This is a genomic window from Streptomyces sp. NPDC002835 (genome assembly GCF_053591995.1).
Genome location: NZ_JBSFUW010000026.1, coordinates 1 through 56,117, shown reverse-complemented (window position 1 = coordinate 56,117; position 56,117 = coordinate 1). Strand labels below are relative to the sequence as shown.

Here is a 56,117-nt window from a genome sequence, read left to right as displayed (position 1 = left end):
TTCCGGCCGGGTCGGAGGGTTCGCCGGCCTCGGGGAGGTTCTCCACGACGACCAGCGCTTCGAACAGCTCGCCGCGTCCCACGGTTCGCTGGATCTCGGCGAGGCCCACGTGCTGGTGGTCGAGCAGTTCGGCCTGCTCGTCCTGGAAGCGGGTGAGCACGTCCACGAGGGACTGCTCGGGGCGCCACCGCAGCCGCGCGGGCAGGGTGTTGATGAGGAGGCCGACGAGGGTCTCCACGCCTTCGACGGCGGCCTGTCGGCCCGAGACGGTGCTGCCGAAGACCACGTCGCGGCTGCCGGTGGCGTCCCCGAGCAGCAGCCCGAAGCCGCCCTGGACGACGCTGCCGAGGGTCAGTCCCAGCGCGCGGGCCCGTGCGGTGAGGGCGGCGGTGTCCGCCGCGGTCAGCTCCACGCCGATCGTGCCGGTCCCGCCCTCGCGGGGGTCGGCGAGCCGTACGGGGAGCCTGGCGGGGCCGTCGTAGCCGGCCAGCGCGTCGCGCCAGGCGGCCAGGGCGCCGTCCCGGTCGCGTGCGGCGAGCCAGCCCGCGTACGCCCGGTACGCCGGGTCCTCCTGCGGCCGGGGGTCCTCGGCGCCGGGGCGGTAGCCGCTGAGGAGTTGGCGCATCAGGAGCGACACCGACCAGCCGTCGACCACGATGTGGTGGAGGGTGAGCACCAGTTGGGACCGGTCCGCGCCGTGGCGGATCAGGGCGGCCCGCAGCAGGGGCGGTACGGCCAGGTCGAAGCCCTCCGCCCGCTCCCGCGCGGCGACGGCGTCGGCCGCCGCCGCCCGGCTGTCGGGGTCCTGGCCGGACAGGTCGTCGAAGCTCCAGGGCAGGGTGACGCGCTCGCCGACGAGCTGCACGATCCTGCCGTCCGGAAGCTGATGGAAGGCGGCGCGCAGCAGCGGGTGGCGGTCGAGGAGTCCTTGGACGGCGCTCCGCAGGGCCTCGGGGTCGACGTCGCCGGTCAGTTCGACGGTGTCCTGCACGGCGTATCCGTCGGCGCCGGTGTCGTCGACGGAGGCGTGGAAGTAGAAGCCCTCCTGGAGCGGGGTGGCCGGCACGGCGTCCACCAGGTCCGGGACGGCGGCCTCGCACTCGGCGCGCTCGGCGTCGGTCAGCGTGACGAGCGAGAAGGGGGGCGGCAGTTCACGGCTCGCGGCGTGCGGGGGGTGCACCGCCTCGCCGGTGAGGCGGGCGAGGGCCGCGACCGTACGGTGGCGGAACAGGTCGCGCGGGGTGAGCGCGAGACCGGCCTCGCGGGCGCGGTTGACGAGCTGGATCGCGACGATGCTGTCGCCGCCCAGCTCGAAGAAGCTGTCGTGGACGCCCACCGACGGCAGGCCGAGCACCTCGGCGAACAGTCCGGCGAGCGTGGTCTGCGCGGGGGTGGTGGGGGCGTCGTCGCCGCCCATCGCCGTCCACCGGGGCTCGGGCAGGGCCCGGCGGTCGAGCTTGCCGTTGGGCGTCAGCGGCAGCGGTCCGTCGAGGCGGACGACGGCGGAGGGGACCATGTAGTCGGGGAGAGTGTCGGCGATCCGGGCGCGGGCTGCCGACACGGCGGCCTCAGCGGCCTCGGAGTCCGTCACGGCGGCCTCGGCGTCCGCGCCCGTACCGGTCTCCGCGACCAGGTAGGCGACGAGCCGCTTCACACTGCGGTGGTCCTCGCGGACGAGGACGGCGGCCTGGGCGATGCCGGGGCAGGCCATGAAGGCGCTCTCGATCTCGCCGGGCTCGATGCGGTGGCCGCGGATCTTGATCTGGCCGTCCGCCCGGCCGAGGAACTCGAGGTTGCCGTCCGCGCCCCAGCGCACCCGGTCGCCCGTCCGGTACATCCGGGCGCCCGGCGCGCCGAACGGGTCGGCCACGAAACGCTCCGAGGTGAGAGCGGCCCGGCCCCGGTAGCCGCGGGCGAGGCCGCGCCCGGCGACGTACAGCTCGCCCTCGGTCCCGACGGGGACGGGGCGCAGCGCCGAATCGAGCACATAGGTACGGGTGTTGGGGTCGGGGCGGCCGATCGGGGCGGGGCCCGGGCGGGAGGCGTCGGCGATCCACAGCGTGGAGTTGACGCTCGCCTCGGTGAGGCCGTAGGCGACGACGACCTGGACCCTCCCGGCCCAGCGGGCGATCAGTTCGCTGGGCACCGCTTCGGTGCCGACGACGAGCACGGCGCCGTCGGGGAGTTCGCAGTCCTGCGGGAGCGCCGAGACGAGCGACGGCGGCAGGATCATATGGGTGGCGCGGTGGCGCGCGATGTAGTCGGTGAGGGCGGCCCCGGCGACGCGGCGTTCGGTGGGGACGACGATGATCCGGCCGCCGACGCACAGCGACATGATCAGGTCCCAGACGGTGACGTCGAAACCGACGGACGCGAACTGGACGACCCGGCTGTCCGCGGTGATGCCGATGCGGTCGGTCGCGGTGGCGATGAGGCTGCCCACGCCGTCGTGCGGGACGACGACGCCCTTGGGGCGGCCGGTGGAGCCCGAGGTGTAGATGACGTACGCGGCCTGGTCCAGCGCGACGGCCACACCGAGGTCGGTGTCGTCCTGGGCGGCGCACTCGGCGGCCGTGGCCGGCTCGTCGAGCAGCAGGTGTGCGACGCCCGGCGCGGCCGGCAGGTCGGCGGACAGCGCGCGCGTGGTCACGACGGTCCGGGCGCCCGCGTCGTCCAGCATGTACGCGATCCGGTCCTGCGGATGGTCGGCGTCCAGCGGCAGGTAGGCCGCTCCCGCCTTCATCACGGCCAGCAGGCAGACCACGAGCTCCGGGGAGCGCGGCAGGGCCACGGCGACGACATCCTCTGCGCCGACACCGCGGGCGGCGAGCAGCCGGGCAAGGCGGTTCGCGGCGGCGCCCAGTTCCGCGTACGACAGCTCCCGGTCCTCGTGGACCAGCGCGACGGCGTCCGGCGTGCTCTGCACCTGGCGCTCGAAGGCTGCGGGCCAGGACAGTTCGGCCACCTCGCGGGGCGCCACGCCGAACTCGCCCAGGAGCTGGGCGCGTTCGGCGGCGGAGGTGAGTTCGAGATGGGCCACGGGGCGGGCCGGGTCCCCGGCGAAGGCGTCGAGCAGCGTCAGGAACCGCCGCTCGTGGCCGCTCAGTTGCTCCTCGTCGCACATGTCGGCGTCGGCGTCGAACTGGATGCGCAGCCCCTGGCCGCCCCCGCAGTCGCCGAAGGTGATCGCGAGGTCGCTGACCGGGCCGAGCCACAGAGGCACGAGCTCGGCGTCGAGGCCGCCGAAGCGGATGTGCTCGCCGCCGGGGAGGATGTTGACGGTGGGGCCGACGAGCTCCTGCACACCGTCGACCAGTCCGAGGTCCCGTGCCAGGTCCTCGGCACGGTGGCGGCTGTGGTCGACGGTCTCCGCGACGGCCGTGCCGACGGCCGCGGCGAGCTGGGTGCCGGTCAGGTCGGGGCGGACGGTCAGGCGCAGCGGCAGGATGTTGGAGACCATGCCGGGGATGTCCCGCGTCGCCGGGTCCTGCCGGGTGGTGACGGGCAGGCCGAGGACCAGGTCCTGTTCGCCGGTGGCGCGGTGCAGATAGGCGGCGACGGCGGCCAGCAGGATGCGGGAGAGCGGGACGCCCGCGGCGGCCGCGGCGTCGTGGAGCGGTGCGACGGCGGGCGGCGCGAGTTCGACCGTACGGCGCAGGCGCCGCCGGGTCAGTCCCGGCGACCGCTCCACGAGCCGTACGGGCTCCGGCCGGCCGGCCATGCGCCGCAGCCAGTACGCGCGGTCCTCCGCGGACTTCTCGGACGCGCGGTAGGCGGTGTCGGCGTCGACCAGCCGGGCGAGCGACCAGTCGGGGGCGGCGGCCCGGTCGCCGTGGGTGTAGAGGTCGCCGGCCCGGCGGGAGATCCGGGCGATGCCGGCGCCGTCCATGACGATGTGGTGGTAGCGCTGGTACCACCAGACGCGGTCGTCGGCGAGGCGGAGCAGCGCGTGGGCGTAGAGCGGGGCGGCCGCGAGGTCGGCGGGGCGGTCCCGGTCGGCCTCGGCCCACCGGTGGGCGGCGTCCAGGGGGTCGCTCTCACCGCGCAGGTCGACGGTCGGGACGTCGACCGGGACGGGCGATGCCACCTGGCGGGGTACTCCGTGGTCGCCGGCGATCCGGACGTGCAGGCTCTCGGTCTCCTCGACGGTCTGCCGGACGGCGACGGCCAGGCGGTCCAGGTCGATGTCTCCGCGCAGGTCCAGGATGAACGAGACGTTGTAGGCCGTGCTGTCCGGCTCGATCTGCTGGGCGAGCCAGATGCCGGATTGCCCGCCGGTGACGGGGATACCGGGGGTGCCGGCAGTGCGCGTCCGGTCCGACTCGGCGTCAAACATCGTCTCTGGGGCCTTTCCCTGGTGGTGCGTCAGTTCCCTGGTGGTGCGTCGCGCTCCGCGCCCGCCCGGCGGGGAAGCCGGGCGGGCGGGGAGCGGCCGAGGAGCGGTGCCGCCAGGGCGGCGGCTCGGGCCTTCGTACTGATCCGGCCTGGTCCGGCCTGATCCGGACGACAGGCCCTCGCGGGACCTACTTGATGGCCTCGAGCATCGGGACGACCTGGTCGATGGCGTACGGGATCGACAGGACCGTGTTGAAGGACAGCGCGGCGCCGATGTCGGGGCTGTCGTACGGGAGGAACAGGTCGCGCTTCTCCTGGTGGACCTTGGTCTTCTTGTACAGCGGGTCGGCCTTCATGGCCTTCTCGGTCTCCGGGGTGCCCAGCCACACCGTGCGGTCGGCCTCCATGACGTCGAGGCGCTCGAAGCTGAGGTCCGCGATGTTCTCCTTGCCGAGGGCGGCACGGTACTTCTCCGAGGTGGTGAAGCCCATCTCCGACAGGAAGATGACCTTCGGGTCCTTCGGGGAGAACGCGGAGAACTTGCCCGGCTCGTAGGGCTCGCCGACGGTGACGGTCTTGCCCTTCCACTCCGGGTGCTTGTCGCGGACGGCCTTGAATCGGGCGTCGATGCCGGCGATCAGCTTCTTGGTCTCGGCCTCCTTGCCGAGCGCCTTGCCGATCTGCCGGGTCATGTCCTGCCAGGGCGCCTGGTAGTCCTCGTGGCCCTTTGGCTGGGCGACGACCTTGGCGAGCTTGGAGAGCGTGTCGTACTGCTCCTTCTTCATGCCCGAGTACTGCGCGATGATCAGGTCCGGCTTGAGCGCCGCGATCTTCTCGATGTTGTACTCGTCGCGCTCACCGACGATCTGCGGCGGCGTCGAGCCCCACAGGCCCTTGGCCCACGGCCACTTGCCGTACGGCTGCTCCTTGAACCAGTCCACCGAACCGACCGGCTTGACCCCCAGCGCGAGCACCGCGTCCTGGTCCGACAGCCCCAGCGTGACGACCTTCTTCGGCTCCGCCTCGATGGTCGTGGAGCCGTACTTGTGCTCCAGCGTCACCGGGAAGGCGCCGGTGTTCCCGTTCGCCTCGGCCGAGGGCTTCGACTCGGCCTTCTCCGTACCGCCCCCACAGGCGGTCAGAGCGAGCGCGGCGACGGCCGCGACGGCGACGCGGGGGATGTGTCTGGCGAGGCGCGTCAGCGCGGGGCGTGTGCCAATGGACACGGTGGTTCCTTTCACGGGGGTTCAACGGTGCGTGGTGGTGCGTGCGGTGCGTGTACTGCGTGCGCTGCCTGCCTGTCCGCCGTGTACGTCGGCGCTACCGGCGGACCGGGCGGGCTGTGGGGGGCTTCAAGCGGGCTGCTCGGTTCTAGCGGGCGGTGCCGACTCCGTCGGCGATCTGGCGGACCGCCGCGAGGTCGGGCTTCAGCTCCCGGCCGGCGGTCGAGTCGAGCACCGAGTCGAGGATCTCGCCGACCCGGATCGCCGTGTTCGACAGCAGGGAGGACGTGATGCCGTGGGTGTGCTCGGTGCCGCCCTGGAGGTAGATGCCGCAGCGCAGTTCGGGGTCGGTCGCGAGGCGGTAGTCGCGCTCGACGCGGACGCGGCCCTGCTCGTCGCGGTGGCAGCGGTCGGCGACCGGGCCGAGCAGACCCAGGGCGTCGGCGCTGGCGTAACCGGTGGCGCACACGACGACGTCGGCGTCCAGCCGGCTCTCCTCCCCGGTGACCAGGGAGGTGATGGTGGCGCTGACCGTGTCGCCGTTCTCCTCGACCTCGGTGAGGCGGGAGACGTTCAGGAAGCGGAGGCGCTCGGTGCCGAGGACCTTCTCCTGGTACGCCTGCCGGTACAGGTCGTCGATCAGGTCGATGTCCACCACGGAGTAGTTGGTGTTGCCGTGGTACTCCATCAGCTTGCGCTTGATGTCGTCGGGCGCCGTGTAGTACTCGTCGACCGCCTGGGGGTCGAAGATGCGGTTGGCGAAGCTGCTGTCGTCGGCGGGGCTGTAGCCGTAGCGCGAGAAGACGGCGCAGACCTCGGCCCCGGGGAAGCGGCGGTGCAGATAGGCGACGTTCTCCGCGGCGCTCTGGCCGGCGCCGACGACGATGAAGCGGGAGGGGTCGGTGCCCTCCAGGCCGTCCACCTTGGCGAGCAGGTCGGAGTTGTGCCAGACCCGGTCGGTCCGCTCGACGCCCTCGGGCATGAGGGGGCGCAGCCCCGTGCCGATGACGAGGTTGCGGGCCCGGTGGACGACGGTCTCGTCACCGGAGCGGGCCGTGACGTCGAGGTACTCCACCACGCCGTCGCGGACGACCGGTTCGACGGAGACGACCTCGTGGCCGTAGGAGACCATGTCGTCGACCTTGGCGGCGGCCCACTCGAGGTAGTCGTGGAACTCGACGCGCAGCGGGAAGAGGTTCTTGTGGTTGACGAAGTCGATCAGCCGGCCCCTGCTCTGCAGATAGCAGAGGAAGCTGTACTCGCTGCTCGGGTTCCGCAGCGTCACCAGGTCCTTGAGGAAGGAGACCTGCATGGTCGCGTCGTCGATGAGCATGCCACGGTGCCAGCCGAACCGGGGCTGCCGCTCGAAGAAGTGAGCGGTGACCGCCTCCTGCCTTCCGACGCCTGCGTTGTGCTCGCTGAGCGCGATCGCCATGGCCACGTTGGACGGCCCGAAGCCGATGCCTATGAGGTCGTGGATCAGTGGTGCGTCGTCAGGAAGAGCCTGTGACATGTCACTCCCATCGTGCGGGACAGCCGCCTGCCAGGCGTGCTGTCAGGCGTGGGGGAACGGCGGAGCCCGGGCACACCGGTGAGCCGGCGCCGAGCGAACTTAGGTAAAGCTAACCTGATCTGGCCACGCTGTCGACGGGACGAAACGGACACCAGGGCGGTTCACGTCCCAACTGGGTGCCGAATTGTGGCCCGTTGCATCCTTAGGTAAGCCTTGCTTTACTTGTCGCCGGTCATTCGCTTTCTGAGGAGGAACCCCATGCGGGTCGTCATGTTCGGTTATCAGACCTGGGGCCATCGCACCCTGAAGGCGCTCCTGGACTCCGAACACGACGTGGTGGCGGTGGTGACCCACCCGAAGAGCGAGCACGCCTACGAGAAGATCTGGAGCGACTCCGTCGCCGACCTGGCCGAGGAGCACGGCGTCCCCGTCATCATCCGCAACCGGCCCGACGACGAGGAGCTGTTCCAGCGGCTCAAGGACGCCGACCCGGACATCATCGTGGCCAACAACTGGCGCACCTGGATCCCGCCGCGCATCTACACCCTGCCCCGGCACGGCACGCTGAACGTCCACGACTCGCTGCTGCCCAAGTACGCCGGGTTCTCGCCGCTGATCTGGGCGCTCATCAACGGCGAGCCCGAAGTCGGCGTCACCGCCCACATGATGGACGAGGAGCTCGACGCCGGCGACATCGTCATGCAGCGCGCGGTCACCGTCGGGCCCACGGACACGGCCACCGACCTCTTCCACAAGACCGTCGACCTGATCGCCCCAGTCACCATCGGCGCCCTCGACCTGATCGCCTCCGGCAAGGCCGAGTTCACCAAGCAGGACCGCTCGCAGGCCACCTTCTTCCACAAGCGGGCCGAGGAGGACATCCGCGTCGACTGGAACTGGCCGGCCGAGGACCTGGCGCGCCTGGTCCGCGCCCAGTCCGCCCCGTACCCGAGCGCCTTCACCTTCCACCGGGGCAGGCGGCTCGAGATCGTCTCCGCCGTCGTCTCCGAGGGCCGCTACGGCGGCACGCCGGGCCGCATCTTCTACCGGGAGGGCGAGGGCGTCGCGATCGTCGCCGGCGCCGACGCCCGCACGGGCCGCAACCACGGCCTGGCCATCACCCGCGTCCGCACCGACGACGACCGGGAGCTGCCCGCGACGGAGTACTTCACCTCGATGGGCGGCTACCTGACGAACCGGCCCTGAAGCCGGGGCCCTGGAACCGGGCCCCGGGGGCTCACCGGGTGACGACGGGACGGAACGCGTTCCGGACGCCGGACGTGGTGGTGGAGACGAACCTGTCGCCGCCGGGGCCGTAGTCGTATGTGCCGTAGTACTCGTAGTGCAGGACGGCCGGGCAGCTGCCGCCGCTGATCTGGACCTCGCGCGGGCCGACGCGCTTTCCGGTGCGCAGCTCGTAGACCTTCAGCGGGATCCTGACCTTGTGGAAGGTCACCTTGTGCGGGAAGTGCCGGAACCTGTTGTTCTCGTAGTGGCACGTGTCCACGGCGGTTCCGTTCTTCGCCGTGTCCGCGCAGACCACGAGCGCGGCCTTGACCGGGTCGGTGGTGCGCCAGCCGCCGGGGAGCCTGTCGGTGTACTCGTCGTCGCCGAGGAACAGCGCGCGGTTGGCGCCCTTGCGGTACGGCGGGGCGCCGCTGTACTTGGCGGGTGCGTCGCAGTAGCCGGTCGACGCGCCGGTCGTGTCCGCGACCAGGCCGCGTACGGTGTCCAGCTCGATCGCGAGGGTGGCCTTCTCCACGCCGCTCCGTGCCTTGGGCGCGAGCGCGTTGTCCGGGTGTTCGTCGAGCAGCCGCTGGTAGCGCGCCAGCGCCTGCCGCCAGGCGTCCTCCTTCATCAGGGCGTCGCCGCAGCCCGCCAGCGCCGCCGGTTCCTTGCGGGTCGCGGCGTCGGCGGACCGGTCCAGTACGTCGCGGCTGGGGCCGCGGTGGCGGAGCCAGTCGGTGATGTCGGCGGTGTCGCAGGAGTCCTTGGTGGGCAGGCCGTCGAGGAAGATGTTCAGGACCGTCTCTACCGTCTTCTCGTTGCCGGGCTGCTCCAGAACGCCGGTGAGGATGCCGAAGCCCCGCTCCAGCTCGTCGATGCGGCCGTTCCGTCCGGCGCCGGCCAGTGTGGCCGCCGCCCGCTCCAGCCGGTGGCACGCCTCCACCACCGCGTCGCCCGGTTCGACCACCGGTGCGCCCGCCAGGCGGTGGCCGAGCCAGACCTCGCCCTGCGCGGCCACGGCCGTCTCGCAGTCGCCGCCCGCGCGGGCCTCGTTCACGCGGTCCCTGATCCCGTACGCGTCGACGCGCAGCAGCGCGGCGGTCATCAGCACCGCGACCGTCGCGGCGAGCGTGCCCGCACGCTGCCCGCGCCGTACGACGTGCTCGGTGCGCCGGCGTGCCAGGAACCAGCCGTGGGCGGTGCCGGCCGCCCACCACACGAGCAGCAGGATCTCGGGCCGGGTCGTGGCGGCAGAGGCGATGAGGCCCAGGAGCATGACAGTGCCGAGCACGGCGAGTGCGGCGAGCCGCCGGTGGCCCAGCAGCAGATAACCGATGCCGAGCAGCGAGGCGTTGCCGAGCGCCGCCGCCACCGGGTCGCACGAAGCCGGGGCCGCGGGCGGTGGCGGGGGCGGGGGCGGCCGGTACGGGTCGTGACCGTACGTCGGGTCGTCCATCGGCCGGTCACCCCTGAGCCGGGGTCGTCGCCGGGCGGCGGGCGGAGAACCACCGGCGGGCGGCGTCGCCCAGCACCATCCACAGGGCCGCCACGTCGATGCCGAGGACCACGAGCATCGCGAGACTGGGCGCCCCGGCGGCCAGCGAGCCGGCGAAACCGACGAGCGTCGAGAGCGCCACGAAGGCCAGCCACACGGCGAGCACCACATTGACCCACGGGCGGCGCTTGCGGGCCAGGACGACGCAGACGGCCTGGAGCGCCGCGAGACCCCAGCAGAGCAGCGCCACGAACCAGGCCAGGCCCATCGGCATCAGCAGCTCCTGCCCGTGCTCCCGCTTGCTGTAGTTCTCCTCGAGGACCGCCCAGCCGCCGAGGGCCGTGCCCAGCGCGTGAACGGTCACGATCACGAGAACGAAGACCAGGATCCCGGGCATGCGCACCGGCTCGTGCGGACCGGGTGGGGGCTCGTGCGGACCGGGTGGATACGGAGAGTTCCGCATCGCGGATCACCTCGTTCTTCTTCGTCGTCCGGCAGTTCTGCGAGGGGCGGGGCCGGGCCGGCGGATACGGGCGCTCCCGAGCCCTCCCCCGATGCGGCGGCCTCGGACCGCGCCATGACCCGCCCCGGCCCGTCCCCCGGGTATTCGACCTCCGTGCGCCGTTGTTCAGCAGGCCCTCCCCCGGCGCCGAACAATCCGGAGACGCGAACCCGGAGCGATCCAAGGGACCGGACCGGGAGGAACCGTGCAGATCGAGCGAACTCCCGTGGCCCGCCTGCCGATACGCCAGGAGCCCGGTTGCGGCCACCCCCCGCACTGCCTACCGTGGGCGGCCGAACGGACGCGCTGGGTGAACGAGGGTGGGGCGGGCACGTGTCGGGACAACCAGGACCGGGGCGCACCGAGGGCGAGCTGGATCCAGAGGCGGGACCGGTGCCGCGGTTCGCCGCCGGGCTGCGTACGCTGCGCGAGTCCGCCGGGAGGCCCACGTACCGGGCGATGGCTCAGCAGGCGCGGTACGGGGTGACCACCCTGTCGCAGGCGGCGGCCGGGAAGCAGCTGCCCACCCGCGCGGTGACGCTCGCCTACGTGAAGGCGTGCGGCGGCGACGTGGTCGAGTGGGAGCGGCGCTGGCGCGAGGCGGCGGCCGCGTCCGCCGCCGAGGCCGCCGCCGACGAGACCTCCCGGCCGCCGTACCGCGGCCTGACCCGGTTCGAACCGGGCGACGCCGGACTGTTCTTCGGCCGCGAGCGGCTCGTGGAACGGCTGACCGAACTGAACCGCAAGCACCGCTTCACCGCCGTCTTCGGCCCCTCGGGCAGCGGCAAGTCCTCGCTGCTGCGCGCCGGTCTGATCCCCCGGCTGCGCACCCCCCGCGACGGGGAGGGTGACGGCGACGCCGCTCCCGCGGCCGTACGCATCCTCACCCCCGGCGCGGATCCGCTGCGTACGCACGCCGACCGGCTCGTGCCCGTGCCCGGCACCGACGCCGACACCTGGCTGATCGTGGACCAGTTCGAGGAGCTGTACACCCTCGGCGCCGACCCGGCCGACCGGAACGCCTTCATCGACCGTCTCGTCGCCGCCACCGACGCCGGCAGCCGGCTGCGCGTCGTCGTCGCGGTACGGGCGGACTTCCTCGGCCGCTGTGCCGAACACCCCGGTCTGACCGCGGCGCTGCAGGACGCCACGCTGCTCGCCGGGCCGATGAGCCGCGCGGAGCTGCGGGAGGCCATCGTCCGCCCGGCCGCCGCGGACGGCCTGATCGTCGAACGCGCCCTGACCGACCGCCTCCTGGACGAGGTCGAGGGCGCCCCGGGCGGGCTGCCGATGATGTCGCACGCCCTGCTGGAGACCTGGCACCACCGCAGCGGCCGCGCCCTGACCGAGGCCGCGTACGAGGCGGCCGGCGGGCTGCACGGCGCGGTCGTCCGCACGGCCGAGCAGGTGTACGGGGAACTCACCGCACCGCAGGCCGAGTTGGCCCGCCGTATCCTGCTGCGCCTCGTCGCCCCCGGCGACGGCACCCCCGACACGCGCCGCCCCACGGACCACGCGGAGCTCGACTTCGGCGGCCCCGCCGACACCCGGGTGGTCCTGGAACGCCTGGTCCGCGCCCGCCTGATCACCTTCGACGACGGCACCGTCGACCTGGCCCACGAAGCCCTCATCACCGCCTGGCCCCGGCTGCGCGGATGGATCGACGCCGAACGCGACCGGCTGCGCGTCCACCGCTCGCTCTCCGAGGCGGCCCGCACCTGGCAGGCGCTCGGCCGGGAGAACGCCGCGCTCTACGCCGGCTCCCGGCTGCACGCCGCCCGCGACGCCTTCCCGCAGGACGCCGCACCCAGGGACCGCGAGGACCGCCGCGGCGACGAACTCACCGCACTGGAGCGGCAGTTCCTCACCGCCTCGGTCCGCCTCCGGCACCGGGCCGTGCGACTGCGCCGTACGGTCGTGGCCGTACTCGCCGCGCTCGTGCTGCTCGCCACCGGCACCGCCGTCGTCGCCCTCGACGCGCGCGCCACGGCGCAGGCCGAACGGGACGACGCCGTCTTCGGCCGCCTCACCGCCGAGGCCGACGGCGTCCGCGAGACCGGCGCCGGGCTGGCCGCCCGGCTCGACGTCGCCGCGTACCGGATGCGCTCCACCCCCGGCCTGCGGGCCCGGCTGGCCTCGGACGCGGGCCGGGCGCTGGCCACCCGGCTCCCCGGCCACGACGGGCTCGGCAGCTCCGTGGCGTACGCGCCGGACGGCCGCACCCTCGCCGGCGGCGGCCACGACGGCACGGTCCGGCTGTGGGACACGGCCAAGCAGCCGGGGTCGGACGGCCTGGGCAGGCCCCTGGGCGCACCGCTGCGCCTGCGTACGGGAGCAGCCGTCGGCGCGGTCGCCTTCGCGCCGCCGGCCGGGAACCTGCTGGTGGCCACCGGGAAGGGCGGCGTCATCCAGTTGTGGGACGTACACGACCGGGAGCGGCCCCGCGCCGTCGGGCGGCCGCTGGTGAGCCACGACGAGGAGAACATCGCCTCCGCCGCGTTCGCCCCCGACGGCTCGACGCTGGCCACCGCCGGCGACGACGGCACCGTACGGCTGTGGGACCTGAGCGACCCGGCCCGCCCCGTGCCGATCGGCGAGCCCGCCGAGGCCGACGGCTCCGAGGCGGGCAGCGTCCGCGCCGTCGCGTTCGCCCCGGACGGGAACACCCTGGCCACGGCCGGCTTCGACGGGACGGTACGGATGTGGCGGTTCAGCGCGAGCGACGGGATCGCGCCGCTCGGCAGGCCGCTGCGCGGACACACCGCCTCCGCCTGGACCGTGGCCTTCTCCCCGGACGGCAGGACGCTCGCCACGGCCGGCTTCGACGAGACCGTACGGCTGTGGGACGCGTCCGAGCCGAGCCGCCTCGAGCCGCTGGGCGAACCGCTGACCGAGCACACCGCGCCCGTCATGTCGGTGGCCTTCAGTTCCGACGGCCGCACCCTGGCGAGCGCGGGCGAGGACGACTCGCCGATCCTGTGGAACGTGGCCAACCCCGCGTATCCGCAGCAGCTCGGGGAGCCGCTGACCGGGCACACGGAGGCCGTCTGGGACGTGGCCTTCCATCCCGACGGCCGTACCCTCGCGAGCACCGGCGCCGACCGCGGCGTCCGCCTCTGGCACCGGCCGCCGACCGTCCTCACCGACTTCACCAACCCCCTGACGGCCGTCGCCTACAGCCCCGACGGCCGTCTGCTCGCCGCCGCCAGCACCGACGACGCGCTGATCCGCCTGTGGGACGTGGCCGACGCGGGCCGCCCGCGGCGGATTCCACGGACGCTCACCGGCCACGAGGACGACGTGCTGGCCGTCGCGTTCGCCCCGGACGGCCGCACGGTCGCGAGCGGTTCGAAGGACGGCACCGTACGGCTGTGGGACGTCTCGGCGCCGCGGCGTCCCGCCCCGCTCGGCGAACCGCTCGCCGCGCACGACGGCGGCGCCCGCGCCGTCGCCTTCGCCCCGGACGGCCGCACGCTGGCCACCGGCGGCGAGGACGACACGGTGCGGCTGTGGAACGTGGAACAGGCAGGCCGTGTACGTCCGCTCGGCGAACCGCTGCGGGGGCACGGTGACGCCGTCACCTCGGTGGCCTTCGCCCCGGACGGCCGCACCCTGGCGACCGGCGCCGAGGACGACACGGCGCGGCTGTGGCACGTGGGCGACGGGACGCGGGCCCGGCCCGCCGGCGCTGCCCTCACCGGGCACGACGAGACGGTCAACGCGGTGGCCTTCGCCCCGGACGGCAAGACCCTGGCCACGGGCGGCGACGACCGCGCGGTGCGCCTGTGGAACGTGGAACGGACGGACCGCGTACGTCCGTCGGGGGACGAACTGGCCGGGCACCGCGGGCCGGTCATGTCCGTGGCCTTCGCCCCGGACGGCCGCACCCTGGCGACCGGCAGCAACGACCGCACGGTCCGCCTGTGGGACGTGACCGACCCGGCCCGTGACGAGCCCGCCGGCCAGGAACTCACCGGCCACCTCCAGACCGTCACCTCGGTCGCGTTCAGCCCGGCCGGCGACGCCTTGGCCTCCGCCGGCTACGACCTGACGGCCCGGGTGTGGATCCTGGACGCGAACCGGGCGGCGGACTACGTGTGCGAGCACACCGGCGGCGTCCTCACCCGCGCCGAATGGGAGGAGCACCTGCCGCAACTCGCCTACCGGGAGGCGTGCGGGGGCCGCTGAGGGCGGCGGTCACGGGATGGTGAACCTCAGCACGGCGCCGTCCTTGTTGTGCGCGACGACGGTCGCCTTCAGCTCGTCGCCGAACCCGGCCTCACCACCCGTGCCACCGAGCTGCATCAGGGAGCCCGCCGTCCGGAAGGTGACGTGGTCGTCGCCCACGGAGACATGCACGCTCACGCCGTTCGCCCTGATGTCCGCCGTGGAGGTCACCAGGACCTCGCACTCGCCGTCCGAACAGGCGCCGGTGTTCCTGCCGTCCGCCGCCGTCGGCAGCGGGCCGGCGGTGCCGGGCGCGGGCGTCTCCCCGGCGGGCTCCCAGTCGGGGGCGCACTGCGCCGCGCGCCGGTGGGCGGCCGCGAGCAGCGGGTCCTTCTTCGTCAGCGCGGGCAGGTCCGGCTGCGGCGGGGTGAGGGACTGTACGAGCCTGTCGACGCCCGCGGCACTGCCCTCGGCGTTGCCGAAGGCCGCGGACGGGGACACCTGGTCCAGCTCCGCCACGACGCCCTGCACCTTCTTCAGCCACGTGTCGCGCAGCCGGTCGGCCGCGGGAACGCCCGCCGGGTTCAGCTCCTCGAGGTCGCGTTCCGCGTCCTCCACCGACCGCGGTGTGCGGGAGAGGTAGCCGACGGCGAGGAGTTCGGCGGACGGACCGGTCTCGTCCGGATTCCGGATCTCCTTCAGGTCCTTCGCGCTGTCCGCCCGGACGTGCTCGAGCGCGGTCGCCGACTCGCACATCGCACCGGCCCACGCCACCAGTTCCTTGGACGGCGGCCGTGGCGGCGCCGGCTCGGCCGACCCCGTACCCGCCCCGCCGGTCTTCTCGACGGCCCCGTCGCCGCCCCCGCAGCCGCCGACGGCCAGCACCAGCCCGGCGGCCACCACGGCGACGCTCCCCTTCCTGAACATGCGACCGACCTCTTTCCGTGCTCCGACACCGTCATCGCGGGCCGGACACCGGCACCGCGGGTCAAGTCCATCGGGAGCACGGATTGTTCGGTCACCCGGTCCGCGGCGGTGAACAACGCCAGGACTCCCCCCGGGCTGTCCCAGGCGGCGATCTCGCGCAGCAGGGCGGCCGGGAGGCGCCCGCGCCTCCGCCCCCCCGCGAAGGCCCCCGTCCGCGGTGGCGGGTCGAGCCCGCACCGGGGACGGAGGCCTTCGCTCCCGTAGTCATGCCACGCGACGGCCGGGACGGGGAGTTGTCAGAGCTCGCGGACCAGCCGGAAGCCGAACATGTTCACCCGGGTCTCGGACGACAGGTAGCCGCTGCGGTACGCGATGCGCAGGTTCTGCGGCTGGTAGTTCCAGGCCCCGCCGCGCACGACGACGAACGGCGCGTCGCCGTGGCGGACGGAGGCGTCGGCCGTCGCGCCGTCCTGGGTCTCCACCCAGGTGTCGGCCACGAACTCACGGGCGTTGCCGGTGACGTCGTACAGGCCGAAGGCGTTGGGCCGGGCCGAGGCGACCGGGGCGGTGCAGGCGAAGGTGTCGTGGACGTCCTCCACGTGGGGCCACTCGGCGGCGCTGCCGGAGACCTGGAAGTGGTTGGCGGCGTGGGCGTCCTCGTCGTAGGTGTTGGCGTACCGGCGGGCGTCGGTAACGTCGGATCCCCAGAAGAACGGCGTCTGGGAGCCGGCCCGGGCGAAGTGCTCCCATTCGCCCTCGGTCGGCAGCCGGTAGGTGTGACCGGTGCGGTCGGACATCCACGCGGCGAAGGCGTTGGCGTCGTTCTTGGTGATGCCGACCACCGGGTGGTTGTCGTTCTGGGGGATTCCGGGGTTCAGATAGTTCAGCTCCGGACGGAAGTCCATCAGCGACGGCTCGTTCGGCAGCCAGCTGCGCATGCCCTGGGCGGGCTGGTAGCCGGTCTCGGCCACGAACTGCCGGAACTGACCCACCGTCACCTCGTTGCGCCCCACGGCGATCGGCTTGCCGACGGTCACCCGCTTCTGGGGGAGTTCGAAGTGGCGCCGTGCCACCGGGACCTCGAAGGTCTGCTGTTCCTCTGCGGTGGCGCCGGCGGTGTAGCTGCCGGCGGGCACGACGACCATCTTCAGCGCGTTCTTCTCCCGGGCGTCGGTGAAGACCGTGCCCGCCGGGGTGGCCGTACTGACGCCGGTGTCGGCGGGAACCGCGGCGATGGCCGGCCGGACCGCGCTGGGTTCCCGCAGGTCATCGACGATCTCCCCGGTCTCCGTCGACCACTCGGCCAGTGACGCCCGCATCAGGGACGGGGTGTCCAGAACGGTGGGGGCGTAGCCCGGCTCGGCGCTGACGCGCACCCAGTAGTCGGCCTCGGCCGCAAGGCGCTCCAGTTGTTCCTTGAAGGCGGGCGCCTGGGGTACCGCGGAGGGCTGCTCGCTCTGGACGTGGGTGAGGTCGGCCAGGGCCCGGTCGACGGCGGTGTCGACGGACGGGTAGGTGGCCGCGGCGGACCCCTGCCAGGTGAGGGTGGACCGCAGGCCGGCCAGGGATGCCTCGAGTGCCTGAACGGACTCGTCCTCGTCGGTGCCGAAGGCGACGGCGGGGACGGCCAGAATGGTCGCGCTGAGTGCGGCGACCACGGCGGCTGTGCGTGTGGCTTTCATGATGTCCTTGCTTGTGGTGGCGCGATGTTCCGTGCGGGTGTCGGAAGAAGGGCCGGTGGGACGCCGATCCCAGCGGCGACGTGCGCGTCACGCGGTCTTGCGGGGTGCTCCTTCGAGCGGGCGAGGGACGGCGCCGGCGTGGGGTGGTGCGCGCGCAGGGGCCGCCGGCCGTTCAGGCACCGGCCGACTCGATGGTTCCGGTCGCCTCGCCGAAGCCCAGCCGGGTGCCGTCCGCGCAGCGGGCGGAGGCACTGATGGTGACGGTGTCGCCGTCCAGGAGGTAGGCGCGGCAGGAGCCGTCGGGCAGCGCCAGCGGTTCCGCGCCGTTCCAGGTCAGCTCGATCAGCGACCCGCGCTGATCACGGCGGGGCCCGGACACGGTGCCCGAGGCGTACAGGTCACCGGTGCGCAGTGAGGCGCCGTTGGAGGTCATGTGGGCGAGCTGCTGGTCGGCGGTCCAGTACACGTCGGCGAACGGAGGGGTCGAGACCAGGTGCCCGTTGAGCCGGACCTCCATGGCGATGTCCAGGCCCCACCTCTCGCCCTCGCTCAGATACGGCAGCGGCGCCGGATTCTGGCGCGGTTGGACCCGGGCGGCGCCCAGCGCGTCGAGCGGGACCACCCAGGGCGACACCGATGTGGCGAACGACTTGCCGAGGAAGGGCCCGAGCGGTGTGTACTCCCAGGCCTGGATGTCCCGCGCGCTCCAGTCGTTGACCAGGACGACGCCGAAGACGTGGTCGGCGAAGGCCGTCGTGGGGACGGAGGCTCCCTGGACGGAGGGCATGCCGACCACGAATCCGATCTCGGCCTCGATGTCCAGCCGCCGGGACGGGCCGAAGGCGGGCGCCTCGGCGTCGCCCACCAGGTACTGCCCCTTGGGCCGCACCACCGGCGTCCCGGACTTCACAACGGTGCCGGCCCGGCCGTGGTAGCCGATGGGCAGGTGCTTCCAGTTGCGGGGCAGCGACGGCTGCCCGGGACGGAAGATCTTGCCGAGGTTGGTGGCGTGGTGCTCGGAGGCGTAGAAGTCGGCGTAGTCGGCCACTTCGAAGGGCAGGTGCAGTGTGATGTCCGTGCGCGGTATCAAGTGCGGCTGCACCGAGGACCGGTGGGCCGGGTCGGTCAGCAGCTCGGTGATCCGGTCGCGCACCGTGCGCCAGGCCGGGCGCCCTCTGCTCATGAACGGGTTGAGGGAGTCGGTGGCGAAGACGGCCCGGTACGGCAGCTCCAGCCGGGAGAGGTCCAGCACGGCGTCCCCGACGGCCACGCCCACGCGGGGATGCTCACCGGGCCGGGAGAACACTCCGTAGGGCAGGTTCTGCACGGGGAAGTCACTGTCGTCGGGTACGGGTACCCAGGTGCGGGTCATGCGCTGGTCTCCTTGGCGTCCGGACCGGGGGCCTGCGGGTCCTCGATGGGCTCACCGGTGCGGCCCGCGCCGGGGCCGCTCCAGGTCCACGCGTAGCCGGGGTCCTCGCAGGCGGGGGCGTCCTCGGCCAGGCTCAGCGGCCGGAAGGTGTCGACCATGACGGCGAGTTCGTCGAAGTACTCGATCCCGATACTGCGTTCCTGGGCGCCCGGCTGGGGCCCGTGGGGAAGGCCGCCCGGGTGGAGGGAGACGGAGCCCTGCTCGATCCCGGAGCCGGCGCGTGCCTCGTAGTTCCCGCCGCAGTAGAACATCACCTCGTCGGAGTCGACGTTGGAGTGGTAGTACGGCACCGGGATCGACAGCGGGTGGTAATCGACCTTGCGCGGCACGAAGTTGCAGATCACGAAGCCGTGGCCCTCGAAGACCTGGTGGGCGGGCGGCGGCTGGTGGATCCGGCCGGTGATCGGTTCGAAGTCCGCGATGTTGAAGGCGTACGGGTACAGGCAGCCGTCCCAGCCGACCACGTCGAACGGGTGCCGGGGGCTGGTGAGAACGCTGCCGGCGATGCCGCCCGGGCCGGGCCCGCGATGCTTCACGTAGACGTCCGTCCTGGTGTCGTCGAGGACGACCAGGGGTCCGTCGGGGCCGCGCAGGTCCCGTTCGCAGTACGGGGCATGTTCGAGCAACTGCCCGTACCTGGACAGGTATCGCTCCGGTGGCGCGATGTGGCTGTTGGCCTCGATGCAGTACGCGCGCAGCGGTTCGGCGCCGGTGGGCACCCAGCGGTGGGTGGTGGCGCGCGGCAGCACCACGTAGTCGCCGTGGCCGACGTCCAGGGTGCCGAACGTGGTCTCCACCCGGGCGGCGCCGTTCTCCACGTACACGCACTCGTCGCCGATGGCGTTGCGGTACAGCGGCGAGGGGCTGCCCGCCACGACGTAGGAGATGCGTACGTCCTCGTTGGCGAGCAGCAGCCGCCGGCCGGTGACCGCGTCGAGCGCGTTGTGTTCCGCGTCGGGGAAGAGCAGGTGCGTGCGCAGGTGGCGGGGCTTGAGCGGGTGGTTGGGGACCGTGGCCGGGGCCGGGAGCTCCCAGGGCCTGCTGCCGTCGATCGCCGCGGGGATGTGGTGGTGGTAGAGCAGCGAGGAGTCGGTGGAGAAGCCCTCTTCCCCGACCAGTTCCTCGTAGTACAGGCCCCCGTCGGGGCGGCGGTGCCGGGTGTGCCGCTTGGGCGGGACGGTGCCGGTGCGGCGGTAGAAAGCCATAGCTGATTCCTTGGGGGCAAAGCGGTGTTCGGCGTCCGGCCCGCGTCCTTCGGAGCGGGCGCCGACTCACCGGCGATGAACTCGAGGGCCGCGTCGGCTGCCCGTCCTGACGGTCGGGCATCCCGGTGGCGGGAGGACATGGCACCCGAAATGCGGCGGCCCTCCACCCTGCGACTGCTCGGCGTCCGGCGCGGAGACCGCCGGGCTGCCGCCCCAACGGGCCGCACACACGGGTCCGTTGGCGCGGACTGTGCCGTGCGCAGCGTTCGCTGTGCGGGAGGCATGGCAGGGATACTAAGGGAATTCCGGTAATAGCACAAACAACACCGATAATCGGAACAGAGTCCGGCTCGGTGGATCTCGTCCCGGTGGGTCTCGTCGCACTCGGCGGACCGGCCCCGCCGCCCAGCCCCGCCGCCCAGCCCCGTCGTACCCGGCACCGGTCACGCCCGAGCCCCGACGCGGCCGCTTCGAGATCCCCCGCCCCTCCCGCCCCCTCGGGGTGCGGCGACCCGGGCGCCCCCTCACCACGAACCAGGACCCGCCATGTCACAGAGCAGCACACTCGGCATGAACAACGACAGCGTCCACTGGTGGCGCACCGGGGCCACCCGGCACCGGGTCGCCTCGGCGACTCTCGGCCGGCGCGGCTCGACCCTCGGCAAGGAGCCCCCGGACCGGGCGGAGTTCGCCGAGTTCGAGGTCCGCACCCTCACGGGACGTCCCGGCGCCCTGACAGCACGACCTGCCACTACCTGCCCGGCGGCGGGAGTCCGTTGTGTCCGGTGAATCGGACACGGCTCGATGCGCCGTTCGGGCAGGATGGCAGGCGATCTGCGACCTATACCGAGGAGCGCGCTCATGCAGGTGACTCAGGACCAGGTGCTCGCCTGGCGGCTGCGGCAGCAGAGCCTGGCCCCGCGGGGGACGTCCTCGGTCGCGCGGCTGGTCCGGGAGCTGGCGGGAGTGCAGGCACAGGTGGCCTCGTCCGCGGAGCTCGCCCTCGCCACCCGGCAGCAGAAGCCGGAGGCCGGCGGCGTGGAGAAGGCGCTCGACACGCGCGAGGTGGTCAAGACCTGGGTGATGCGGGGGACGCTGCATCTCGTGGCGGCCGAGCACGTGGCGGCCTGTCTGTCGCTGATGGCGGCGGCACGGACCTGGGAGAAGCCCGCCTGGCAGCGGACGTTCGGGGTGACGCCGACGCAGATGACGGCGCTCGGCGAGGCCGTCGACGACATCCTCGCCGGCCGGGCCCTCACCCGCCAGGAACTCACACAGGCCCTGGTCGCGGACGGCCGGTTCGCCTCCTTCGAGGCGCAGTTGACGTCCGGCTGGGGCACGGTGCTCAAGCCGCTGGCCTGGACGGGGAAGCTGTGCCACGGCCCGAACCAGGGCAACCGCGTCACCTTCGCCTCGCCGCGCGACCGGGTGCCCGGCTGGTCCGGGACGATCGATCCGGAGGAGGCGGCCCGCACCGTGATCCCCGCGTACCTGGGGGCGCACGGGCCCGCCACGCCGGAGACCTTCGACGCCTGGCTGACGCGCAACGCACACCGCAAGGCCACGGTGCGCGGCTGGTTCGCCTCGCTCGGCGAGGAGCTGGCACAGGTGGAGGTGGACGGCACGACGTGCTACCTGCGTGCCGAGGACGTGGACGCGCTGGCGGCGGCCAGGCCGTCGCAGGAGGTACGGCTGCTGGCCGGGTTCGACCAGTACGTGCTGGGCCCGGGCACGTCCGACACCCGCCTGCTGCGGGCGGAGCGGCGCAAGGCGGTGAGCCGTACGTCCGGCTGGATCACGCCCGTCGTGGTGTACCGGGGCCGGGTCGCCGGGGTGTGGGAGATCACCGACGGGGCCGTGGACGTGCAGTTGTTCGCCGAGAGCCCCGAGGTCCCGAAGGACGCGCTGGAGGCCGAGGTCGGCCACCTTCAGGCGTGCAACGGCCGGTCGTACGCGATGTCGGTACGTACGGTCTGACGCCGGGCCGCCGTGAAGCCCGGCGGCACGCGATCCGCAGCCGCCGGTCCGGCGTCGTCCCAGCCTCTTGACCTCGGTGACGTGAGCCACTAGCTTGCGGTAATCGTCGATCCATGACGCCCGGAAGGAGGCGATCAGCGGATGTGCATCAGTTCTGATCTCGGTCGCCTCGCCCAGTGCACCGTCTGGGTCCCGGGCCGGATCGCGCACGGCTGCTGAGCACGCCGTTCTGATGTGCCCTTGCGTGGCACATTCCGGGTTTCCCGTCACCGCATTCCAGCACGTCGCTGTCACGTGCCTTCCTGCGCCCGCTCCTCTCACGTGGCGCGCCTGAACCCTTTCTGCGCCCGCTCCTCCCACGCGGCGCGTCTGAACACAGAAAGCTGCCGGAAATTGGCGAACATCATGAACCGACCGATCGCGCACCGAAACGAGGGCCCGTCATGGTAGCGGCGCGGATCACGGTCAACGGGAAAGAAGCACCGATCTCACCGGCCGCACCCCACACCACAGCGCTGGACTTCCTGCGCGAGCGCGGCCTCACCGGAACGAAGGAGGGGTGCGCCGAGGGTGAGTGCGGTGCCTGCTCGGTCCTGGTGGCCCGGCCCGGGGTGAACAAGCCCACCGACTGGGTGGCGGTCAATGCCTGTCTGGTCCCGGTCGCGGCGCTCGACGGCCAGGAGATCATCACCTCCGAGGGTCTCGCCACCGCCGGCGAACCCGGCAAGCCGTCCGCCCTGCACCCGGTGCAGAAGGAGATGGCGGAGCGCGGCGGCTCCCAGTGCGGCTACTGCACGCCGGGGTTCGTCTGCAGCATGGCCGCCGAGTACTACCGGCCCGACCGCTGCGCGCACGCCGACTCGGCCGACAGCACGGACCCGGACGGCGGCACCGACGCCGAGCACGGTCCGAACGGCTTCGACCTGCACGCCCTGAGCGGAAACCTGTGCCGCTGCACCGGTTACCGTCCGATTCGCGATGCCGCGTTCGCCGTCGGCGCGCCCACCGGCGAGGACCCGCTGGCGCAGCGCCGCGAGCAGGCCCCGCCCGCGCCGGCCGCCACCGAGTACGTCCAGGACGACAGCGCGTTCCTGCGGAAGAGCACCCTGGCCGAGACGCTGGAGCTGCTGCGCGAGCGGCCCGACGCGGTGGTGGTCGCCGGCTCCACCGACTGGGGCGTCGAGGTGAACATCCGCTCCCGCAGGGCCGGTTGCGTGGTCGCCGTCGACCGGCTCGCCGAACTGCGGGAGCTGCGGGTCACGTCCGACCACATCGAGATCGGGGCGGCGCTGACGCTCACCGAGATCGAACGCCGCCTCGACGGCGACGTCCCGCTGCTGGCCGAGCTGTTCCCGCAGTTCGCGTCCCGGCTCATCCGCAACGGCGCGACCCTCGGCGGCAACCTGGGCACCGGCTCCCCCATCGGTGACAGCCCGCCGGTACTGCTCGCGCTGGAGGCGTCGGTGGTGCTCGCCGACGCCGACGGCGAGCGCGAGGTCCCGCTGGCGGAGTACTTCACCGGCTACCGGCAGAGTGTGCGCCGTCCCGGCGAGCTGATCCGCTCGGTGCGCGTCCCGCTGCCGCTGTCGCCGGTCACGGCCTTCCACAAAATCGCCAAGCGGCGTTTCGACGACATCTCCAGCGTGGCGGTCGCCTTCGCGCTCGACATCGAGGACGGGGTCGTCCGCAAGGCACGCATCGGCCTGGGCGGCGTGGCCGCCACCCCGATCCGCTCCCTCGCCACCGAGGCGGCCCTGGAGGGCAGGCCGTGGACGGCGGAGACCGTCGAGGCCGCGGCCCGGACACTGCGCGGCGAGGGCACACCGATGAACGATCACCGCGCCAGCGCCCTCTACCGCTCCGCGATGCTGGGCCAGAGCCTGCTGAAGCTGTACGCACAGACCACCGAGGCGGTGCCGTCATGAGCCATCTGTCCGAGCGTCCCGAAAAGCCCGTCGTCGGCCTCTCGATGCCGCACGAGAGCGCCGTCCAGCATGTCACCGGTACCGCGCTCTACACCGACGACCTGGTCCAGCGCACCAAGGACGTGCTGCACGCCTACCCGGTCCAGGCCATGAAGGCCCACGGCAGGATCACCGCGCTGCGCACCGAGCCCGCGCTCGCCGTGCCGGGCGTGGTGCGCGTGCTGACCGGCGCCGACGTGCCCGGCGTCAACGACGCCGGGATGAAGCACGACGAACCGCTGTTCCCCGACGAGGTCATGTTCTACGGCCACGCGGTCGCCTGGGTGCTCGGCGAGACGCTGGAGGCGGCCCGGCTCGGTGCGGCGGCCGTCGAGGTGGAACTCGACGAACTGCCCTCCGTGGTCACGCTGCAGGACGCGATGGCGGCGGGCAGTTTTCACGGCGCGCGGCCCGTGATGCTGACCGGTGACGTCGACGCCGGCTTCGCCGACTCCGCGCATGTGTTCACCGGCGAGCTCCAGTTCTCCGACCAGGAGCACTTCTACCTCGAGACGCACGCGGCGCTGGCCCATGTCGACGAGGCCGAGCAGGTGTTCGTCCAGAGCAGCACCCAGCATCCTTCGGAGACCCAGGAGATCGTCGCGCACGTGCTCGGTCTGCACAGCCACGAGGTGACCGTGCAGTGCCTGCGGATGGGCGGCGGCTTCGGCGGCAAGGAGATGCAGCCGCACGGCTTCGCGGCCGTCGCCGCGCTCGGCGCCAGGCTGACCGGCCGGCCGGTTCGGCTGCGGCTCAACCGGACGCAGGATCTGACCATGTCCGGCAAGCGGCACGGGTTCCACGCCCAGTGGAAGATCGGTTTCGACGCCGACGGCCGCATCCGGGCCCTGGACGCCACCCTGACCGCGGACGGCGGCTGGAGCCTGGATCTGTCCGAGCCGGTGGTGGCCCGTGCGCTGTGCCACATCGACAACACCTACTGGATTCCCAACGCGCGCATCGCCGGTCGCATCGCCAAGACCAACAAGGTCTCCAACACCGCTTTCCGCGGCTTCGGCGGACCGCAGGGCATGCTGGTGATCGAGGACATCATGGGCCGGTGCGCGCCACTGCTCGGCCTGGACCCGATCGAGTTGCGGGAGCGCAACTTCTATCAGGAGGGCCAGGCGACGCCGTACGGACAGCCGGTCGTCCGTCCCGAACGGATCGCGGCCGTCTGGCAGCAGACCCTGGCAGGCGGAGAAGTCGCCGATCGCCGGCGCGAGATCGCCGCCTTCAACGCCGCGCACCCGAACACCAAGCGGGCACTCGCCGTCACCGGCGTCAAGTTCGGCATCTCGTTCAACCTCACCGCCTTCAACCAGGGCGGCGCGCTGGTGCTGATCTACAAGGACGGCTCGGTCCTGATCAACCACGGCGGCACCGAGATGGGCCAGGGCCTGCACACCAAGATGCTGCAGGTGGCCGCGACCACGCTGGGCATCCCGCTGCACAAGGTCCGCCTCGCCCCGACGCGGACCGACAAGGTGCCCAACACCTCGGCCACCGCCGCCAGTGCCGGAACGGATCTCAACGGCGCGGCGGTGAAGAACGCCTGCGAGCAGTTGCGCGAGCGGCTGCTGCAGGTGGCCGCCTCGCAGCTGGGTTCGAACGCCTCGGACGTACGCATCGTGGCGGGCGTCGCCCGCGCCCTGGGCAGCGACCGGGAGCTTGCCTGGGACGACTTGGTGCGCACCGCGTACTTCCAGCGCGTTCAGCTGTCGGCGGCCGGCTTCTACCGGACCGAGGGACTGCACTGGGACGCGAAGACGTTCCGGGGCACGCCGTTCAAGTACTTCTCCCACGGCGCCGCCGCGGCCGAGGTGGAGGTGGACGGCTTCACCGGCGCGTACCGCATCCGGCGGGTGGACATCGTGCACGATGTCGGCGACAGCCTGTCCCCGATGATCGACATCGGTCAGGTCGAGGGCGGCTTCGTGCAGGGGGCGGGCTGGCTGACGCTCGAGGACATGCGCTGGGACGCCACCGACGGGCCGCACCGCGGCCGGCTGCTGACCCAGGCCGCGAGCACCTACAAACTGCCGAGCTTCTCGGAGATGCCCGAGGAGTTCAACGTCACGCTGCTGGAGAACGCCACCGAAGAGGGCGCCGTGTACGGGTCCAAGGCGGTGGGCGAGCCGCCGCTGATGCTGGCGTTCTCGGTGCGAGAGGCGTTGCGGCAGGCCGCCGCGGCGTTCGGGCCGAGCGGGGTCAGCGTCGAGCTGGCCTCGCCCGCGACGCCGGAGGCGGTGTACTGGGCGGTCCAGGCCGCTCGTCGGGGCGACGCCGCCCGGAACGGTCACGCCTGCGACGGGGTCGCCGCCGACGGCGGGATCCGGACCGGCGCAGCAGCGCTGAGCGGTGCCTGACATGACGTGGATCGCCGCGGTCGCACGGTTGCGAGCACGCCGGGAGTCCGGCGTGCTGGTCACCGTCGCGGCCGTGCGCGGCCATGCCCCGCGCGACGCCGGTGCGAAACTCGTCGTGGGCCGGACCGGGACGTGGGGCTCGATCGGTGGCGGCAACGTCGAGGCCGTGGCGATCGACCGGGCGCGGGAGATGATCGCCGCGTCCCAGCCCGAGCCGGAGCTGATGGATTTCGCCCTGAACGACAAGGTGACCAACCGGCACGGCGTGCAGTGCTGCGGCGGCACGGTCTCGGTGCTGCTCGAACCGCTGCCGGTGGTACGGGCGGTGGCGATCTTCGGCGTCGGGCACGTCGGGCTGGAACTGGCGCGCATCCTGGCCCGTCAGGACCTCGACCTCCACCTGGTCGACAGTCGCTCCGACATCCTCGCCGAGAAGCGGCTCGACGTGCTGGCGGACGCGGTGGCGGAGGTGCACGTGCACCACACGCCGCTGCTGCCCGAGGAGGTGCTGGAGGAGTTGCCGCCCGGCACCCACGTCCTGATCATGACCCATGATCACGCCGAGGACGCCGCCCTGTGCGACGCCGCCCTGCGTACGCCCCGTCTCGGCTCCATCGGGCTGATCGGGTCGGCGGCCAAGTGGGTGCGGTTCCGCAAGCGCCTCGCCACCGAGGGCGGTCACGACGAGGCCGCCATCGACCGGATCAAGACCCCGATCGGGCTTGCCGACATCACCGGCAAGGACCCCGCGACCATCGCCGTGAGCGTCGCCGCCGATGTGCTGCGCACCTTCGAGGCGGAGGGCGCCTGACTCTCCGCCCCGGCCCGACAGGGGTGCCCCGCGCGCGTGCCGACGCACGCCTGCGGGGCGCCCCTTCGGCACGACTGTGATGGCGCGCCGACGGCGACCGCCGGCGTTGCCCGGTGTACGGAGGCGGGGGGCGAGAGAAGCAAAAGCCCCAGGTCACGATGAGTGAGTCCTGAGGCTTCCACAGAGCGGCCGTGCCGGCCGTCTTCTCAGTAGTCGACGCGGTCGGACTTGGCCAGCCACGCGTCGAACGGCGCCCTACGGTTCGGCATGTCCACTCGCTCAACGGCCATCGGCCACAGCTCCGCGGGCTTCTTTTCAAACAGGTCATAGAACTTGCGGTCGTCGAAGCCGGCCACCGCGGCGTCATCCCGGTCAGCGGCGAAGATGATCCGGTCGACTCGCGCCCACAGCGCGGAGGAGAGACACATCGGGCACGGCTCGCACGAGGTGACCAGGACACAGCCCTCGAGCGAGAAGGTGCCCCGCTTCTGGCAGGCGGCACGGATCGCGCTCACCTCGCCGTGCGCGGTCGGGTCCAGGCTCGAAGTGACCTGGTTGTTCCCGATCGCGACAATCTCGCTTCCCATGGCGATCAGCGCGCCGAACGGACCGCCGCCGTTCCTCACACTGTTGGTGGCGAGGCCGATGGCCTCCTCCATCCAGGCGCGCTCGAGCTCCTGGATGCTCGCTTCACGGGTGTGCACGGTCATGGTCACTCCTTTGTCGCAAACGGTGGGACTCCCCGAGCGAGGCTCCGTGGATGCCGCCGCGAGACCTGGTCGGTCATCCGCCGGCCTCGGAGTGTCCCCCCGTTACTTGGCAGGTGCTGTATATGCGCAACAGCGCAAGTACATCCGCCGGGCCCTGTCGAGGGTCAGTCACCGAAACCATGAAGGAGTTGCCTGGTCAGCTCGAACCTGTTGTCGATTCACACAAAAGGCGGGGCGAACGGCGTCGTAAGGCGTGCCATGGACGACGACCCATGTCCCGACGCGGACAGCCGGAGGTACTGCCCTCCGGGGACGGTGATGTGCCGCGCATCACTCTTTGAATACTCGGGGCCGGGCATGCGCGATGGTGATCGTATGGACGCTCGTTTCCTCGGCATCGCCGAACTGGCCGAAACCCCTTCCGTGGCGGTCGTGGTCGACGTCATGCGTGCTTTCACCGTGGCCGCCTGGGCCTTTGCCCAGGGCGCGGAAAAGATCGTCCTTGCTGAGTCGCTGGACGAAGCCCTGGCACTCAAGGCCCGCCACCCGGATTGGGTGGCGCTCAAGGACGGTCCGCCTGCGCCCGGGTTCGACCTGGTCAACTCACCGGGCCTGCTGCGGCCTGTCGACCTCGGCGGACGGACCGTTGTGCAGAAGACCACGGCAGGGACGGTCGGCGCCCTCGCCGTCAAGGACGCGTCGCTGGTGCTGTGCGCCGCTTTCGTGGTGGCGGAGGCGACGGCTCGGCTCTTGCGGACGCGCCGGAGTGACCGTGTCACGTTCGTGGTCACCGGCGAAGACGGGCAGGCCGAGGAAGACCTGGCCTGTGCTCAATACATCGCCCGGCGGGCCACAGAGACCGGGGCCAAGTCAGGGACGGATGCTGCCGAGTTCGTCCGCCGCGCCGCCGAGTCCCGCGCTGCCGCCGAGCTGGCGGAGGGTGTGCGTCAGGGAGTCCACCCTGACGACGTCGCACTCTGCCTCGAGGTCGACCGGTTCCCCTTTGCCATGGTGGCGACCCTGGAGAGTCCACTCATGGTCCTCCGTCCGTGCGCCGTGCCTTCGTCGTAGCGCGCGAAGTCGCGGGCGACCAGGGCGAGATGTGCCGTTGCCCTGCGGCTCAGTCGCTCAACTGCCCGTCCCTGACGGCCGCAACGAAGGAAGTCCAGCCGACAGCCGGGAACACGAGGACCGGGCCGTGCGGAACCTTGCTGTCCCGCACCGGGACGGCGGCAGCGAAGTCGTCGGAGACCTCGACGCACGCTCCACCGTCCTGGTTGCTGTAGCTGCTCTTGCGCCAGGACGCGGCAGTCAGGTCGATGGATCGCACGTTGCTTCCTCCAACATCCGCAGGATGAACTTGTGCGACTCAGCCGGGGTGAGTGCCAGGTCGCGCACCGCATCGTACTTCTTCTGCAAACGCACAACAGGGCCGCATTCCTCGATGAGTTCGCCCCGGTAGCCGTTCTCCGTATACGCCACGGTCCTGCCCTCCGGAAGGAGCAAGTACCACATGTCGGCGCTCATGAGACCGTGCAGCCCCGCGCTGTGCAGCAGCACATGGACCGTCACGTTGGGCCGCTCCGCCATTTCCGCCAGGTACTCGAGCTGCTTCCGCCACTCCCCCGCATCCCGCAACGGCGTCCGCAGCACCGCCTCCGACAGGATCGTCCGGAACGGCGGTGCGTCCTCGCCCTCCAGCAGCTCCCGCCGCCCCATCCGGGCCTCGACCTGCTGCTCGAGCTCCTTCCCCTTGAGCCCGCCCGCCGCCAGCACCTCCCGCGCGTACCCCGGGGTCTGCAGCAGTCCCGGCAGCACGCTCACCGCGAAGTGCCACAGGCTCACCGCCTCCGCCTCCAGCGCCATGTACCGCCGGTACCGCTCGCGGAACTGCGTATGGTCCCCGGCGGCCAGCTCCCACAGCGCCAGCAGCAGCCCCGGTGTCCCGTAGTGCGTCTCCAGCGCCTGGACGACCTCTGGGCTGCCGAGCGTCTCGCCCTTCTCCATCTTGCCGAACAACGACCAGTCCCAGCCGAGCCGGTCGCCGAGCGCCCGCAGGCTCGTCCCGCTCCCCGCCCGTAACATCCGCAGCTCCTCGGCGAACCGCTGACGGGGTTCCTGGCTGCGGCCGGTGATGACGCGTCGTTGCGGCATACCGCTGCTCCCTCCGGGACGTTCGTGTGACCGACGTGGAACGTGTGGAACCACCTCCGGGCGACGGGGAAGCACCACCCCGTCCACGCCACGGTCGCCCACATCCGGACGCATCCTCGTAACGACCGGACTACCCAGCGTAATTCAGCCGGCGCGGCCCGGTCATGGAACCGGCGGAACCGCACCGCCCCGCCCACCACACCGACGAGGACATATGACCCCCACCGCTCAGACTCCCGGCTCTCCCCGCACCCCCAAGATCCAGGAGGCGGTCGAAGCCCGCGACGCCCTCGCCGCCGCTCTCTCCCGGGCCGGCATCCAGCTCCCGGCGATGGACATCCGCACGCCCTGGGCCGACGACCGCGAGGCCGACGCGCAGTACGCGCTCGTCCACCTCGGCGTGTGCTCGGCCCCCGTAGCCCATCTGCTCGCGGACGTGATCACGAAGGGAATCGCCGGGTGACGGAGGACGCCGACGGGATGCTCGCCCGCGGCGTGGCCGTCCACGACAGCGCTCACGACCGCGTCGGCCGCGTCATGGGCCACGAGGGGCCGTACGTCCAGGTCCGCCCGCTCGCCGGGGGCCGCGAATGGGACGCCGACCCCGGGCATCTCCGTCCCCTCACCCAGGACGAGCTGCTGAGTGCCCTCGTCGCCGAGGTGAACGCCCGGAGCAGACAGCCCAGATGAGGCACCGCCCCCCCTTCCGCCCCCGCACCGGCACCCGGGAGCCGAGGAGCTGAAGACGACGGCTTCTCAGCGGGCGCGCGCAGGGGTATGACGCCTGGGCGGGGTATGGATGTCGAATACGGAGCGGCGTTGCAGGCCCGCGTGGCAGGGGGTCTGGCCGGCGGAGACGAGTCCAGATCGGTGAACACCTGGCTGTGCGCGGATTCCACTTCGGCGTGCTCCAGGGTGAGCGGCTCGTGCCACACCGAATAGCGTCCGGTTCCGCTCCCGTCGCGGCGGTTGTACCAGCCGAGGGCCGGATCGATCAGTATGCGGCTGACCTCGTCGGCGGTGCTGAAGCCGGCCGGCGGCGGCACGGGCCGGCCCGTGCCGCGCAGCGTGACCGCGGCTGCTCCCCAACGGCCGTCGGTGTGCAGTCGCCAGGTGCGGGCCGTCTCGCCTTCCCAGGCCGCCTGGACGTCGACGGTCTCGTGATGCCAGGGCATCTTCCATGCCGTGGCCGGCAGGCGAACGAGTCTGCCGGCCAGTGAGGTCCCGAAGAACCAGACCCCGTCAGGCACCAGCCGCTGCATCATCTCCACGCCATCACAACGAGGGGTCCGGCCCACCGGCGCCATGGGAGGTGAGATGCCCAGTTCGTCGACCAGTCCCGGGCCGAGCGCGCCGAGCAGGAAGAGCTGCAGCATCGAAAACCCCATGGCACAGGTGAGAAGCGACGTCAGATGACCACCCGATGCTGCGGCTGCAGCCGAGGTGCCACCTGCTCTGTCTCCACCGGTACCTCCGTGTAACGCAGCAGTTGGGCGTGCTCAGGCCACGAGAGGAATCGGCCGAACCGGTCACGGAGTTCCCCACGGGCGTTGTGGCGTGCGCCACAACGGACCGGTTGGGGCGAGCCCCGGGACCTCCCGTACCCCTCTATGGCGACCGGGAGGGGGATGCGAGGATGAGCCGGCCATGACTCCAGGTCGATGTTGTCGCGCTCTACGGACCGCGGTCTTCGCGGCCTGAGGGAAGCAGAAGGCCCCATGGGAGACAGCCGCCCCGCGTGGCCGGACTCGAGCCGTCCGGCCCGGCGGGAAAGGGCCCTCAGCACCGCAGCGTCCTGAGCACACAGGAAGTACCACCACCTCTGCCGGGCTTCAGCCGCCCCCATGCCCCCGCGATCCCTTCACGGGAGTGGGCCCTCTGCCGGTCAGGTCACGAGGCGAATTTCCTCAGGTCCGCGGCGAGTGAGGCGATGGCCGCGGGATTGCGCGGGCTCTCGACCAGCTCCGCGTAGTCGAGGACGACGATCCGGTCGTTCTTCACGGCCGAGACGCCGGCGAGCGGGGGGTAGGACTTCAGGAACTTCCGCTTCTGGTCCGCGGTGGTGTCTCCGTAGTCGTTGATCACGATCACCTCGGGGTCACGCTCGACCACGGTCTCCCAGCCCACCGTCGCCCAGCTGTCCTTGAGGTCCTTCATGACGTGGTCGCCACCCGCCCTGGTGATGATGTCGTGCGGCCCGGCGTACAGGCCCGAGGTCAGCGGCTTGTCCCGGCCGTCGTCGTAGAGGAAGACGCGCGGGCGGTCGGCGCCCTTCAGGGCCTTCGCCTGCGCTTCGGCCACCTTCCTCTTGAAGTCCGCGATGAGGGTCTCGGCGCGGTCCTCGACGTCGAAGATCTTTCCCAGGTTCCGCAGATCGGTGTACAGCGCTTCGAGCGGTGGCATCACCCCGCGGGCCTTCCCTTGCCCGTTGCGGCAGGATTCGCTCAGCAGATACGAGTCGACGCCCACCTTCTCCAGCTCGGCCGGGCTGAAGCCTTCCCCCTCGTTGAAGCCGTAGTTCCAGCCCGCGAAGACGAGATCGGCGCGGGCGGCGAGGACCAGTTCCTTGTTGATCGTCTTCTTCGAGAGCCACTTCGTCTTCTCGTAAGCGTCCTTCCAGGGAACGGCTGTGAGATCGCCCCTGTCGTCGGGCATCACATAGCCCGCCATGCGGTCCTCGAGTCCGAGCGCGAACATGATTTCGGTGATGCCGACGTCATTGGTGACGACACGCTGTGGCGCCTTGTCGTAACTCTTCGTCCGGCCGCAGTTCTCGATGGTCACCGGGTAGTGGCTGCCGCGTGCCCGGGCACCACCACCCTCCTCGTCCTGGGAAGTGACCTGCGCGCCGCACCCGGTGAGTACCAGGGCGGCGGCGAGTGCGAGTGCGGCGGGGCGTACGGGGTTCGGCATGATGGCCATGGCTCCTCAAGAAGCGGGCTGAGTCGGTGGGAGACGGTCGAAGAGCAGTTGCACGGCGCCGGACTCGGGGTGCGGCACACGGTGCGCCCGTACGCCGAAGACCTCGGCCAGCAACTCGGGTGTGAGCACGTCGTACGGTGCACCGGAGGCGACGATCCGGCCGCTGTCGATGACGTGGAGCAGGTCGCAGTGGAGCGCGGCGAGGTTGAGGTCGTGCAATGCGGTGAGCACGGTCAGCCCACTTCCGCGCACCAGAGCCAGCACTTCCAACTGCTGGGCAATGTCGAGGTGGTTGGTGGGCTCGTCGAGCACCAGTACGCGCGGCTGCTGCGCGAGCGCGCGGGCGATCAGGACCCGTTGCTTCTCGCCGCCGGAGAGGGTGAGGAAGCCGCGGTCGGCGAGGTGGCAGGCGTCCACCCTGACCAGCGCGGCCTCGCACGCCTTCCGGTCCTCGTCGGTGGTCCGGGCCACGGACCGCTGGTGCGGCAGCCGCCCCATCGCCACGACCTCGGCGACCGTGAAGTCGAACTCGGTGACCGCCTCTTGGGGCAGGGCGGCCAGCCGGCGGGCGCCTTCGCGCGCGCTCAGGGAGTGCAGGTCCTCACCGCCGAGCCGGACCGTCCCTGTCGAGGGGCGCAGGGCCCGGTAGACGCAGCGCAACAGCGTGGACTTGCCGCTGCCGTTGGGCCCGACCAGCCCGACGACCTGCCCGCTGCCCGCTCGGAGCGTGACCTCCCGCACCAGCCGCGCGCCGGCGACCTCGACCGTCAGTGCATCGATGTCGATCCGCATCACGCGCCTCCGAAGGTGTAGGAGCGGCGGCGCATCAGCAGGACGAAGCACGGCACGCCGATGACGGCGGTCAGCACGCCCACCGGCAGCTCGACGGGAGCGAGCACCACGCGCGACAGGATGTCCACCCAGATCAGCAGGACGGCGCCCGCGAGTGGGGCGACGGCCAGCAGCCGGCGATGGTCCGCGCCGACCAGCATCCGTGCGGCGTGCGGAACCATCAGGCCGACGAAGCCGATCGCACCGCTCACCGCGACCACGGCCCCCGTGACGGCGGCACAGACCAGGAACAGCTCCTTGCGCAGCCTTCCCGCGTCCACCCCCAGGGCGGCCGCGGTCTCGTCACCCATCGCCAGGGCGTTCAGGCGGCGCGCCGACACAGTGAGGTGGGCGAGGCCGGCGAGCACGGCCCCCGCGGCAATCGGCACGGAGGCCCAGCTGGCTCCGCCGAGACTGCCGAGCAGCCACATCATCGCGGAGCGGGCCGCCTCGCCGCGCTCGGCCGCGAACACCATGAACGTGGTGACGGCCGAGAAGCCGTAGTACATCGCGGTGCCCGTCAGGACGAGCCGCAGCGGGGTCAGACCGTCAGAGGTGCGGGCGATCGCGTACACGAGCACCATGGCGAGGAGCGCGGAGAGGAAGGCCGCCGTGGACAGGGCCCACAAGCCGAGAGCGCCGAAGGCTCCGAAGAGGAGGACGGCGTTGGCGCCGACGGCCGCGCCGGAGGAGATGCCGAGGACGAACGGGTCGGCGAGGGCGTTGCGGACCATTGCCTGCACGGCGACGCCGATGGCGGACAGGCCGGCCCCGACGACCGCGGCCAGCACGGTTCGTGGAAAGCGCAGTTCCCACACGATGGTGTACGCCGAGACTTCGTCGGGGGATATGGATCCGCCGGTCAGCCCGGCCCACAGGTGACGCAGCACCTCTCCCCAGGACAGTCCCGACGCCCCGATCCCCGCCCCACAGACGATGGAGAGCAACAGCACGGTGCACAGGGTGGAGAAGAGAAGGAGCAGTGATACACGCTTGGGCGGCGCGGGGCCGGCGCCGGTACGCGCCGCGTGAGGTGGTGCGGCCGGTTCGAGTTCGAGGGGGGTGGCCATGGGCGGATCGCCTTCGCCTCAGGCCGTGCACCCACGTGAGCACAGGAGCGGCCCGGGACGCGGGGCGCCCTGTGCAGCACCCTCTCGCAGTCCACGGCGAATTGACAGGAGCCATCACCACCGCGGGTAATCGGGCTCACGGGGCCACAAGTTGGGCTCCGCCTACCGTTGCGGGTCAGCGCCGGACTTCCACCGGACTTCCCCCGCGGGGCGGCTTGCAGCATAGCGTGCACGGGAGGGTGACCCTTCCGTCATCGCAAAGATGCCACCCTGATGGGGACTGTGGGAGACACACCGGGGGCATACCCGGCCGCAGCTCTCCAATGAGCGACGCGGGCTCCTTGGTTCGGTGTGCCGGGCCAAGGAGCGAGGGTCTGTCGGCCCCATGGACCGGCCGGACGGTGACGGGTCAAGCACGTGCCCGCGCCGGCAGTCGTGCGGTGGTCTCCATGCCGAGCACGACTTCGCACGCCTGATGAATGGGCACGTGCAGGTGCTGCTGCGCCGTGTGAGCGACGATGGCCTGCGCCAGGGGGTGGCGGGCGTGCAGCTCGCCGGAGGCGGCCAGGCTGAGCACGTCGTCGGCCATGAACCGGTCGCTGAGGCTCACCACGCCCGCCACCAAGGGCTTCCCGAAGGTGAGGGTGCCGGTCTTGTCGAAGACGACGGCCGAGACGCGGCCGATACCCTCCAGCTGGGTGCCGCCCTTGATCAGAGTGCCGCGCCGCGCGCCGTTGCCGATCGCGGCGCTGATGGCGGTGGGAGTGGCGAGACCGGCGGCGCAGGGGCAGGCGATGAGCAGCATGGTCATGGCCCGCCGCGCGTCCCGCACCTCGTCGAGCGCGACCTCGGCCTCGACGCCGCCGTCGCGCACGACCCAGACGCGTTCCTCACCGGTCGTCAGCAGTTGCTCGATGGCGCGACGGGTGCGGCGCAGGGTGAGGGTCTGGAGGAACTCGCCGAGGTCAGGCAGCCACAGCACGGTCAGCGCGACCACGCTCTCGCGGAGCACGAGCGAGATCAGCGTGGCGGCGGTGACCAGGCTGTCCGTCCCCGGTGAACTGCGGCCGCGCAGTGAGCGCAGCGCGCCCCGGAAGAACGGCAGGCCCGTGAACACCACGGTGAGCACGCCGCCCGCGCCGGACGAGCCGAAGCGGAACCGCGGCCTCGTCAGCAGCCGACGCACCGCCACCACCGCCGGCATGGCGCCGCCCACCACGAGCCTGGCCACCTCGCCGGCGGACGAGTCCGGAACGGACCGGGTCGGTACGGACCGGGTCGGTACGGGCCGGCAAAGGCCCGTCGGCCTCAGGGGCTGACGGTGGGCGCTCTGTCGGTGTAGGGGTTTGCCGGTTGAGCGATGCGCTCGACTCGGGCCGTGTCCAGCGCCAACGCCGCCGACCTGGTTCCGAAGGCCCCGCGAGGATGCCATGTACCGGTCACCTTGACCCAGGTGTCGGCAGGTGGTGCCGGTGCGCCGCGGACGGTGACCGCCAACGACTGGGAGTCCGCAGCACAGCAAGCCACGACGAGCCTGGTCAGATCCCAGCCGCCGTCCTTGCGCGGTGTGACGAAACCCTGCATGACGACCGTGCGGCCCTCGAGGCTGCCTGTCTCGTCCTGCTGTACCCGTGCGATGAATTCGGTCAACGACAACGGGACCGGCCCCTCTACCGCGAGGGGTTCGAAACGCTCGTACTCTTCGACGATCAACGGAGTGTCACGAGCGGCGGTGTACGCCCCGAGGGCCGGCGGCGCGAAGAGCAGCAGTGCCAGCGCGGGCGGCAGGAGCAGCCAGCCGACGCGGGATCCGTGTGAGTGATCGTGCCCGTGCTCTGACGGCACCACTTGGCCTGTCCCATCCGTCGCCGTCGTCGCGGCCCTGAGCGATCTGTCGTGAAGAGCGCCGATGAAGCCCGCGACAAGCAGGACGGTCCCCGCGGCGGCGACGTAGGGCTGCAGACTTTCCTTCACATAGCGCAGGCTGATGTCGCTGAACAGGGACACCCGTAGAACACCGGCCCCGAGGACCATGAGCAGCACGTTCTGCACCGTGTGTCTCACAGCAGCCACCACCCGACGAGAGCGCTGCACGCGATGGCGACCACAGCCGTGGCCGCGGAGAACCGCAGGGCGAACCCACGGCCGAACGTACCCGCCTGCAGAGCGATCAGCTTCACGTCCACCATCGGCCCCACCACCATGAACGCGAGCCGGGCAGTGGGCGAGAAGCCGGTGAGGGAGGCGGCGACGAACGCGTCCGCCTCCGAGCAGACAGCCAGCACGACCGCCAGCGCGGCAAGGAAGAGGAGGGACAACCACGGTGAGTCGGAGAACGTCTCCAGTACCGAGCGCGGTACGGCGACGTTGAACGTGGCCGCCGTCATCGCCCCGACGACGAGAAATCCTCCCGCGTGCAGGAAGTCGTGCCGGAACCCGAGCCGGAACTCCTCCCAGCGGCTGTGCCCCTGCCGGTGGCCGGTGTGCCGGGCCGGCATCCGCAGCCATCGTGCACGGCCGAACCGAAGCCAGAGCCACCCCATCGCCACGGAGACGGCGAGGGAGGCAAGGAGCCGCGCGGCCACCATCTGCGGACTGCCCGGGAAAGCGACCGCCGTCGACACGAGCACGATCGGGTTCACCGCCGGCGCCGACAGCAGGAACGCGAAGGCCGCCGCCGGCGGCACACCGCGGCGGATGAGGCTTCCCGCCACCGGCACGGATGCGCACTCACAGCCGGGCAGCACGACCCCCGCCGCACTCGCCACCGGTACGGCGAGCGCAGGATTGCGCGGCAACGCCCTGCTGAACACATGAGCCGGTACGAAAGCGTTGACCGCACCCGAGACCAACGTCCCCAATACCAGGAACGGCAGGGCCTGGACCGTGATGGCCACGCAGACGGTCTGCCAGGCCACGACGCCGGGACGGCCCAGCCATTCCGGCATACCTGCGGCCCAGAACAGCGCTCCGACAGCCAGCAGCGACACGACGCCGGCTCCGACCACTCCCACCGAAGGGGTGCGCGCGGGCGTCGTCCGCCCCGGCCCCGCTGCCGGGTGGGTCCGTTCCGCCGGCACCCCGCCCGCTCCGACCACTGACGCGCTCCCTTCCGAGCCACCCAGTGATGCCATTGCCGCGGCTCTACGGCAGCTGAACGAAATTGAGCCGGTACTGCTCGACCTGCGGAAGACGCTGCTCCGCCAGGCCGTTCAGCATCTCCTGATACCCGGCGGGCAATCGGCCGTACAAGGCCGGGGGCAAGGTGGTGAGCGTATGCGTGGCCAGCAGGCGTCCGCCGGGCGCCCATTCGATGATGTCGGCCGGATCGTCGCACGCCCACCGCATACGGGCCTGGACCTTGCTGAGTGCGTCGTGCTGATCCTGGGAGTCGATGATGCCCGGTCCTGCGGTGTCGAGCGCGAGCGGGGAGCCGGGGAAGCGTTCGGCGATCAGGGCGATGACCTGCCGGACGTCCGCCTCGTCGAGGAAGGGCAGGACGGCCTCGGCGCTGAAGAGGTACGGTCCGTCCCCGACTGCGGTCACCGTGTCGGTCCATGACACGTCCGTCACCGATCCTGCGATCATCGTCCGGCGTGAGCTCTCCCCGAAGAACTTCCGGCGCAGCTCGATGACATCGGGCAGGTCCAGGTCGAACCAGCGTGCCCGCCCGTTGTCGGCACGCTCGAAGCGAGTGTTGAGACCCGTGCCGATCTCCACGACCGTTCCGGACGGATTCCCGGAGAGGAAGGCACGGACCCAGTCGTCGAACAGCGCGGTGCGCAACACCGTACCGATGAGGCTCGGCAGGTCGTCGAAGCGCGCGAAGTCGTAGTCAATGGAGGCGACCATCTCCTCTGCTTTCGCATCCCGCAGGACGGGGTGATCCTTGCGAGTCTCCACCGCCCGCCCGTACAACGGAATCAGCAGAGTTTCCTGGACGGCACCCAAGTGCAGCTGTGGCTCAGGCATGTGATCCCCCATCGTGTAGGCCTCGCGCCCGAGGCGGCGCGGCATCCGTATCCGCGAAGCCCCGGCCTCCGCGGATACGGATGCCGGGGCGGCCGGTGCTGTGCCGGGCCGGGCGGTGCCGTGGCTGCGACCACCGCCCGGCCCGGAGTTTCAGGTGCGAGCGGCCCCCACCGGTACCTCGTGCTCGCACGCGTCGTCGATGCCGTACGTCTCCCAGGCCGGGAAGGCGTCGTCACCGGGCACCGGTTCGCCGTCGGCCAGCAGGCAGCCGGCCAGGGCCGCTTGCAGCTCGTCGGCCCGCAGGCCGGTGCCGATGAAGACCAGTTCCTGCCCCTGCGAGGTGCCGGCATCGCGGGCACCCGAAGGCTCGAAGCGCGCGACAGCGCCCGCCTGCGACCACAGTCCCGTCACCAGCGGCCGGCTGGCCAGCCAGAAGAACCCCTTGGAACGGAGGACCTGCCCGAACCGGCCGCTGTCGAGCTGCTCGGTCACCAGATTCCACAACCGCCCTGGGTGGAAGGGCCTGTCGGAACGGAACACGGTGGAGGAGATGCCGTACTCCTCGGTCTCCGGGACATGGTCGCCGTTGAGCTCCATGACCCAGCCCGGCGCCTGCTGAGCACGCTCGACGTCGAAGAGCCCGGTGCCGAGCACGTCACGCAGCTCCACCGCGCCACGGGTCGCGGGGACGATGCGAGCGACGGGGTTGAGCCGCACGAGCGCGGCCCTGAGCCGGTCGGCATCCTCGGCGGGGACGAGGTCCAGCTTGTTGAGCACGATGACGTCGGCGAACTCGATCTGGTCCATCAGCAGATCGCTGACGGTCCGCTCGTCGTCCTCGTACTGGTCCAGCCCGCGCTCGGCCAGGGCGTCCCCGCCGGTCAGCTCCGGCAGGAAGTTGGCCGCGTCGACGACGGTGACCATGGTGTCGAGCCGGGCGAGTTCGCCGAGGGTGACGCCGTCGTCCCGCGCGAAGGAGAAGGTGGCGGCCACCGGCATCGGTTCGGAGATGCCGCTGGACTCGATGAGCAGGTAGTCGAAGCGGTCCTCCCGCGCCAGGCGGTCGACCTCTTCCAGCAGGTCGTCGCGCAGAGTGCAGCAGATGCAGCCGTTGGTCATCTCGACCAGGCGTTCCTCGGTGCGCGAGAGGGCTGCCTCACCGCCGCGGACGAGGGCCGCGTCGATGTTGATCTCGCTCATGTCGTTGACGATCACGGCGACGCGAAGCCCGTCGCGGTTGCCCAGGACATGGTTCAGCAGAGTGGTCTTGCCCGCGCCGAGGAACCCGGACAGCACCGTGACGGGCAGGCGGTCGTGACTCACGCGCGCTCAGCCCTCGGGACGCAGCAGGCCGCGCTCGTACGCCTTGACCAGCCGCTGAGGCACCAGGTAGCTGGAACCGTCCACCGTGATCGGCACGAGCCGGGGCGTGCTGGCCTTCCACTGGGCGCGGCGGTGACGAGTGTTGCTGCGGGACATCTTCCGCTTGGGAACAGCCATGTTGGTCTCCTTGGTTCTTGTCGCCCATCAGGGTACATGCAAATGGTTTTCATCACCATCTCTGCTTGTGGCGTCAACGGCCGTTGGAGCTGCCGGCATAGGGCAGCAGGGCCATCTCACGGGCGTTCTTGATGGCGACGGCGAGTCGGCGCTGCTGCTGGGCGGTGACGCGGGTGACGCGGCGACTGCGGATCTTGCCTCGGTCGGAGATGAACTTGCGCAGCAGGTCGGTGTCCTTGTAGTCGATGTAGGTGATCTTGGCCGCGTCGAGCGGGTTGGGGCGGGACTTGACGGGCTTACGGAGGTCCGGGCGGCGGGCCATGGGGGCTGCTCCTTGGAGTGTTGGAAGTGCTGGGAGGACTGGGAGGTTCAGGCGGGGTCGAGGAGGGTGTCGAATGCGGCAGGGAGGTGCTTCCACGCCTCGCGTCCGGCGGCGTACTCGGCGTCGGTCAGCAGGCAGGAGTCGAGGAGCTGTTCGATGCCCTGCCGGTCCAGCCCCGGGGAGGTGAAGACGAGGTGCTGGCAGCAGTCGCCGTGCTCGGGGTGCCAGTCCAGTGATGCGGCGGCCTGCCGCATGGGCGGGATCATGTCCCAGGCCGCTTCGGGGAGGGAGGCAAGCCACGGGCCCGCGTCCTCCACACACAGGGCGCCGCCCGCGGCGTCCCAGGCGAGCAGGGTGTCGGGGCGGTCGGCGAGCCAGAACCGGCCGCGGCTGCGCGCGGCAGCGCAGCACAGGTCCTCCAGCGCCTGGTAGAGGCGCTCGGGATGGAAGGGCCGGCGGCGGCGCCAGACGAGCGTGGCCACGCCGGCCTCTTCGGCTTCCCGAGGAAGGAGCGCGCACGCCGGATGCTGGGCGGCGGCTGCCGTCTCCACGTCGAAGCCGGCGAAGGCGACCTGGGCCAGTTCGCCGGAGTCCGCCGCCACGTGGCGGGCGGTGGGATGCAGCTGCGCGAGGAGAGCACGGTCCTCGCTGTCCGCTTCCTCGCTGTCGACCAGGGCGAGGACGGGCGCGTACTCCAGCTGGCGGGCCCAGGTGTCACCGATGGTGCGCTGGTCGGTGGACGCCGCTTCCAGACCCGCTTCGGCCAGGTCGTCGCCGTTGGCCAGGTACGGCAGTACGAGCGCGGGATCCACCGCGGTGATCACGTTGGCGAGAAGAAGGCCGCCTCCGTGTGCCGCGACCACCTCCGCCATCCCCTTCGGCTCGACCGAGTCCCACAGTTCGACGACGGCGAGCCGGGTCAGGCCGCCGCGGGCCAGCCGCTCCAGCTCGGGGACGAGATCCTCGCGCAGCGCGCAGCACGCGCAGTCGTTGACCAGCGGGGTCTCCCCCTGCGAGAGGTCACCGGAGGCGTCGCGGACGAGGCGGCGCACCGTCCCGCTGCCCGCGCCGGTCAGGTCGTGGTGCAGGGCGACGCTGTCGGGAACTGCCCGCAGGAGCCGGTCGACGACGTGCCTGCGGGCGTCGGCGTGGAGCCCGGCCACGAGGACGACGGGCATTCGGGAGTTCTGCTCCATCACCGGGTTCCGTAGCGGCGCTCGAAGCGTTCGACGCGGCCGGCGGTGTCCAGGACGCGCGCGGTGCCCGTGTAGAAGGGGTGGCTCACCGAGGAGATCTCGACGTCGACGACCGGGTAGGTGTTGCCGTCCTCCCACTCGATGGTCTTGTCGCTCGTCATCGTGGACCGGGTGAGAAAGGCGTGGTTCGAGGCGGTGTCACGGAAGACGACGGGGCCGTAGGGAGGGTGGATGCCGGGCTTCATGGCGGAGGAGGACCTTTCGGGGCAGGGCGTTCGGTGGAGAGGGTGTGTCAGCGCTCTTCGCGGAAGTCGACGTGGCGCCGGGCAACTGGGTCGTACTTGCGCAGCACCATCCGGTCGGGGTCGTTGCGGCGGTTCTTGCGGGTCACGTAGGTGAAGCCGGTGCCCGCGGTGGAGCGGAGCTTGATGACAGGGCGGAGTTCGTTGCGTGCCATGAGGCTAGTATATGGGAATGATTTCCATTACCAATAGGGGTGGAAGCGCAGAGAGAGGCAGGAACACCCATGTCGGCCCACTGCCAACTGACCGGCGCAAAGCCGGGCTTCGGCAATACGATCTCCCATTCGCACCGGCGCACCTCCCGCCGCTTCGACCCGAACATCCAGCGCAAGCGCTACTGGCTCCCGAGCGAGGGGCGCAATGTCCGTCTGACTCTGAGCACCAAGGCGATCAAGACGGTGGACTCGATCGGCATCGAGGCGGCCGTGGCACGGATCCGGGCGCGTGGAGGGAAGGTCTGATGGCGAAGAAGAGCAAGATCGCACAGAACGAGAAGCGCAAGGAGATCGTCGAGCGGTACGCCGCACGGCGGTCCGAGCTCAAGGAGATCGTCCGCCGCCCCTCGTCGACCCAGGACGAACGCCGCGCCGCGCTGGCGGAGTTGCGCAGGCAGCCGCGGAACGCCAGCGCCACCCGAGTGCGCAATCGCGACAGCGTGGACGGCCGCCCCCGTGGCTACCTGCGCAAGTTCGGCCTCTCGCGGGTCCGAACCCGGGAGCAGGCGCACGCCGGTTTCCTGCCCGGCGTGACCAAGTCCTCCTGGTGACGGAACTCCACTGACACCAAGGCCGCGGCCGCACCCCGCCGCCGCACACGGCGGCAGGCGCCTGTCCCGCAGCGCGGTCCGTCGCATTCGGTATGCCGACGGCCGCGCTGCGGCGCTCTGGCCCTTCGAGCTGCGCGAACCGAGTCGCGGAGTGCGCGGCGGTGGCTCGCCCAACTGCGCGGCCGAGCACCCCAGTGCCAACCGGCGCTGTGCTGGTCCACTAGCGCTTCGGCCCGCGCCATGGCGCGGGCCGAAGCGTTGGTGGACCGGCCGCCGCCGCGGCCGGATGCGCTTGGTTGGGTCAGTGCTTGACGCCGCTGATCTCGTTGGGTGCCTGGGGCAGGGGATGGCAACGCACTCCACGTGATGCGTCATCGGAAAGATGTCGGGCTGAGCGGGTCTCGGAAAGCCCCAGGTCAGAGGCCATTTCTCGGCCGACTGGCCTGCGTGCGGGGGCACAGAGCGTCAAACGAGCGTCATGACCAACAGCCCATCCCTCCGGTCAGGGCGTGGCGCTCCGTGCGATGTCCGGGCCATCTGCAACTGCGCGGCCCGATCCGCCATCCCGGGCACCGGGCACTACCCCCGGCTCGCCCGCCCCGACGCGGTGGCGTGCATCCTCGACCAACAGAGCTGTGTAGCACCGACTCCGACCGACGGACCGTACCCCTGCTGTGACGGTCGCGCGGACCGGCCGCCCGGGCGCCGGCGGCAGCGGACAGGCCACGCCCCTTCCTCAGCCACTGCCGCGCGGGGAGTGGACGGTGACAACACCGTAAGCGCGCAGAACGGCGGCCAGGTCATCCGGCCGGTCGCGCAGCGTGGCGTTGAGGAAGGCCAGGGATGCGGCGGTGGTGATGCGCGGTCCATCGGTACGGCCTCGTGATCCCACGATCGACTCCACCGGGGGCATGTAGAGCGGAGCGTCCGTGAACGTGAGATGGGCCGCGCCGGGGACGGTGAGCCGGTAACTGGTCGCGCCGCTCAAGCTGAGCACATGGGTGAGGCGGGGGAGGTAGTCCGGATCGATGTCCCGGCTGACGTCCTGGGTCAGCGCCAGCACCGGTTGGGGGAAACGTGTCGGGGCGGGGTCGTGCGGAAAGCCGTCCAGGTCGATGACGGCGTCGAACCGATCGTCCTGGCGAGCTGCCTGCAGCGCGGCTCCTCCGCCGAGGGAGTGACCGGCAACGGCGACCCGTCCGGTGTCCATGCGCCCGCTCACAAGCCCCGGGATCTCGCCTCGCGCTACACGGTCCAACTGGCTGAGAACGAAGCTCAGGTCGGCTGCCCGGATTGCGGTCCACCCGACCGCCAGCTCCTCGTCGCGGTCGTCATCACCCGTAGCGGTGACCTTCGTGCGGATGGTCCGGCCGTCGGCGAGGACGACGGCGGCCGAGTCGTAGGGATGGTCGAGGGCCGCGACGACGTAGCCGTGGCTGGCCAGTTCCTGCGCCCACACCGAATTCTGGGTACGTACGCCGCCCAGCCCCGGGGAGAACAGCACGACCGGGAAGCGTCCGTTGCCGCCGGCCACCGGCGCGTCGACCACCGCATGGGTACGGGCGCGGGGCAGGCCGTCGAGCAGGAACCCGGGTATGCCGACGTAGTCGGCGAGGGCGTCGGAGACGGTCCCCGCCTCGCGGTCCGTGCGCCCGAGGTAGGCGGCACGCCGCGCATCCGCCGGGCTCTTTCGTGCCGGGTACCACAACTGCACGACGACAGTGCGCCGGTCGTCAGTCTCGGAGGTGGCGTTCTCGGGCCGGTCGGCGTCGGTCCACTGCACCACGCTGGTGCCCACGGCGAAGGGGCCGGACGGCGCCGGGAACATCGGCACGGGCAAAGCCCAGGCGGCGGCCGGGCCGACCGCGATCAGACACAGACACACCAGCGACACCGGCAAAGCCGCCCACCATCGAACCCTGCGCGGCGGCCGCCCGCCGCGCGCTCGCAGCTCGGCCGCGACGGCGAACGGCAGGACGAGTGCGGTGCCGGCCAGGACGGGCATCATCTGCCAGCGCACCGGACCCACCACCAGCGCCACACCGGACAACAGGACCACGACTCCGGCACCGAACGCGGCAGGCCGACGCATCCGTCGGGGGAGCCAGCGGGCCGTCACAAGCGCGACGGCACCTACCACAAGCACGGTTTCCAGAAGGGACATGTGCAGTCCCGGCAGTGATTCGGTCACACGGTCATGCTGAGTGCACAACTGCCTTCCCCACATCAAGCCCAGGTCGCGACCGTGTGCGACCTGAGGCTGACATGACGGTCATCCGAAGGCCGCACGGAAGCGTTCGCGTAGATCGGCGAGGCGGTCGGTGGGTTCGTTGGCGAAGACCAGCCGCAGATACCTGTCGCCACTGGGTCCCCACCCCGTCATTGGTGTCGCGGCGACCCGCCCGCGGCGGAACAGACGCTCGGACGCCTCACCCGGAGCCAGTCCCAGCGCGGCGGTGTCGAGCAGAAGGGACCAGCCGCCGTGCGGTCGTACGAGCGGGTAGCCGTCGAGCTGCCGCATCACGATGTTCGCGCTGGTGGGGATGACCAATGTCGTGTGTCAGGTGGGAATCGCCCAACAGGCCGTCGCCGCAGCGCTCGACGCGTCCGGCGCCGACGAGGACGTCGCCGCGGCCACACGCGTCTGGGAGCAGCGTCGGACGCCGGGCGGTTGCCGTCGAACAGGATGCGTTCCATCGCCGCGTTGTGGATCAGCCAGCAGTCATGCCTCTCCAGGACAGGAGCGAGAGCCTTCCAGTGACTCGGGCCGAGCAGTGCACCGGTCGGCATGGCCGGTGTCATGACCAGCACCGCGGCGGTGTCGGGTCCCACCGCTGCGGCGAGCTCTTCCGGATCGACCTGCCAGCCCCCGGGGGTGGGGGTGCACGGCACGTGGCGGGGAACTCCTCCCACCAGCCGAATCCGGTTGACCAACCCCGCGTACACCGGGTCGCAGACGACGACCTCCTGACCGGGCTCCACCGTGGCCAGGAGCACGTTCAGCAGCGCGTTGAGCCCTCCGGCGGCGCTCACGCATTCGGTGGCCGGATCGTAGTGGACCCCGGACAACCGGGAGACATGGGCGGCGGCGGCCTCTCGCAGCCCTCGATGTCCCTGGAACGGCAGATAGCTGTTGGCGGCGTCGTCCTCCACGGCGGACCGGGTGACCTCGAGCGCGATCCTGGGCGGACGCAGATCGGTGTCCAGATTCTCCAGACGCAGCATGTCGGGGTCCTTGGCGGCGTCCGCCGCGTCACCGATCACGTCCACCCCGATCCCCGGGATGTGCCGCAGACGTGAAACCCTCACAGCTCCTCCCTCAAGATCGTCGACGCGCGACCCGCCCGGCGTCGAGGCGTAGGGCAGTAACACACGGGGCACGCAGCCGTGTCCACCACCCGGATGAGTTCCGGCAGGGAGGAAGGGGCGCCCGCCGTCCCTTCATCGACGCTGGGCTCCGCTCACCTCTGGCGGCCCGAGGTCTGCTCGCTGCGGCGGGCGGCTCGCGCCCGGTTGCCGCAGCCGATCGAGCACCACGCCTGATCCCGTCTGCGCGCGAGGAAGAACATCCCGCAGCTCGGCGCGGGGCAGCGCCGCAACCGCGCCTGCTCCGGCCCGGCGGCCAGCACGAGCGCCTGCCGGGCGACCGTCGCCGCGACCGGCCCGCCGGCCTCCTGTTCCGCGAGGTGGCCGGCATTGTCGACCCGGAAGGTCACGGGGGCCCGCGCGGCCAGCGCGTTGAGTCGCGCCCTCGCCGACCCCGGCAGCGGGGCCTGCCGCGCCGCCGCGTCCAGCGCGGCCCTGACCGGGGCGCGCAGCTTCGCGAGGTCCTCCAGGGGGAGGTCGGCTAGCTCCCGGTCGCACGCCTTCTCCCGCCAGGACGCCAGGAGTTCCGGTTCGGCCAGCAGGTCGACGTCGCCACCCGCGTGACCGGCTCCGACGACGACGGTGTTGGCCACGTCGAGGACCGGCCGCTCGCCGATCCACGGCATCTCGCGCAGGTTCTTGAGGGACATGTCATCAACCTACCGGACCCACGGATTCCCTGTGCCGAATCCGTGATAGCTTCCAGTCACGGATTCAGAGACCCGAATCCGTGAGACGATAGGGAAAGGGTTCCCATGAGCACGACGATCGAATACGTCCGCTTCGCCTGCGCCGACCCCGAGCGGCTGACCGCCCACCGCGCCAGGCTGATCGCCCTTCTGCGTGAGCGGTACGGGTCCGACTTCCTCGGCGCGCACCTCGCCCGGTACGAGGACGGCTCCCTGCTCGACCTCATCCTCTGGGCCTCGCCGGAGGCAGCCGCCCGCGCGGCGGAGGAGATGCCCGGAGACCCGGCCGCCGGGGAATTCTTCAGCCTGATCGGAGAGGTCCACGAGATGCGGCACGCCGAAGTACTGCACAGCACCCAGCCGTAGCCGAGTCGGCACCGGCGGCGCGCCCGACCGCACAGGGCGACCACACCGCCCGGTCGCACCGAGGAGAAGGGACAGTCGTGCCCACGGCCGACGAACTGATCAACCCTCGCACCACGGACCTGCTGGCCTCCGTCATGGCGGCAGCGGGCGCCGCACCGGCGACTGCCCTCCGCGGCTGCGGAGCCCTGCTGGAGGACCTGGCTTTCAGTCGGCGCGTCACCGCCGTGAAGGAAGCCGTCCTCGCCGACCTTCCGGACGCCTACCCCGCCTTCGCCGACGTCGTCCACGCGGCCCTGCGCCGAACCGAATTCACCGGCTGGATGACCTTCCCCGTCAACGCGGCCGTCGCCGAACGCGCCCTGGCGTCCGACGTGTTCGAGCCGGGTCTCGATCTGCTCGCCGCCCTCACTCCGCTGCTCACCGCGGAGATGGCGGTACGCCCCTTCTTCAGCGCCGATCCGTCACGTGCCCTGGAACGGGCGGTGCTGTGGATCGGTCATCCCGATCCGCATGTCCGACGCCTGGCGAGCGAGGGCACCCGCCCGCGCCTGCCCTGGGCGCCCCGGCTGACCGCGTTCGTCGCCGATCCCACCCCGGCCCTGCCCGTCCTGGACGCGCTGTACCGAGACCCGAGCGAGTACGTCAGGCGCTCAGTGGCCAACCACCTCAACGACATCAGCCACGACCACCCCGGCACGGCCGTCGCCACCGCCGCCCGCTGGCTCGCCGAGCCCGCGCCCACCACACCGGCCCTTGTCCGGCATGGCCTGCGGACCCTCGTCAAGGCCGGCGACCGTGACGCGCTGGCCCTCCTCGGCCACGACCCCGATGTCCGTGTCCGGGTCGTCGGCCCCGACGTCCGCACGCCCCACGTGCACCTGGGTGAGGACCTGGTCTTCGACTACGAGGTGACCAACACCGGGCCCCGTACCGCGCGACTCGTCATCGACTACGTCGTTCACTACCGAAAGGCGAACGGCAGCCTCTCCCCCAAGGTCTTCAAACTCACCAGTCGCGACCTCCTCCCCGGCGAGCGCCGCTCGGGCGTCCGCCGCCACCCGCTCCGGCCACTCAGCACACGTCGACACCACCCGGGCGCGCACTGCGTACAACTCCAGATCAACGGTCGGCCCTACGACTCCTGCCCCTTCACCCTCCACATCCCACCGGAAGCCACCCTCGGCTGAACGCCCCCATGAGGTCTTCCGTGCGCGGCGCTTCAGCGCCGCCACCGCTTCCGCCCCGCCCGCGGCACCGACCCGCTCCCCTCGCCCCCGCTTCCACCCCACCCGTTCCCTGTCCGAGAGGATCGACGATGCACGGCATGTCCCCTGCGTTTCGGCGCGTGATTCTGGTGATCGCGGCCATCGGCCTGGTCAGCGGCTGTTCCCGGCAGTACGACGACGAGCGCGGCAAAGGGGACGCGCCGGTCCAGGGGCGCTCGGGGGACAACACCCCGGCCGAGGTCTTCAACATGCCCGACGGCTTCGACAACCTCATCACCAAATGCGTGGGAGTCGGCAAGCGCGCCTATGTCACCACCCGCTGGGTGAGGCACGACGATCCGCCCGTCATAGTCCCCGCCAACACCGTCGTCGTCGACGATCCGACCTGTCAGGCTCCCTGACCTCCCTGTGCCCGGAAGTCGTCCATGAGCAAGCTGAGGTAGTCACGCGCCCCACGTGCGCCACCGGCGAGTGCCGCGGCCTGGCCGGCCCACAGGCTGCTGAGATCCTCCCGCCCTTGGGCACCGGCTTCACGACGGATGGACTGCATCAGTGCGCTCTGCACGGGGTACGCGGGCACGGTCTCCTCGTACGGGGCCATGTCACGGACGAACCGGTTCACGATTCCGCGGGCGGTCCGGCCCGTGAAGAGACGCGTGAGAACGGTGGTGCGGGCCTCAGGGGAGCCGAGTGCCCTTTTGTGGGCTTCGCTCGCCCCTGATTCGCGGGTGGCGAGGAAGGCGGTGCCGATCTGGACGGCGTCGGCGCCCAGGGTGAGCGCCGCGGCCATCCCCCGGCCGTCGGCGATCCCGCCGGCGGCGATGACGGGAACGCTCACGGCGTCGGCTACCTGGGGCACAAGCGAGAACGTCCCCACGAGCGACTCCCGTACCGGCCGCAGGAAGGCGCCCCGGTGGCCGCCGGCATCGGCGCCGGAGGCCACGACGGCGTCGACGCCGGCGCGCTCCAGTGCGACGGCTTCGTCCACGGTGGTCGCCGTGCCGATCACCGCGATGCCGCGGCGGCGGGCCTCGTCCATCACCCTTCGGGGCGGGAGGCCCATCACGAAGCTGATGACCGGGGGCGCTGCCGCGAGCAGCGCGTCCACCTGGGCGTCGAAGTCCGGCCCCGGCGTGATGTCCTCGGCCGCCACCGCGGGCAGCCCGAGTTCGTCGTAGCAGGGGTGCAGCCGCCGGATGTGCGGGGCCAGTTCGGCGGTGTCCGGCCACGGTCCGGCCTCGTCCTGGTGGGGTACCCAGAGGTTGACGGCGAACGGGTGGCTGGTGCGGGCCTTCAACTCTCCGACGAGGCCCGTGATCTCTCGCGGGTCCAGGAGGTGCGCCCCGTAGGAGCCCAGCCCTCCCCCTTCGGACACGGCCGCGGCCAGGGCGACCGAGGACAGGCCCCCGCCGAACGGGCCCTGCACGACGGGAAGGGCGATGCCCAGCAGATCACCGAGGCGTCCGGCGCTCACGCCGTCACCACCAGGGCTTCGACGGCCTCGCGCCCGTGCACGAACTGCAGCGCCGTCCGGGCGACATGCTCGCCAAGGTGCCGCGCGGTCCGTAGATCGGCCTCTGCAGGGGACTCCTCCGGGCCGAGGTCGGAGGGCGACTGCGCCATGGCTCCCACGAACGAACCCAGCCGGTTCAGGTCCTCGGGACTGCCGCCGGAGCTGTAGATCCAGCCGGGCATCAGGCCAAGCGGAACCCAGTTCATGCCGTGCTGGGCCGCAAGGACCGTCATGGACAGCAGCGCGTTGTCCTTGTTGCCGTTCACCCCCGCCGAGTTGGTGAACCCGGCGGCGAGCTTGCCCTGCCAGCCGCGCGCGGCCCAGACGGGGGCGCCGGCCTCCACGAAGCGCTGGAACACGGCCGAGGTGGCGCCCATGTACGTGGGGGAGCCGAAGACGATCGCCTCCGCCTCCGCCAAGGCCGCCCACAGGCCCTCGTCGAGCGTGGAGACGTCCCGCAGATCGGCCAGGACGCCGGGCACCGCCGCGGCACCCTCCGCCACGGCCGCCGCCTGCCGGGCCGTGTGCCCGTATCCGCTGTGGTAGGCGATGACGACAGAGACGGGTACGGACATGTGGCCCTCCATGAAGTGGTGTATGCCCCGGAATAAGGGCGAACGGTTAACCGGACGCGGGTGTCGGGCCGCCTCCGGAAAACATACTAGACGACCGGTCAACTATTACGCCACCCGGCGCACCTCTGAATTAGTTGACCGACCGTATACTTGCCGCCATGGGACGCACCAGCACCGCACGCGAGCGGCTCCTCGACGCCACCGGCGAACTCATGCAGCACCGGGGGTACAGCAGCCTGGGAGTGGCGGAGATCTGCACCGCGGCAGAGGTCAAGAAGGGCAGCTTCTACCACTTCTTCACCTCGAAACAGGACCTCACCCTCCAGGCGGTCAACGCCTACTGGGAAGGCCAGCGCGACGCCTGGGCCCTCGCGCTGGACGGCCCGGACCCCGCCCTGGTCCGGCTCCGCCGGCTGCTGGAGGGCATGGCACAGGTCCAGCGGCACAGGAAGGAGACCTGCGGCACGGTCGACGGCTGCCTGCTCGGGAACCTCACCCTCGAACTCAGTACCCAGGAACCTGACGTTCGCGCCAGGCTGGAAGAGATCTTCGACGAGCAGACCGCGCTGATCGGCGACGTGCTCGGCCAGGCCGCGGACGAAGGCGACATCCCTCGCGAGCACGCCGAACAGTCGGTCACACGCGCAGTAATCGCCCATCTGGAGGGGCTGGTGCTGTTCGCCAAACTCAAGAACGATCCTGCGGTCCTCGACACCCTCTGGCCCCACACACTGCTCCTCGTCAGCGCCGAAGAGCCGTAGACAGCCCCGGTACGGACACGGAGTGGCGGGCCTTGCGACACCCGCCCGCGCACCCGCATGCGCGGAGCAGGCAGGCGGCTCGGCCGCTCCGCGAAGCGTCCGGGGAGTCGTTCTTCACGCAGGAGCAGCGACGAAGTACGGCGCAGGGGATCCGCCTCCGCGCGCTCCGGACACCGGCTCGCCCATCATGGCCCTCGCAATGTCCCCGGCCACCACAAAGTACCTCCCCAGACAGAACACCTAGCCGCCATGAGACTCTCGACGCCCTGCCGTACCCACATAGCCAGAAGGCTGCCCGACCAGGGGAAAGAAGTGCCTGACGATCCCTCAGAACGAGCGTCAAATGAGCGTCATTTCAGCGTCAAGATATCGCCCGTAACGCCCGCAGTACACATAATGCGCACCGACAAAACCGCAGGTCAGACGCCATCCCGCACCGGTTCGAGGATGGCAACGCACTCCACGTGGTGCGTCATCGCAAACATGTAGAGCCAAAACAGGTTAAAGAAAACCGCAGGTCATCGGCGCGCGAGACGCGAAACGGACTCAAGATCAATGTGCATTACGTGCGTCGTGGGCGCTGCGTGCAACCTCTGACGCACGCCGGAGAGCAACGCCGGGCCTCCACAGGCTGGTGGGGCTGCTCCCTCCCTGCTTCCTGCAGGTCAAGGGCGGCCTCCGGAGGCTACAACGATTCGCATCTGCGGTCAGCTGTCCCAGAGTGTTTCAGGACTCACACTGGCCCATTGCCGACTCCCCCAGCACGCCACCAGGCCTCGGCGAGCGCCGCGTCCGGGACACCCCACCTCCTCACACCCTGCCGACCAGCTGAGCATATGGATGCACATCGAGGCTGATGCGTCCCCAGGCCCTCCGGCTACAGCGAGACCGCCGTCAGCACGAGACCACGGCACGCCAGCCAGCGGCCGCCGACCGCCGTGGGCGCCCTGCCGGCCCAGCCGGGCCGCTGGCGCAGGACCCAAGCACGGAAGAACGGTATCTCGGCTTCGAACTCCACCTCGGCGTCGTCAAAGCCGAGGCGGTCCCCCGTCATGGAGAACCAGCTCTTGAAGACCGACTCCTTGGCGCTGAACAGCAGACGGTCCCAATGCACCGAAGGGTACGAGTCCGCCAGCGCAGCCAGCGCGGGACGCTCCGGGGCGATCGTCACTGCCTCCAACACCCCTTGTGGAAGCGGACGGTGAGGCTCGGCATCGATGCCGAGCGACATGACGTCCTCGCGGCTGGCCACCGCGGCACCGCGATAGCCATCGCAGTGGGTCAGGGATCCCAACACTCCGTCAGGCCACGACGGCACACCGTGCTCGTCCGGCGGCAGGGGAACGGCCGGTCGGCCCAGCGCTGACAGCGCCGCACGGGCGCAGTGGCGTCCCGTGGCGAACTCCCGCCTCCGCGCCTCCACCGCACTTGCGATCGCAGTCTCTTCCTCCGGGAACAGTGAGACGTCCGCCACGTCACCGAACACCTCCGCTGTACGCACTCCCGCCGGCACCAGACCGGCGATCAGGTCCGCGACCATCCCGTCCCTCCCTTTTCGAAGCGCTCCAAAACCTTTGCGTGACAGGTGAATTAGGATCCGACGGCAACAGTACAGCTTCACTTCCGTGTTGAAGGCAGGAGAACCGCATGAAGCACATCGACTTCGTGGCCCCCGGCGATATCAGGTACGAGGACTTACGCCGGGGCGAGAACCTCCGCTTCGTCGGCGATCCGGAAGAGATACATCTGGTGGGATCCGCCACTGAAATCGAGCAGGTCCTTTCGCATGCCGTCCGATCGGGGAAGCGGGTCGCCGTGCGCAGTGGAGGTCACTGTTACGAGGACTTCGTGGCCCATCCCGATGTCCGCGTGGTGATGGACATGTCGCAGCTGTCGGCGGTCGGGTTCGACGAAGCGCGCGGCGCGTTCGTCGTCGAGGCCGGTGCCACGCTGGGCGCGGTCTACAAGACGCTGTTCCGGATGTGGGGCGTGACACTGCCCGGCGGGGCGTGCCCCGATGTGGGGGCGGGCGGGCACGTCCTGGGCGGGGGCTACGGCCCGCTGTCCCGGATGCACGGCTCGATCGTCGACTACCTGCACGCGGTCGAGGTCGTCGTGGTCGACGCGTCGGGCGACGCGCGGACGGTGATCGCGACGCGCGAGCCGGACGATCCGAACCATGATCTGTGGTGGGCCCACACTGGGGGCGGCGGCGGGAACTTCGGCGTGGTCGTCAGGTACTGGCTGCGGACCGCCGAGGCCGACGTACCGCCGGAGCCCGGCCGGCTGCTGCCGCGGCCGCCGGCCGAGGTGCTGCTCAACACGACGGTGTGGCCGTGGGAGGGGCTGGACGAGGCGGCCTTCGCGCGGCTCGTACGGAACCACGGCAGGTGGTTCGAGCAGAACAGCGGCCCCGACTCCCCCTGGTGCGACCTCTACAGCGTGCTGGCCCTCACCCGCAGCCAGTCCGGTGCCCTCGCGATGACCACGCAGCTCGACGCGACCGGCCCGGACGCGGAGAAGCGGCTGGAGACGTATCTGGCGGCGGTCTCCGAGGGTGTGGGCGTGCAGCCGCACAGCGACACGCGGCGGCTGCCGTGGCTGCACTCGACGCGCTGGCCCGGGATCGCCGGGGACGGCGACATGACCGGACGGGCCAAGATCAAGGCGGCGTATGCGCGCCGGAGCTTCGACGACCGGCAGATCGGCACCCTGTACACGCGCCTGACCAGCACCGACTACGACAATCCGGCCGGGGTCGTCGCGCTCATCGCCTACGGCGGCAAGGTCAACGCCGTCCCGGCGGACCGGACCGCGGTGGCGCAGCGCGACTCCATCCTCAAGATCGTGTACGTCACAACCTGGGAGGACCGCGCGCAGGACCCGGTCCACGTGCGGTGGATCCGCGAGCTGTACCGGGACGTGTACACGGACACCGGCGGCGTACCGGTACCCGGTGGCGCCGCCGACGGCGCGTACGTCAACTACCCGGACGTCGACCTCGCGGACGAGGAGTGGAACACCTCCGGGGTGCCGTGGTCCGAGCTGTACTACAAGGACGCCTACCCGCGCCTCCAGGCGGTCAAGGCGCGCTGGGATCCACGGAACGTGTTCCGGCACGCACTCTCCGTGCAGGCTCCGCCGGCCTGAGACGGCGCCGAGGGGTACGGGTTCCCGCGCGGGGACCCGTACCCCTCGGCGCTTCCGCCCCCTGCCCGCCCGCGAGTTCAGCGGTCACTAGGGGATCAATAGGGGTGTAGGGGCCAACGATCATTTGATTACAGTCGGCAACTGCCTTTGCGTGTGCCGCAGGGGGCGTTTCTCATGCATTTCACTTACTGGGGGATCACGGTCGCATGTCTCAATTCCGCGACGGCTTCACCGAGGTCGGGATACCGGACGACGCAATCGCCATAGTGGGGCTCTCCTGCAGAATCCCCGAGGCCCCCGACAAGGGCGCGTTCTGGGAGCTGCTCCGCGACGCGCGGCATGCGATCGGGAAAGTGCCGCAGGACCGGTGGAACGCCGAGGAACTTCCCCCCGCCGCACGGCACGGCGCCTTTCTCGACCGGGTGGACACATTCGATCCCGCATTCTTCGGCGTATCGCCGCGCGAAGCCTCGATGGTGGACCCCCAGCAGCGGCTCATGCTGGAACTCTCCTGGGAGGCTTTCGAGGACGCCGGCATCCCCCTGCGGCAGGTGCGCGGCAGCCGTACCGGGGTCTTCGTCGGTGCGATCGCGAACGACTACGCGGTGCTGCTGAACCGGCAGGGGCTGTCCGCCGTCACCCAGCACTCGCTGACCGGGACCCAGCGCGCCATCATCGCGAACCGGGTGTCGTACACCCTCGGGCTGCGCGGTCCCAGTCTCACCGTGGACACCGCGCAGTCCTCCGGCCTCGTCGCCGTCCACCAGGCCTGCGAGGCCCTGCGCTCGGGCGGTTGCGAACTCGCCGTGGCGGGTGGCGTGAACCTCAACATCGTGCCGGAGAGCGCCCTCGCCGCCGACCGGTTCGGCGGGCTGTCGCCGGACGGCCGCTGCTACACCTTCGACGCCCGCGCCAACGGCTATGTCCGCGGTGAGGGCGGCGGGGCAGTCCTCCTCAAGCCCCTCGCCCGGGCCCTGGCCGACGGCGACTCGGTCTACTGCGTGATCCGCGGCGGCGCGGTCAACAACGACGGCGCCACGGACGGACTCACGGTGCCGAGCACGGCCGCGCAGAGCGAGGTGCTGCGCCTGGCCTACGACCGGGCCGGCGTCGACCCGGCGGACGTCCACTACGTGGAGCTGCACGGCACGGGCACCGCCCTCGGCGACCCCATCGAGGCCTCGGCCCTGGGCGCCGTCCTGGGCACGGCCCCCGGCCGCCGACTGCCCCTCACGGTCGGCTCGGCCAAGACGAACGTGGGACACCTGGAGGGTGCCGCCGGAATGGTCGGTCTCCTCAAGACCGCCCTGTCCCTCCATAGGCGCCAGATCCCGGCCAGCCTCCACTACGAGACACCGAGCCCGCGGATCCCACTGGACGAACTCAACCTGCGCGTGCAGCAGTCGCTGACGGACTGGCCGGAGCCGGAGTCCCGGCCCTCGCTCGCGGGCGTCAGCTCCTTCAGGATGGGCGGCACCAATTGCCACCTGGTCCTGCAAGGGGTGCCGGCGGCCGAGCCCGCGACCCGTGACGGCGGCGGGACTGAGCGTCGGGCCGGTGTGGTGCCGTGGCTCGTCTCCGGCCGCGGGGAGGACGCCCTGCGGGCGCAGGCCGAGCGCCTGCGGTCGTTCGTCGCGGACCGGCCCGAACTGGATGTGGACGCCGTGGCGCAGTCCCTGGTGACCTCCCGCGACGCCCACGAGAACCGGGCAGTCGTCCTCGGCTCGGACCGGGAGAGACTGCTGAACGGGCTCGCGGCACTGGCCGCGGGAGAGCCCGCGTCGCGGGTCGTACGGAGCCGGGGGTCCGTGGACCCTGCGCAGGGGCGGTTGGCGTTCCTGTTCTCGGGGCAGGGCAGTCAGCGGGCCGGGATGGGACACGAACTGTACGAGGCCTT

Annotated in this window: 50 protein-coding genes, 1 pseudogene and 1 riboswitch (1 of these 52 running past the window's edge); of the genes and pseudogenes, 18 read left to right on the top strand and 33 right to left on the bottom strand. The window is 71.3% G+C overall.

Going from position 1 to position 56,117, the window contains the following annotated elements; all coding sequences use genetic code 11:
• The 3 genes from ACWD01_RS25225 to ACWD01_RS25215 all read right to left on the bottom strand — a co-directional run.
• A protein-coding gene (locus tag ACWD01_RS25225) for an amino acid adenylation domain-containing protein (protein WP_451165067.1) crosses the window boundary here: on the bottom strand, positions 1–4,336 show its beginning. 11,222 nt of this gene lie to the left of the window's left edge; only the first 4,336 of its 15,558 coding nucleotides appear in the window; it begins with the start codon at positions 4,334–4,336; the stop codon falls past the left edge of the window.
• Positions 4,337–4,523: 187 nt separating this feature from the next.
• Entirely contained in the window at positions 4,524–5,561 is a 1,038-nt protein-coding gene (locus tag ACWD01_RS25220; RefSeq protein ID WP_451165066.1) for an iron-siderophore ABC transporter substrate-binding protein, read from the bottom strand.
• Positions 5,562–5,706: 145 nt separating this feature from the next.
• The gene (locus tag ACWD01_RS25215) at positions 5,707–7,071 is read right to left on the bottom strand and encodes a lysine N(6)-hydroxylase/L-ornithine N(5)-oxygenase family protein (protein ID WP_451165065.1); all 1,365 of its coding nucleotides are present in this window, start codon (positions 7,069–7,071) and stop codon (positions 5,707–5,709) included.
• A 258-nt stretch (positions 7,072–7,329) separates the two neighbouring features.
• Between ACWD01_RS25215 and ACWD01_RS25210 the strand changes: the two genes are divergently transcribed.
• Positions 7,330–8,277, top strand: a complete 948-nt coding sequence (locus ACWD01_RS25210) for a methionyl-tRNA formyltransferase (RefSeq protein ID WP_451165064.1) — start codon at positions 7,330–7,332, stop codon at positions 8,275–8,277.
• A gap of 31 nt (positions 8,278–8,308) precedes the next feature.
• Here ACWD01_RS25210 and ACWD01_RS25205 read toward each other — a convergent pair whose 3' ends face one another.
• On the bottom strand, positions 8,309–9,754 hold the full coding sequence (locus tag ACWD01_RS25205; protein ID WP_451165063.1) for a tetratricopeptide repeat protein: 1,446 nt from the start codon (positions 9,752–9,754) through the stop codon (positions 8,309–8,311).
• Between the two features lie 7 nt (positions 9,755–9,761).
• Positions 9,762–10,190, bottom strand: a complete 429-nt coding sequence (locus ACWD01_RS25200; protein WP_451165062.1) for a hypothetical protein — start codon at positions 10,188–10,190, stop codon at positions 9,762–9,764.
• 438 nt (positions 10,191–10,628) lie between these two features.
• Between ACWD01_RS25200 and ACWD01_RS25195 the strand changes: the two genes are divergently transcribed.
• Complete coding sequence (locus ACWD01_RS25195) at positions 10,629–14,483, top strand: nSTAND1 domain-containing NTPase (RefSeq protein ID WP_451165061.1); 3,855 nt, start codon at positions 10,629–10,631, stop codon at positions 14,481–14,483.
• A 9-nt stretch (positions 14,484–14,492) separates the two neighbouring features.
• Here ACWD01_RS25195 and ACWD01_RS25190 read toward each other — a convergent pair whose 3' ends face one another.
• The 4 genes from ACWD01_RS25190 to ACWD01_RS25175 form a co-directional block, all read right to left on the bottom strand.
• Positions 14,493–15,389: a hypothetical protein gene (locus tag ACWD01_RS25190; protein WP_451165060.1), complete on the bottom strand. Its 897-nt coding sequence runs from the start codon at positions 15,387–15,389 to the stop codon at positions 14,493–14,495.
• Between the two features lie 296 nt (positions 15,390–15,685).
• A complete protein-coding gene (locus tag ACWD01_RS25185) occupies positions 15,686–17,071 on the bottom strand; it encodes a formylglycine-generating enzyme family protein (RefSeq protein ID WP_451165059.1) in 1,386 nt (461 codons plus the stop codon).
• A 172-nt stretch (positions 17,072–17,243) separates the two neighbouring features.
• Positions 17,244–18,443 (bottom strand): fumarylacetoacetase, encoded by a 1,200-nt coding sequence (fahA, locus tag ACWD01_RS25180; protein ID WP_451165058.1) that lies wholly within the window; start codon positions 18,441–18,443, stop codon positions 17,244–17,246.
• Positions 18,440–19,708, bottom strand: a complete 1,269-nt coding sequence (locus tag ACWD01_RS25175; protein ID WP_451165057.1) for a homogentisate 1,2-dioxygenase domain-containing protein — start codon at positions 19,706–19,708, stop codon at positions 18,440–18,442. Before ACWD01_RS25175 ends, fahA begins: the two co-directional genes overlap by 4 nt.
• 546 nt (positions 19,709–20,254) lie before the next feature.
• On the opposite strand from ACWD01_RS25175, the gene ACWD01_RS25170 reads away from it, so the two are divergent.
• The 5 genes from ACWD01_RS25170 (at position 20,255) to xdhC (ending at position 26,829) form a co-directional block, all read left to right on the top strand.
• On the top strand, positions 20,255–20,497 hold the full coding sequence (locus ACWD01_RS25170) for a hypothetical protein (RefSeq protein ID WP_451165056.1): 243 nt from the start codon (positions 20,255–20,257) through the stop codon (positions 20,495–20,497).
• A gap of 72 nt (positions 20,498–20,569) precedes the next feature.
• Positions 20,570–21,685: a winged helix DNA-binding domain-containing protein gene (locus ACWD01_RS25165; protein ID WP_451165055.1), complete on the top strand. Its 1,116-nt coding sequence runs from the start codon at positions 20,570–20,572 to the stop codon at positions 21,683–21,685.
• Positions 21,686–22,128: 443 nt separating this feature from the next.
• Positions 22,129–23,610: a xanthine dehydrogenase small subunit gene (locus ACWD01_RS25160; protein WP_451165054.1), complete on the top strand. Its 1,482-nt coding sequence runs from the start codon at positions 22,129–22,131 to the stop codon at positions 23,608–23,610.
• Positions 23,607–26,018, top strand: coding sequence for a xanthine dehydrogenase molybdopterin binding subunit (xdhB, locus tag ACWD01_RS25155; RefSeq protein ID WP_451165053.1), 2,412 nt, complete (start codon positions 23,607–23,609; stop codon positions 26,016–26,018). The genes ACWD01_RS25160 and xdhB overlap by 4 nt, the downstream gene beginning before the upstream one ends.
• 1 nt (position 26,019) lies before the next feature.
• Entirely contained in the window at positions 26,020–26,829 is an 810-nt protein-coding gene (gene xdhC, locus ACWD01_RS25150) for a xanthine dehydrogenase accessory protein XdhC (protein ID WP_451165052.1), read from the top strand.
• 206 nt (positions 26,830–27,035) lie between these two features.
• Here the strand turns inward: xdhC and ACWD01_RS25145 are convergent, their stop codons facing one another.
• Complete coding sequence (locus ACWD01_RS25145) at positions 27,036–27,539, bottom strand: nucleoside deaminase (protein WP_451165051.1); 504 nt, start codon at positions 27,537–27,539, stop codon at positions 27,036–27,038.
• A gap of 375 nt (positions 27,540–27,914) precedes the next feature.
• On the opposite strand from ACWD01_RS25145, the gene ACWD01_RS25140 reads away from it, so the two are divergent.
• Positions 27,915–28,610, top strand: a complete 696-nt coding sequence (locus ACWD01_RS25140) for a 2-phosphosulfolactate phosphatase (RefSeq protein WP_451165098.1) — start codon at positions 27,915–27,917, stop codon at positions 28,608–28,610.
• A 49-nt stretch (positions 28,611–28,659) separates the two neighbouring features.
• On the opposite strand, the gene ACWD01_RS25135 is transcribed toward ACWD01_RS25140, so the two are convergent.
• Together ACWD01_RS25135 and ACWD01_RS25130 are read right to left on the bottom strand one after the other, a co-directional pair.
• Positions 28,660–28,869 carry a DUF397 domain-containing protein gene (locus ACWD01_RS25135; protein ID WP_451165050.1) on the bottom strand — a complete coding sequence of 70 codons (210 nt, stop codon included), beginning with the start codon at positions 28,867–28,869 and terminating at the stop codon, positions 28,660–28,662.
• Complete coding sequence (locus ACWD01_RS25130; RefSeq protein WP_451165049.1) at positions 28,851–29,693, bottom strand: helix-turn-helix domain-containing protein; 843 nt, start codon at positions 29,691–29,693, stop codon at positions 28,851–28,853. Before ACWD01_RS25130 ends, ACWD01_RS25135 begins: the two co-directional genes overlap by 19 nt.
• A gap of 214 nt (positions 29,694–29,907) precedes the next feature.
• On the opposite strand from ACWD01_RS25130, the gene ACWD01_RS25125 reads away from it, so the two are divergent.
• Together ACWD01_RS25125 and ACWD01_RS25120 are read left to right on the top strand one after the other, a co-directional pair.
• Positions 29,908–30,156 (top strand): hypothetical protein, encoded by a 249-nt coding sequence (locus tag ACWD01_RS25125; RefSeq protein ID WP_451165048.1) that lies wholly within the window; start codon positions 29,908–29,910, stop codon positions 30,154–30,156.
• Between the two features lie 17 nt (positions 30,157–30,173).
• Positions 30,174–30,383 (top strand): hypothetical protein, encoded by a 210-nt coding sequence (locus ACWD01_RS25120; RefSeq protein ID WP_451165097.1) that lies wholly within the window; start codon positions 30,174–30,176, stop codon positions 30,381–30,383.
• Positions 30,384–30,541: 158 nt separating this feature from the next.
• On the opposite strand, the pseudogene ACWD01_RS25115 reads toward ACWD01_RS25120, so the two are convergent.
• From ACWD01_RS25115 to rpmG, 14 genes and pseudogenes are all read right to left on the bottom strand, one after another.
• A pseudogene (locus ACWD01_RS25115) lies at positions 30,542–30,955 on the bottom strand (DUF2071 domain-containing protein); the annotation flags it as partial.
• A 628-nt stretch (positions 30,956–31,583) separates the two neighbouring features.
• A complete protein-coding gene (locus ACWD01_RS25110; protein ID WP_451165096.1) occupies positions 31,584–32,606 on the bottom strand; it encodes an ABC transporter substrate-binding protein in 1,023 nt (340 codons plus the stop codon).
• 15 nt (positions 32,607–32,621) lie between these two features.
• A complete protein-coding gene (locus ACWD01_RS25105; RefSeq protein WP_451165047.1) occupies positions 32,622–33,407 on the bottom strand; it encodes an ABC transporter ATP-binding protein in 786 nt (261 codons plus the stop codon).
• Positions 33,407–34,516: a FecCD family ABC transporter permease gene (locus tag ACWD01_RS25100; RefSeq protein ID WP_451165046.1), complete on the bottom strand. Its 1,110-nt coding sequence runs from the start codon at positions 34,514–34,516 to the stop codon at positions 33,407–33,409. Before ACWD01_RS25100 ends, ACWD01_RS25105 begins: the two co-directional genes overlap by 1 nt.
• Positions 34,517–34,619: 103 nt before the next feature.
• Positions 34,620–34,768: riboswitch (cobalamin riboswitch) on the bottom strand.
• 157 nt (positions 34,769–34,925) lie between these two features.
• Positions 34,926–35,747, bottom strand: coding sequence for an HAD family hydrolase (locus tag ACWD01_RS25095; RefSeq protein ID WP_451165045.1), 822 nt, complete (start codon positions 35,745–35,747; stop codon positions 34,926–34,928).
• 77 nt (positions 35,748–35,824) lie between these two features.
• On the bottom strand, positions 35,825–36,550 hold the full coding sequence (locus tag ACWD01_RS25090; RefSeq protein WP_451165095.1) for a TIGR03943 family putative permease subunit: 726 nt from the start codon (positions 36,548–36,550) through the stop codon (positions 35,825–35,827).
• A gap of 26 nt (positions 36,551–36,576) precedes the next feature.
• Complete coding sequence (locus tag ACWD01_RS25085; protein ID WP_451165044.1) at positions 36,577–37,650, bottom strand: permease; 1,074 nt, start codon at positions 37,648–37,650, stop codon at positions 36,577–36,579.
• Between the two features lie 10 nt (positions 37,651–37,660).
• Positions 37,661–38,488, bottom strand: coding sequence for a class I SAM-dependent methyltransferase (locus ACWD01_RS25080; protein ID WP_451165043.1), 828 nt, complete (start codon positions 38,486–38,488; stop codon positions 37,661–37,663).
• Between the two features lie 150 nt (positions 38,489–38,638).
• On the bottom strand, positions 38,639–39,811 hold the full coding sequence (locus tag ACWD01_RS25075; protein ID WP_451165042.1) for a GTP-binding protein: 1,173 nt from the start codon (positions 39,809–39,811) through the stop codon (positions 38,639–38,641).
• 6 nt (positions 39,812–39,817) lie between these two features.
• Complete coding sequence (gene rpmF, locus ACWD01_RS25070; protein ID WP_451165041.1) at positions 39,818–39,988, bottom strand: 50S ribosomal protein L32; 171 nt, start codon at positions 39,986–39,988, stop codon at positions 39,818–39,820.
• A 73-nt stretch (positions 39,989–40,061) separates the two neighbouring features.
• Complete coding sequence (rpsR, locus tag ACWD01_RS25065; protein WP_451165040.1) at positions 40,062–40,310, bottom strand: 30S ribosomal protein S18; 249 nt, start codon at positions 40,308–40,310, stop codon at positions 40,062–40,064.
• A 47-nt stretch (positions 40,311–40,357) separates the two neighbouring features.
• Positions 40,358–41,506 (bottom strand): CobW family GTP-binding protein, encoded by a 1,149-nt coding sequence (locus ACWD01_RS25060; RefSeq protein WP_451165039.1) that lies wholly within the window; start codon positions 41,504–41,506, stop codon positions 40,358–40,360.
• Positions 41,506–41,751, bottom strand: coding sequence for a type B 50S ribosomal protein L31 (locus ACWD01_RS25055; RefSeq protein WP_451165038.1), 246 nt, complete (start codon positions 41,749–41,751; stop codon positions 41,506–41,508). The genes ACWD01_RS25060 and ACWD01_RS25055 overlap by 1 nt, the downstream gene beginning before the upstream one ends.
• 47 nt (positions 41,752–41,798) lie before the next feature.
• Positions 41,799–41,963, bottom strand: a complete 165-nt coding sequence (gene rpmG / locus ACWD01_RS25050) for a 50S ribosomal protein L33 (RefSeq protein ID WP_189105971.1) — start codon at positions 41,961–41,963, stop codon at positions 41,799–41,801.
• Positions 41,964–42,032: 69 nt separating this feature from the next.
• Here rpmG and rpmB point away from each other — a divergent pair, with 69 nt between their 5' ends.
• Both rpmB and rpsN read left to right on the top strand, forming a co-directional pair.
• On the top strand, positions 42,033–42,269 hold the full coding sequence (gene rpmB, locus ACWD01_RS25045) for a 50S ribosomal protein L28 (protein ID WP_451165037.1): 237 nt from the start codon (positions 42,033–42,035) through the stop codon (positions 42,267–42,269).
• On the top strand, positions 42,269–42,574 hold the full coding sequence (gene rpsN, locus ACWD01_RS25040; protein WP_451165036.1) for a 30S ribosomal protein S14: 306 nt from the start codon (positions 42,269–42,271) through the stop codon (positions 42,572–42,574). The genes rpmB and rpsN overlap by 1 nt, the downstream gene beginning before the upstream one ends.
• A gap of 736 nt (positions 42,575–43,310) precedes the next feature.
• Here rpsN and ACWD01_RS25035 read toward each other — a convergent pair.
• The 4 genes from ACWD01_RS25035 to ACWD01_RS25020 form a co-directional block, all read right to left on the bottom strand.
• Positions 43,311–44,801: an alpha/beta hydrolase family protein gene (locus tag ACWD01_RS25035; protein ID WP_451165035.1), complete on the bottom strand. Its 1,491-nt coding sequence runs from the start codon at positions 44,799–44,801 to the stop codon at positions 43,311–43,313.
• Positions 44,802–44,846: 45 nt separating this feature from the next.
• Complete coding sequence (locus ACWD01_RS25030) at positions 44,847–45,095, bottom strand: hypothetical protein (RefSeq protein ID WP_451165034.1); 249 nt, start codon at positions 45,093–45,095, stop codon at positions 44,847–44,849.
• Positions 45,095–45,799 carry an aminotransferase class I/II-fold pyridoxal phosphate-dependent enzyme gene (locus ACWD01_RS25025; protein ID WP_451165033.1) on the bottom strand — a complete coding sequence of 235 codons (705 nt, stop codon included), beginning with the start codon at positions 45,797–45,799 and terminating at the stop codon, positions 45,095–45,097. The genes ACWD01_RS25030 and ACWD01_RS25025 overlap by 1 nt, the downstream gene beginning before the upstream one ends.
• Positions 45,800–46,035: 236 nt before the next feature.
• Complete coding sequence (locus tag ACWD01_RS25020; RefSeq protein WP_451165032.1) at positions 46,036–46,590, bottom strand: ABATE domain-containing protein; 555 nt, start codon at positions 46,588–46,590, stop codon at positions 46,036–46,038.
• A 105-nt stretch (positions 46,591–46,695) separates the two neighbouring features.
• On the opposite strand from ACWD01_RS25020, the gene ACWD01_RS25015 reads away from it, so the two are divergent.
• The 3 genes from ACWD01_RS25015 (at position 46,696) to ACWD01_RS25005 (ending at position 48,622) form a co-directional block, all read left to right on the top strand.
• A complete protein-coding gene (locus ACWD01_RS25015; protein ID WP_264247809.1) occupies positions 46,696–46,995 on the top strand; it encodes a hypothetical protein in 300 nt (99 codons plus the stop codon).
• 77 nt (positions 46,996–47,072) lie between these two features.
• Positions 47,073–48,182: a DNA alkylation repair protein gene (locus ACWD01_RS25010; RefSeq protein WP_451165031.1), complete on the top strand. Its 1,110-nt coding sequence runs from the start codon at positions 47,073–47,075 to the stop codon at positions 48,180–48,182.
• 128 nt (positions 48,183–48,310) lie between these two features.
• The gene (locus ACWD01_RS25005) at positions 48,311–48,622 is read left to right on the top strand and encodes a hypothetical protein (protein WP_451165030.1); all 312 of its coding nucleotides are present in this window, start codon (positions 48,311–48,313) and stop codon (positions 48,620–48,622) included.
• Here the strand turns inward: ACWD01_RS25005 and ACWD01_RS25000 are convergent.
• Both ACWD01_RS25000 and ACWD01_RS24995 read right to left on the bottom strand, forming a co-directional pair.
• Positions 48,610–49,695 (bottom strand): NAD(P)H-dependent flavin oxidoreductase, encoded by a 1,086-nt coding sequence (locus tag ACWD01_RS25000; protein ID WP_451165029.1) that lies wholly within the window; start codon positions 49,693–49,695, stop codon positions 48,610–48,612. The two genes, ACWD01_RS25005 and ACWD01_RS25000, sit on opposite strands and share 13 nt — an antisense overlap.
• The gene (locus tag ACWD01_RS24995; protein WP_451165028.1) at positions 49,692–50,309 is read right to left on the bottom strand and encodes a flavodoxin family protein; all 618 of its coding nucleotides are present in this window, start codon (positions 50,307–50,309) and stop codon (positions 49,692–49,694) included. The genes ACWD01_RS25000 and ACWD01_RS24995 overlap by 4 nt, the downstream gene beginning before the upstream one ends.
• A 158-nt stretch (positions 50,310–50,467) precedes the next feature.
• Here ACWD01_RS24995 and ACWD01_RS24990 point away from each other — a divergent pair, with 158 nt between their 5' ends.
• Positions 50,468–51,070, top strand: a complete 603-nt coding sequence (locus ACWD01_RS24990) for a TetR/AcrR family transcriptional regulator (protein WP_451165027.1) — start codon at positions 50,468–50,470, stop codon at positions 51,068–51,070.
• An 877-nt stretch (positions 51,071–51,947) separates the two neighbouring features.
• Here the strand turns inward: ACWD01_RS24990 and ACWD01_RS24985 are convergent.
• A complete protein-coding gene (locus tag ACWD01_RS24985) occupies positions 51,948–52,610 on the bottom strand; it encodes a 4'-phosphopantetheinyl transferase family protein (protein WP_451165026.1) in 663 nt (220 codons plus the stop codon).
• A gap of 107 nt (positions 52,611–52,717) precedes the next feature.
• Here ACWD01_RS24985 and ACWD01_RS24980 point away from each other — a divergent pair, with 107 nt between their 5' ends.
• Both ACWD01_RS24980 and ACWD01_RS24975 read left to right on the top strand, forming a co-directional pair.
• On the top strand, positions 52,718–54,220 hold the full coding sequence (locus ACWD01_RS24980) for an FAD-binding protein (RefSeq protein ID WP_451165025.1): 1,503 nt from the start codon (positions 52,718–52,720) through the stop codon (positions 54,218–54,220).
• A 206-nt stretch (positions 54,221–54,426) separates the two neighbouring features.
• Positions 54,427–56,117: type I polyketide synthase (locus tag ACWD01_RS24975; RefSeq protein WP_451165024.1), on the top strand; the 1,691-nt coding region annotated here is incomplete at its 3' end.

What these genes read in the sequence shown, in the direction of transcription:
- ACWD01_RS25215 (WP_451165065.1), bottom strand. Translation starts at nt 7,071, where the DNA reads ATGTCACAGGCTCTTCCTGACGACGCACCACTGATCCACGACCTCATA.
- ACWD01_RS25210 (WP_451165064.1), top strand. Translation starts at nt 7,330, where the DNA reads ATGCGGGTCGTCATGTTCGGTTATCAGACCTGGGGCCATCGCACCCTG.
- ACWD01_RS25205 (WP_451165063.1), bottom strand. Translation starts at nt 9,754, where the DNA reads ATGGACGACCCGACGTACGGTCACGACCCGTACCGGCCGCCCCCGCCC.
- ACWD01_RS25200 (WP_451165062.1), bottom strand. Translation starts at nt 10,190, where the DNA reads ATGCCCGGGATCCTGGTCTTCGTTCTCGTGATCGTGACCGTTCACGCG.
- ACWD01_RS25190 (WP_451165060.1), bottom strand. Translation starts at nt 15,389, where the DNA reads ATGTTCAGGAAGGGGAGCGTCGCCGTGGTGGCCGCCGGGCTGGTGCTG.
- ACWD01_RS25185 (WP_451165059.1), bottom strand. Translation starts at nt 17,071, where the DNA reads ATGAAAGCCACACGCACAGCCGCCGTGGTCGCCGCACTCAGCGCGACC.
- fahA (WP_451165058.1), bottom strand. Translation starts at nt 18,443, where the DNA reads ATGACCCGCACCTGGGTACCCGTACCCGACGACAGTGACTTCCCCGTG.
- ACWD01_RS25175 (WP_451165057.1), bottom strand. Translation starts at nt 19,708, where the DNA reads ATGGCTTTCTACCGCCGCACCGGCACCGTCCCGCCCAAGCGGCACACC.
- ACWD01_RS25170 (WP_451165056.1), top strand. Translation starts at nt 20,255, where the DNA reads ATGTCACAGAGCAGCACACTCGGCATGAACAACGACAGCGTCCACTGG.
- ACWD01_RS25165 (WP_451165055.1), top strand. Translation starts at nt 20,570, where the DNA reads ATGCAGGTGACTCAGGACCAGGTGCTCGCCTGGCGGCTGCGGCAGCAG.
- ACWD01_RS25160 (WP_451165054.1), top strand. Translation starts at nt 22,129, where the DNA reads ATGGTAGCGGCGCGGATCACGGTCAACGGGAAAGAAGCACCGATCTCA.
- xdhB (WP_451165053.1), top strand. Translation starts at nt 23,607, where the DNA reads ATGAGCCATCTGTCCGAGCGTCCCGAAAAGCCCGTCGTCGGCCTCTCG.
- xdhC (WP_451165052.1), top strand. Translation starts at nt 26,020, where the DNA reads ATGACGTGGATCGCCGCGGTCGCACGGTTGCGAGCACGCCGGGAGTCC.
- ACWD01_RS25145 (WP_451165051.1), bottom strand. Translation starts at nt 27,539, where the DNA reads ATGACCGTGCACACCCGTGAAGCGAGCATCCAGGAGCTCGAGCGCGCC.
- ACWD01_RS25140 (WP_451165098.1), top strand. Translation starts at nt 27,915, where the DNA reads ATGGACGCTCGTTTCCTCGGCATCGCCGAACTGGCCGAAACCCCTTCC.
- ACWD01_RS25130 (WP_451165049.1), bottom strand. Translation starts at nt 29,693, where the DNA reads ATGCCGCAACGACGCGTCATCACCGGCCGCAGCCAGGAACCCCGTCAG.
- ACWD01_RS25125 (WP_451165048.1), top strand. Translation starts at nt 29,908, where the DNA reads ATGACCCCCACCGCTCAGACTCCCGGCTCTCCCCGCACCCCCAAGATC.
- ACWD01_RS25120 (WP_451165097.1), top strand. Translation starts at nt 30,174, where the DNA reads ATGCTCGCCCGCGGCGTGGCCGTCCACGACAGCGCTCACGACCGCGTC.
- ACWD01_RS25110 (WP_451165096.1), bottom strand. Translation starts at nt 32,606, where the DNA reads ATGCCGAACCCCGTACGCCCCGCCGCACTCGCACTCGCCGCCGCCCTG.
- ACWD01_RS25105 (WP_451165047.1), bottom strand. Translation starts at nt 33,407, where the DNA reads ATGCGGATCGACATCGATGCACTGACGGTCGAGGTCGCCGGCGCGCGG.
- ACWD01_RS25100 (WP_451165046.1), bottom strand. Translation starts at nt 34,516, where the DNA reads ATGGCCACCCCCCTCGAACTCGAACCGGCCGCACCACCTCACGCGGCG.
- ACWD01_RS25090 (WP_451165095.1), bottom strand. Translation starts at nt 36,550, where the DNA reads ATGGTCCTCGGGGCCGGTGTTCTACGGGTGTCCCTGTTCAGCGACATC.
- ACWD01_RS25085 (WP_451165044.1), bottom strand. Translation starts at nt 37,650, where the DNA reads ATGGCATCACTGGGTGGCTCGGAAGGGAGCGCGTCAGTGGTCGGAGCG.
- ACWD01_RS25080 (WP_451165043.1), bottom strand. Translation starts at nt 38,488, where the DNA reads ATGCCTGAGCCACAGCTGCACTTGGGTGCCGTCCAGGAAACTCTGCTG.
- rpmF (WP_451165041.1), bottom strand. Translation starts at nt 39,988, where the DNA reads ATGGCTGTTCCCAAGCGGAAGATGTCCCGCAGCAACACTCGTCACCGC.
- rpsR (WP_451165040.1), bottom strand. Translation starts at nt 40,310, where the DNA reads ATGGCCCGCCGCCCGGACCTCCGTAAGCCCGTCAAGTCCCGCCCCAAC.
- ACWD01_RS25060 (WP_451165039.1), bottom strand. Translation starts at nt 41,506, where the DNA reads ATGGAGCAGAACTCCCGAATGCCCGTCGTCCTCGTGGCCGGGCTCCAC.
- ACWD01_RS25055 (WP_451165038.1), bottom strand. Translation starts at nt 41,751, where the DNA reads ATGAAGCCCGGCATCCACCCTCCCTACGGCCCCGTCGTCTTCCGTGAC.
- rpmG (WP_189105971.1), bottom strand. Translation starts at nt 41,963, where the DNA reads ATGGCACGCAACGAACTCCGCCCTGTCATCAAGCTCCGCTCCACCGCG.
- rpmB (WP_451165037.1), top strand. Translation starts at nt 42,033, where the DNA reads ATGTCGGCCCACTGCCAACTGACCGGCGCAAAGCCGGGCTTCGGCAAT.
- rpsN (WP_451165036.1), top strand. Translation starts at nt 42,269, where the DNA reads ATGGCGAAGAAGAGCAAGATCGCACAGAACGAGAAGCGCAAGGAGATC.
- ACWD01_RS25035 (WP_451165035.1), bottom strand. Translation starts at nt 44,801, where the DNA reads ATGTGGGGAAGGCAGTTGTGCACTCAGCATGACCGTGTGACCGAATCA.
- ACWD01_RS25030 (WP_451165034.1), bottom strand. Translation starts at nt 45,095, where the DNA reads ATGCGGCAGCTCGACGGCTACCCGCTCGTACGACCGCACGGCGGCTGG.
- ACWD01_RS25025 (WP_451165033.1), bottom strand. Translation starts at nt 45,799, where the DNA reads ATGCTGCGTCTGGAGAATCTGGACACCGATCTGCGTCCGCCCAGGATC.
- ACWD01_RS25020 (WP_451165032.1), bottom strand. Translation starts at nt 46,590, where the DNA reads ATGTCCCTCAAGAACCTGCGCGAGATGCCGTGGATCGGCGAGCGGCCG.
- ACWD01_RS25015 (WP_264247809.1), top strand. Translation starts at nt 46,696, where the DNA reads ATGAGCACGACGATCGAATACGTCCGCTTCGCCTGCGCCGACCCCGAG.
- ACWD01_RS25005 (WP_451165030.1), top strand. Translation starts at nt 48,311, where the DNA reads ATGCACGGCATGTCCCCTGCGTTTCGGCGCGTGATTCTGGTGATCGCG.
- ACWD01_RS24995 (WP_451165028.1), bottom strand. Translation starts at nt 50,309, where the DNA reads ATGTCCGTACCCGTCTCTGTCGTCATCGCCTACCACAGCGGATACGGG.
- ACWD01_RS24990 (WP_451165027.1), top strand. Translation starts at nt 50,468, where the DNA reads ATGGGACGCACCAGCACCGCACGCGAGCGGCTCCTCGACGCCACCGGC.
- ACWD01_RS24985 (WP_451165026.1), bottom strand. Translation starts at nt 52,610, where the DNA reads ATGGTCGCGGACCTGATCGCCGGTCTGGTGCCGGCGGGAGTGCGTACA.
- ACWD01_RS24980 (WP_451165025.1), top strand. Translation starts at nt 52,718, where the DNA reads ATGAAGCACATCGACTTCGTGGCCCCCGGCGATATCAGGTACGAGGAC.